The following is a 55323-nucleotide window of genomic DNA, read 5'->3' as shown; positions in this document are numbered from 1 at the left end:
CATGCCGTCGTCCATCGTCTCGGTCGTCGTCATCTGGTCATCGCTCATCCCGTCGTCCATGGAGTCCGTCGTCGTGGTCATGTTGTCGTCCATGGTCCCGTTGCCCATCGTGTCCGTGGTGGTCGTCTGTTGCGCGAGCGGCGCGCTCGAAACGTCGTTCGCGGCCGTCGCCGCGCTCACCGTCGCGGGGACGGCACAAATCATCAGTACGACTGCCAGCACGTGTATGCGTTTGAATCGCATATCCGAACCGACCGCGTCCCGTTAGATAGCCGTTTTTCGAACTCTCGCCCACTCTCTTCCGACTCTCTCCTACTCTCTTCCAAATCCCTTCCAACTGTGTGATGCTAACCGAATATGGGATGGTTGAAGATAAACCGAGCGGCGACCCGACGCGACGCTCGCGGACGGAAAACGTGATACCGGTCGGGCGTCGTTGTTCCCCCATGGAGGAGACGCCGAAGGGACGGCCCTGTCCGCTGTGCGGTGCGTCGATGTTCCACCGCCACTGCAAGTACGTCTGCCCGCAGCACGGCGTCGTCTACGACTGCGCGGACACGTTCTACTAGTCGTCGATTGCGCGGACGCGTTCGACTAATCGTCGGTGACGGCGCGGTAGGCGGGTCCGGCCAACAGGAACAGTCCGCCGATACCGACGACGGCGACGACCGCCCAGTTCTTCCCGATTTCGTGGACCGAGAGCGTGTCGAGCGAGCCACCGGCGAGGACGGCGACGACCATCCACGGCACTTCGCCGATGGCGGTGCCGAGGAGGAACGAGCGGTCCGGGACGTTCGACAACCCGGCGGCGGCGGACACCGCGTCCGAAGGGGCGGGGACGAGGCGCGAGGCGACCATGCCGCGAAGGTCGCCGGTCGCGTCGAAGAACCGTTCTCCCGAGTCGCCGAGGCGACCGAACACCCCCGAATCGACGCGGAAGTAGCGCGCCGCGGCGAAGGGAAGGTAGGCGCTCATCACGGTTCCGCCGAGCGCGACCGGAAACCCGACGACCGGCCCGTACACGTAGCCGACCGCGACGGCGACCACCGTGGTCGGCCACGCGAACAGCGGTCGGACGAGGTAGACGCCGAGAAACAGCCCCGCGGCGAGAAGCGGGTCGTGCGTCACGCGCCGAACCCGCTGCAGGACGACTTCCGGCGAGAGGAGGACGCCAGCGACGACGACCAGCGCGACCAACCCCACTCCGGCCACCTGTCGTCTGTTCCCCGAGAACTCCATTCGACCCAAGGTAGCCCGAGGAGTGGCTAAGTTCTTTCCACCCGACCGCGCAACGTTTAATCCGCTTCACGCGAGATTCGTAGACGATGGAATCGGACGACGACCCCGTGGCGATGGGGGTCGAACTGTTGAGCAAGGTCGAACACCCGGAGCTGTCGGTCGCGGAAGCGGTGGACCGCATCGAAACCATCACGACCAACCCGACGACGACGCGGACGATTCTGGACGAGGCGGAAAAACGGGGCGTCATCGAGCGGGAAAACGGCATCATCCGCCCGACCGGTGGCGGGTTCGTCCGATTCGAAAGCCAAGTCGTGACCAAGGAAGGCGACTTCACCTGTCGGCGCTGTGGCACCGGCATCTCGACCGGGCACTTCATCAAACTCGACGCGGGCGAACTCGGTCCCTTCGGGTCGTCGTGCATCCGGAAGGTCACCGGTCGGGAATAACGTCTCGCCCGCCGACGGAGAGGAAACTTATCGACCGCGGCTGAGTTCGGAGATGAGTCGCTCTATCGTCTTCTGTTGCCGTTCGAGTAGCTCGTTCTGTCGCTCGACCGTCTCGGTGAGCGCGGCGAGTTGAGCCTCCACGGGGTCGTCCAGATTCTCGCTCGCCGATTCGAAGCCAGAGTCCGCGAAGACGGTTTCGTCCGGTTCCTCCTCGTCGGTCTGCATCCCGTCGGCTCGCGTCCCGTCGGCTACGGTGTTCGTCGCGGTTCCGGAGCTGGCGGACGGCGAGTCTGCCGGTGTAGCTTCGGCGGCGACGGTCCCTGCCCCACCGCCGTTCACGCTCTCGCTTTCGCCGCCAAGCGGGTCGGCGGTCGGCGTTTCGACGATTTGTCCGCTGTCGTTCAGTTCGGGGGGATTCGCGTTGAGGGGTTCGACGCCGCCGCCGAACACGTCGTCGTCCTCCGCGAACGAGACGTTCTCGTCGGCGTCCGGTTCGGGGTCGTCGGGGACGACCGTCTGCTCGAATTCGGCGTAGCTTCCCACGTCGTGGTAGGAGAGCAGTCCCTGCTCGATTCGCTCGCGGACCTCCCGCGTCCGGTCGCTCGGGGTTTTGATGCGCTGCGGTCGTCCGTCCGCTTCGATGATGATTTGCGAGGAGACGTTGCCCTCCTCCACGTCGAGGCTCGTCACGTCCGCGAAGTGGAACTGCTCGAAATCCGTGTCCCAAATCGCTTCGCCGACGTGTTTTACCACGCGTGCGCTGGTGAGAACGAGCGTCAGTTCGCTGAACTGGTAGGTTTGGAGGACCTGTTCGTTCGAGTCGGTGACGCCCGCACCGTTCAACACGCCCGCGATGACGGGGTGCAGGGCGTCGTGCAGGCGCTTCGTCGGAATCTTGAACTTCTCGGTGCCGTCGATACCGTAATCGAGCGTGATGGTCGATTTTCGTCGGCCCTCGGACACCGTGATTCGCTCCGCGTCGTGCGGGTACTCCTCGACGGATTCGTCGCTGAGCAGGCCGTCAGCGCGATAGATAAGCGTCCGCGTCGGTGTCACGTAGAGGATGTCTTCCCCCCCGAGGGACACTTTCGCCGCGACGTGTTCGTCTCCGAGGCTGGACTGGACGATTCCCGGAATGCTCATGGTGGGAATGGTCAGGCCCATGTCTTAAAACCGATGGGTAGACACGACAGTGACAAAACGGGTGAATTTTCGAACATATTTTGCGATATCGACCGCTCGAAATCGCGTGACGGGGTGGCAATGGACACTGTTCAGTCCCGTATCATCCTCGATGGAGATGGGAACTTTAAAGAGTACCAGTTCCCTACCCGTAATCGAGCCCGGGTGGCTTAGCTGGACATAGCGCCGCACTCATAGGGTTCTGAGATTTGGCGCTCAGGCCTTGGAAGCCTCCCATGCGCCCGCGAGGCCCTGCCAGGTCTCGAATCTGGGACATGCGGAGATCGAGGGTTCGGAGCCCTCCCCGGGCATTTCGAAATTTTCACTCCCGTTTTTCACTCCCGTAGTCGAACGGATACTCCCGCAACGGTTACCATCACGCTCGCGGTGCGACCAACCAGCAGTACGTTTGCACGCTTCCGAACACCAGCGTCAGCGCGCCGTTTTCGACGAGTAACAGCGCGTCGCTACCCCACGCGTACTTCGTTCCCAGCGTGAGCAGGCCGAATAGTGTCGTGAGCAGTAAGTTGTACTTCGCCAGTGCGATCCAGCTCTCTTCGTCCAAATCGATGAGCAAGTCCCCACCCATACCGACTGCATGCGCTCCGAGGCGATAAGCGGATGCTTGCGTATCGTCCAGAAACCGTCATCGCCGTCGAGAACGACGGCAAAAAATAGTCCGTGTCCCGTCACCAATGACGGGAACCCGTCGGGAGGGGAATCAGGCGCTCAGCGGCGTGAGCGTTCGCTTCGCTTTCTTCTTCCCCGTCTTCTCCTTCCCCGAATCGGTCGAATCGTCGCCGGTTCGCGCTGCCGACCCCGATTTCACCGTGAGGTGGACCGATTCGACCGCGCCCGGTTTCCACGTGACGCTGGAATCGGCCGCGGCGGCGGTGCCGTCCACGGAGAACGTCACGGGTTCGCCCGCGTCGTCCGCCGTCCCGGAGACGACGAGTTTCTTCGCCGTTCCGCTCGCGGCACCGAGCGTGCCGTTCTCGCCGACCGTGAACGTGCCGCGCGTCTCGCCGCCGACCTCCACCGTGACGGTCGTTCCGGCGGACGCCGGTTCGCCGTCAACCGTCACCGTTCCGTGAACGGTCATCGGGAGAGTTGGAAGCGGTTCGACGGCGGCCCCGTTCGCATCGACCGAGACGTCGGTGGGCGACACCGCGTCCGTCATCGTCGCCGAGACGTCGGTGACCGGCAGTCCGCGGTCGTCGGTCGGGATATTCAACCCGTCGTACAGCTCCGTCATCGTCGGGTTACTCGTGAGGTACGTCGGGAGCGTGCCCGTGGACTCCGAGTAGACGTAGTACCCCGTGAACGCGCTCACGTTCGGACCGGGGTTCGAACTGCCGAGTTCGTACGTCCCGCTGAGTTCGCTCCGCGGACCGGGTTGACTCGTCGGCTGCGTGGCGTACTCCTGCACGAGCGTCGGGTTTCCGGAGGAGACGCCGAACGCCTCGTCAGCGCCCGCGTACTGCGGTGCGGCCACGAAGTTCCAGCCTTCCACGAGCGTTGCCTGTCCCGGCGGGGACGGCGGTCCTTGCGTGTGCTCGAAGGTCAGCATCCCGCGCGCGTCGGTCGTGGTACCGACCAACAGCGCGTCGAGCGCATCGACGGACGAATCGGCCGTCAACTGCTCCCACTGCCCGGCGGCGGCGTCGTAACCGTAGACGGTGCCGTCGAACGAACCCAGAATGTCGCCGACGGTCTGGTCCGTCGGACCGGGGATGCCGACGGTGTAGTACGTCGCCTGTCCGTCACCCGCGGTCGCGGGCATGTCGAGGTCGATACCGATCTTCGTCGGCGCGTCAGTATCGACGTTCTCCGGTCGTGCGGTCAGGAAGGGTTCGTACGCGATGTCCCCGTCGAACGTCGTGTCGGCCGGACCGCGGTCGCCGAAGTAGTTCAGCCGCGCGTCGAACGTCGCGTCCGCCGTCGAAGCGACGGCGACGTCCGTCGCTTCGAGGTCGTTGAACCGAAGCGACACGGCCGTCGCGTTCGCGCCCTCGATGCCGACGCCCGTCTCGGCCGCGACCTCGTTCTTCCGCACCTCGGTCGGGGTCGCCGCGTCGTTTCCGTTTCCGAACCGAAGCCCGGTCGCGGCGTCCTCGATGCGGTTGTCGGTGACGGTCGCGCCCGGCGCGTTCGCGTCGATGCCGACGGATGCGTTTCGAACGACGTTCCCGTCAACGACCGCGCCGTTCGCGGTATCGACCGAGATGCCCGTCGTCGCGTTGCGAACCGTGACTCCCCGGACGGTCGCGTTGTCCGCGCCGTCGACGGAGAGGCCGCTCGTTCGTCCGCCCGCATCGACCGTAACGCCGGTCACGGTGACGTCGGGTGCGTCGACCGCGATGGTGTCGCCGGTCGCGTTTTCGGGTGCGGCGACGACCGGAGTCGCTCCGTCGGCACCGCGGATGGTGACGCCGGGCGTATCCACCGTCACCTGCTCGGTGTACGTGCCGCTACCGACGACTATCTCCGCGCCCGGTGGCGCGAGGTCGACCGCTTCCTGAACGGACTCGACGTCCTCGGGTACGTTTATCGGGGCGTCGTAGACGGCGGTCGGTCCGGTTCGAATCGTGACCCGTTCCGCGTCCGGTCCAGCGGTCGCCGTGGTTTCGAGCGAGAACGAACCGACAGCGTTCTCGTCGGGAACGACCCTGATGGTGTACTCGTCGGTCGTCTCCGGTGGTCGTTCGAGGATGGGGAGACCGAACGGAATCGGTCCCCACCCGTCGATGTAGAGCGTGAGGTCGTCCTCGCTCAGCGTGGAGTTCTCGCTCAAATCGACTTGCACGTCGCGGAGTTGGTTCACGGAGAGGTTCACTTCGACTTCCTCGCCCGTGCTCACGTGGCGGGGTTGACCGGATTTGACGATGACCGCCGGAGCGGTGCTCACGTACTGGACCGCGTTCGCCAGTATCGCGTCCGCCTCCTCGGTGTAGTCGCCGTTTTCGACGTACGACGTGCGGCCGAGCGACGATGCGAGCACCGTGCCCGTCTGTCGGTCGACGCCGATGGCGGATCCTTTGGTGCCGTCGTCGTCGCCGACCGTGGCGACGGTTTGGCCGCTGTATCCGTCGTACCACGCGTGGTCGCCCCAGCTTCCGGTGTGGATGGTCACTTGGTCACCGACCGAGCCGACCCCTTCGAACAGGGGACTCGACTCCGTGATGGTGAAGTACGGGTTTCCGGCCCCGAACCCTTCGTCGGCGGTACTCGCGGGGTCGCCGACCGCGGCTGACCGTCCCGTGATGCCGTTGCTGTTGTCGCCCCACTGTTCCAACCAGACGACGCCGGTGCTCGGGCTGTTCGTCGCGTCGACGAACGCCTGCGCGTCGAGTTGGGCGGGGTCGAAGTCCTGAATCACGAACGAGTCGTACTCGCCGACGGCCTCCATGGCGTTCTCGTCCTGCACGACCGTCACCTGATAGTTCGCGGGAAGCGACCCGTCGAGGGCGTCCGCGGTCTGCTCGCCGAACCCGTCGTCCGAATCGACCACGGCGATGGTCGTGTACTCCTCGAAGATTTCCGTCGGGCCGGTCGTCGCCGTCACGCTGTCGTTCGTCCCTTCGAAGGTGTGAGAAAGCGAGAACGAGCCGTGCGTTCCCGACGTCGTTTCGACTGTCACGGTGAGTTCACCGGAGTAGCCACCCAAGTCGATGGCCTCGCCGAACGCGTGTTCCTCTCCGTTGACGACCAGCGTCGCGTTGTTCGTCTCGTAGTCGCCGTCGAGTTCGACGGTGTACGTTTCCAGATTTCGCACGTCCGCGGTGACGGTGACGGACTCGCCGCCTTCTATCGCATCGGGTTGCCCGTCGAGGATGCGAACGCCGAGCGCGGGCGACAGCGAGAAGTCCTGTCGCGCGAACGACCCGTTTTCGACGGTGACCGTCGATGTCGTCGTCCCGTATCCGAACGCGCTCGCGGTGACGTCGTACGTTCCGGGTTCTTCCAGGAGCGTGTATCCACCGGAGGCGTTCGTCTCGGTCGTGCGACCGGTGTCGAGGGAAACGGTCGCACCGTCGACCGGCGCGCCGCTCTCGTTGGTCACCGTTCCGGTGATACCGTTTTCGAGCGCGACCGTATCGGTCGCCGCTTTCACGTCGATGATTCCCGCGCCGTATCGGGTGTCGTTTCCGTCGCGGGGCGAGCAACTCGGCGAACAGTTCTCCGGTTTGAACGCCGTTTCGCGGAAGGCGGACCGGATGTCCGACGGCTGTAAGTCGCCACCGGCCGCGGCGATCATCAGCGCCGCGGCACCGGCGGTATGCGGGGTCGCCATCGACGTTCCGTCGTATCGGGAGTAGCCGCCGCCGGGGACGGAACTCTTGACGTCAACGCCGGGTGCGGCGACGTCGGGGACGACGTAACTGTCCGGCCACGAGGAGGGTGCGTCGCTTCCCCAGTCGTTTTCGGTGTCTATCTCTTCGCCGCTGGAGAACGACGCGATGCCGAGGTCTTCGTTCGACGCGCCGATGGCGAACGATTCGTACACGTTGCCGGGCGAGCCGCTCGTCCCTTCGCCGCTGTTTCCGGCCGCGGCGACGACGATGGTACCTGCCGATTCGGCGTTCCGGACCGGCTCTATCATCTGACTGTAGTAGCCGGTCGCGCCGAGGCTCATGCTGATGACGTCGGCGTCCTGCTCGACGGCCCACTGCATCCCCGCGGCGACTTGCGTGAAGGAGCCGCTACCGCTGGGGAGGATGAGCCCGTGCATGAGTTCGACATCGGGCGCGACGCCGATGTATTCGCCGCTGGCGTTGCCGCCGGAGACGGTTCCGCTGGTGTGCGTCCCGTGCGTGTCCGTGTCGTGTGGCACGCTGCCCTGAACGCGGTTGCCGCCGTCGTCGAACTCGGCCCACCCGCCGGGGTAGGTCGGGTCGCTCTCGTTTTCGGTGTAGAGTTCGATGTCCGGGTGGTCGATGTCCACGCCCGTATCGAGCACTGCCACTTTAACGCCGTCTCCTCTCGTCCCGTAGTCGTCCCACACGTCCGTCGCGTTGATCTGGTCGAGACCGTAGGTGGTGTTGTAGTCCGTCCCGCCGACGCTTTTGGCGGCGTCGTACAGACCGACGGGCGTCTCGTCACCGCCGGAGTCGGCGGGCTTCGGAAGCGTGAGTTCGAAGTTCTTGTGCAGCCGTGTGACGCCTTCTATCGACGCGAGTTTCTTCAGGTCGGCGTCGGAGGTATCGACGCGGAGCACGACGGCGTTGGTTATCCACAGCCGATTGAGGACTGTAACGCTGTCCGCGTGTCGCTTCGCGTACGAGAGAACGGGCCGCTGGCTCCGTTCCGCGTGCGTCTGTAGCGTCTCCAACGTCGTGGCCCGGTCCGCGGTCACGTCCGGGTTCGCCTCCTCTAAGCGCACGACGACGGTCACGGTTCCGTCCGCGTCCGTCAGCGCCGGGTCGATTGGCGCGGCGGAATCGACGGACGTGGACGCTTCCATCGTGTCGAGACGCGTGGTTGTTTCCTGTGCCGATACGGACGCACCGAGGAACGGTGCGATACACGAAATCGTCAGCACCCATACGAGCGCGAGTGCTAGTATTCTCTTTTTTCTATGCAGCACATTATCATCAACACACATAATTAATATATAGTTAGGGAATGAAAAAATCCTCAGTAGATGAAGATGATTCAACAGATGAAACGACGTTCAAATCGTGACACAACCGGTAACAACTGCCACTCTTCGGTACCGACCGGCGACAGTCGTGCGGAGCGTCCCGACGCACAGCGTTCGAGCGGGACGGCGTTGGAAAACGGATGACGTCTCACGAGTACGCGACGTTTCTCGCCGGTTCGGCCAACCGTGCCCGCGTCGTCACTGCCCTCCACGAAGACGGAACGGGGACCGTTGGAAGCATCTCCGACCGCCTCTCGATGTCGCGTTCGACCGTGCACCGGTCCCTCCGAACGTTCACCGAGTACGGGTGGACGCGACGCGTGGACGGTACCTACCGCCTCACGGAGGCCGGGGAACTCGTGTTGGACGCGTACGAAACGTTGATTCGGACGATAGAGTGGGTCGAGGAGTACGAGGAGTTTCTCACGCATCTCGACGACGCCGACGGGACGTTTCCGATACACGGCACCACCTGTGCGAACATGGTATCGGCGACGAAAGACGACCCGTACAGAGCAACCACGTACATCATCGACGCGCTCACGGAAACGTCGGCCGACCGAATCCGCTGTATCACGCCCATCGTCAGTCCGCTGTTCGCCGACGCGGCGCGACGGCTGCTCGACCGAGGAGCGCGGATCGAACTGATAGTCTCGGAACCGTCTCTGGAATCGGCGGTCCAACGGTCGGCCGAGCAGCAATCGCCGGATTCGGTCGCGGGGTTCGACCTCTACAGCGTTCCCGAAGACCTCCCGTTCGGCGTGACGATTCTCGACGGCGAGCGCGTGCTCGTCTCCGCGTTCGACGACCGCGGCAACTTACGGGCGTGTCTCGACGGCAAGAACCCCGATTTCGTCGAATGGGCGACGAGTACGTACGAGACGCGACGCGGAGAAAGCCGTCGGGCGAACGTGATCCCGGACCTGTGACGGCGAGCCGAGTACGACGTTCGACCCGTCGCTCATGCTGCTAATCCGAAACGGTCACTCCGCGTATCTTCGACGCGACGTGTCGTGTTCGATTGACCGACTGATTCCGATCGTATCGTCGAGAATATCATCGATTGGTCGCTTTGGCCCCAGAACCAGATTGCGGTATTAGAGGAGTTTGTGAAAGGTCTAAAGATTTTTGAGGCGTTTATAAAACGTCGTCGAACCGGCATTTGGGGCTGAAATGTCGTGAATTCTGCTTTACTCTCGACTTGTTATATTACCCCTCCAGTCATAGAGAGAAATACATCCCCGAGAAATCATGTCGAGTCCTCCAACGATACGGAAGGAAGGTGCATCGAACTTCGAATTCCTATCCCGTCACACCGTCGAAGCAGCGGGAAAGAAGCTCCTCGCTCCAGTGCAGTTCGTCGGCTTTTGGTCAGCCATCGCGCTCCCGTTCGGCTACCTCCCCCTCCTCTACAGCGGCCCTGTCTCGGACTCCGCCGACGCGTTGGCGCTGCTCTTCGTCCTCAATCTCGTCGCGATGGTCGTCGGTCACGGCTACAAACGCGATTGAAACTCCCGGCATCGGTGTGAACGACCGTTTGCCCTGAACGGCACGCGCCGACCACTCCCGGCATCGAACCTCGACGCCCTGACCTCCCCTTCGACTCGATGTGTGTTCGTTCCGCCAGTCGTCCGCTTCCCCCTGTTCTTCGTTTCCTCTGTTCACTTCTTCTTTCTATCTCAGCTTCTCGTAATTTCCGCGTCTCTATCGCGCTGTCCGTCGTTTACGCTTCTCGCCCCCATCCCGATTCCTGATAGCCAAACAATAGAATCGGGAATTTATTTTTACTTTTCGGGAAATTCTCTTCCAGTATGTCTCCAATACGTTTTAGGCCCGCCAAAAATAGTAATGGAAGTGATAACTATTAACCCCTTCGAGTACCAACGGCAAGTATGACCTTACTCGCTAATCTCGTATTGGTGTTCATTGCGGGGCTGATTACGGCGCTGGCGACGGGTATCGGCGCGCTCCCGTTCTTCCTCGTCAAGGACGTAAACGACCGCTGGAACGTGGGGCTCTGGGGGCTCGCGTCCGGAATCATGGTCTCGGCGTCCGTCTTCGGACTGATATCCGAGGGTCTCTCCAGTGCGAACGGCGGTAGCGTAATCGGCGTCGTCATCGGTATGCTGGTCGGCGTGGCACTCGTCGTCGTCAGCGATTACGTCATCTCCGGCACCGACGTGAATCCGAAAAAGTACGAACAGGCGGACTTCAAGAAGCTCATCCTCATCCTCGGCGTGCTTACCGTTCACAGCTTCCCGGAGGGCGTCGCCATCGGCGTTTCGTTCGCCGACCTCGGCTTTCAGGGCGGCTATCAGTTCGCCGGATTCGTCGTCCCGCTGTTGGCGATATTCATGACCATCGCCATCTCGATTCACAACATTCCCGAGGGCGTGGCCATCTCCATTCCGCTCCACTCGATGGGCGTGCGCAAGTGGCGGATGGTCTGGTGGTCGATATTCTCCAGCCTCCCGCAACCCATCGGCGCGGTCATCGCGTTCTACTTCGTGCGAAGCGCACGCGCGTTCCTGCCGATGGGATTCGGATTCGCGGCCGGAGCGATGATCTACCTCGTCCTCTCGGAGTTCATCCCCGAGGCGCTCGAAGTCGGCGAGGGTCTCCCGGGCGACGGCTACCGCGAACTGCTCTCCGGTCTTACGCTCGGCGTACTGCTGATGTTGCCACTGGCGTTCATCTGAGGTCGGTCCCCGACGCTCAACGTCGTCGGCTCCGGAGCGTTCGGCGGACTTTTACCGCCGCAAAAACGGTTTTAAATCGAATAGGACGTTCTCCTCCCGCAGTTCTCGAATCGACAGGTCTGTTCATCGACGCTAAACGGTGTGAATTCACCCCAACGCTCGGCCCGTTATAAGATATCCGTCGGCAATGATTTAGCCGGGCACGGGTGTGCTACTATGCCGGGAACAACCACCTACGAGAACGACGGCGAATCCATCGCCGTCGGTCGCCGGAAACTCACCGCACTGCACGCGAGGTTCAACGAGCATTCGCTGACGACGCCAGTCCAGTTCGTTGGCTTCTGGTCGGCGGTCGTCTGCCCCCTCTTCTATCCGGTCTTGCTCCTGAACGGTCTCTCTGACGCGGAGGTCTCCCTCTTTCTCGCCCTGCTTGGCTGCAACGTCATCGCGCTCTTCGTCGGACACGCCTACGGTCAGGAGTAGTCCGTCCCCGCTCGTTCTCCCCCCGTCACCCCGCTGTCGCTCCATCGTCTCTCCTTCGGTCGATTTAACCGCCACCCACGAATAGACCCGAACATGGGACTCGAAACCGTCTCGTTGGGGACGACCGGCACGAAAGTCAGCGAAATCGCGTTCGGAACGTGGCGATTCGGCCGCGAAAACGACGAGGGGACGGTCGAAATCGGCGAGGACCGCGCCCACGAACTCCTCGACGCCTACGCCGAAGCGGGCGGCAACTTCATCGACACCGCCGACATGTACGGCGACGGCGAGAGCGAGAAATACATCGGCAACTGGCTCGCCGACCGCGACCGCGAGGATTTCGTCATCGCATCCAAAATCTACTGGCCGACGCGGACGGACGACCCGAACGGCCGGGGTCTCTCCCGGAAGCACCTCCGGCGACAGATGGACCTCATCCTCGACCGCCTCGGGACGGACTACGTGGACCTCCTCTACATCCACCGCTGGGACGACGACACGCCCGCCGACGAGTTCATGCGAACCCTCGACGGCTTCGTCCGCGATGGAAAAGTGAACTACCTCGGCACGTCGACGCTCGAACCCAACGCGTGGAAGGTCGTCAAGGCGAACGAGATGGAGTACGAACCGTTCCGCCTCGCACAGCCGCGATACAACCTCGTCAACCGCGAAGTCGAACCGAACTACATTCCGATGTGCGACGACTACGACATCGGCATCATTCCGTGGTCGCCGCTGGGCGGCGGGTTCCTGACGGGTAAATACTCCCGAAACGAGGAACCGGCAGACGGCACCCGCGGCGCGACCGACCAACAGTTCCGCGACAGCTACCTCACCGAGGAGAACTTCGACGTGCTGGAAGTCGTCGAGGACGTCGCCGACGAACTCGGGACGACGCCCGCCAAGGTCAGCCTCGCGTGGTTGCTGAAACACGACGCCGTGACCGCGCCCATCATCGGTGCGCGAACCGTCGAGCAGTTGGAGGAGAACCTCGCCGCGACCGAGGTATCGCTGTCCGACGACCAGTTCGAACGGCTGACGAACGCGAAGTCCGCGTAAGTCGCCGGACCCGAAAAGTCCACATAAATCCCCCGACCCGAAAATCGAGCCAAGCGTTTTTGACGGAGAGCGAACAATCGAGTAGCATGGACGAAATTTCGCTTTCGGTACCCGAGGCCATCATCAGTTCGCTCCCGGAGGACGGCGATTCGGCGGCCCGCGACATGCAGGAGGCCGTCGCCGGGTGGGAACGGCGACTCAATCGACTCGACGAGAACGACGAACTCGCAAGCGCCGCCGTGGACGTTCTCGAACGCTTCGAGAGTCGCTGGGAGCAGTACGACGATTTCGTCGCCGAACTCCGCGCGTGGGGACAGTCGCCCATCTACGCGATGGCGTGGCGGGACCTCCACGCGTCGCTCATCCAGCAGTTGTACGACCACGAGGAGCTGTCGTCGCACATCGACCGCGAGCGGAACGCCCGTCTCGTCACCGACGGTATCCGCCCCGGCCGATGAGCGACGACGGCGACGGTGACGCACCGCTGGCCCGCGTCCGTCGGGCGAAAAGCCGGGAACGCACATCCTCCCGAATCGACGGCGGGGCCGTCGCGGTCGGCATGGTCGTGGCGCTCGGTGCACATCTCGCTCCGGCGCTCCTCGTTCTCCTCCGCGTTTCGGACGCCCTCGTCGGCGGGACGGCACTCGCGAGTACCCTCGCGTTTCCGCTCGGCAGCTACGCCGCGGGACGGTTCGCGGGCGGGGATTCGACCCGCGGCGGTATGCACGGCCTTCTGGCGACGGTGCTCTCGCTCGCCGTTCTCGGCGGCGGTGCGGTGCTGTTCGTCGGTACCGGCGGCGCGCTCGCGGAACTCGGCCGACTGCTGGTCGGCGACGGTGGTACCCCCGTGCTCGCGGGTACGGTCGTCTGCCTCCTGCTGGCTGGCGTCGTCGTCGGTGCGCTCGGCGCGAAGCGACCGTGAAACCGCTCGCCGCGAACTGGACGTTTATGGTCGCCGCGGGTCATTGTCCGATATGGAACTCACCCTTCGGTTCTTCGCGAATTTCCGCGAGGCGGTCGGACAGAAGACGCTGGAACGGGAGTACGAGGACGACACGACGGTCGGCGAGGTGCTCGAATCGCTGACCGAGGAGTACCACGACCTCGATTTCTTCGAGGACGGCGACCTCAGACCACAGCTTTCCATCATGCGAAACGGAAAGGACGTCGTGCACATCGACGGTCGAGAGACCTCCCTCTCGGACGGCGACAGGCTGAGCATCTTCCCCCCGGTTGCAGGTGGATAGATGCGACGCGAGAAATCCTTCCGGGGAATCAGTGAACGACTCGCGCGGAAGTACCTCGAAAACCTCGGCGGGGAGGTACGTGACGACGGGACAGTCGTCGCCGAGGAGTGGGAGGCCTCGCTCTCCTCGGAGACGGTGAGCATCGGCCCGACGGTGGAGTTGACCGAGGTGACCATCGCCTTCGAGGGCGACGAGGAGTCCCTCAATTCCGTCGTCCCGAAGTTTTCACAGAAAGCGATGCGGGCGGGCGGATAGCACCGGAGGAAGACGACCCATGACTCCCGACGTCCATCCCATCGACGGGCAAATCGTCGTACTTGCGGGTGCCAAAGCCAGCGTGCCGCTCGAACGTCTCTCGGAACTCCTCCCCGTAGTGCAGGCCGACCTCGGACCGCGAATCGACGACTATCGACGGGAGTACGAGCGGATTCACGAAACGCCCGAGCGGAGCGTCTTCCTCGTGGAGACGGGTCACTGGAAGACGGTCGGCGACCGCCTCGGCTTCGAACGCCGCGAGCGGGACGCGGTTCGACGGGCACACGAGGAGCAGTTCCGACGAATCGGGCGGGACGAAGGACGGACGGAGGAGTTCGAGAACGCGCTGGAAATTCGGGACGCGGTGCTCGTCGGCACGACGGACTAGCGCGGCCGGTCCCCGAAAAATACCGTTTCGAGGTACTTCCATCCTATTCTATCGCGTCGAACGCGGACTCCAAGTCGGCGATGAGGTCCTTCGGGTGTTCGACGCCGACCGAGACGCGGAGCAGCGAATCCGAGATACCGATTTCGGCGCGCTCCTCGGGCGTCAGCGGCGCGTGGGTCATGCTCGCCGGGTGTTCGATGAGCGACTCCACGCCGCCGAGGCTGACGGCCAACGGGAACTCGTCCAGCTCGGCGACGAAGCGTTCCACGTCGGGCAAGTCGCCGTCGAGTTCGAACGAGAGGACGCCACCGGCACCCTCCATCTGTCGCTGGGCGAGGTCGTACTGCGGATGGGATTCGAGTCCGGGGTAGTAGACGGTCGAAACCTTCTCGTGTTCGTCCAGATAGGCGGCGATTTCGGCGGCGTTGGATTCGTGCTGACGCATTCGGAGCGGGAGCGTCTTCAACCCGCGGAGGGTCAGGAAGGCGTCGAAGGGCGCGAGCATGTTACCCATTCCGACCTGCTGGAGGAAGCCGATTTCGTCGGCGAGGTCGGCGTCGTCGGTGACGACGGCGCCGCCGATGGAGTCGCTGTGGCCGTTCAGGTACTTCGTCGTGCTGTGGACGACGACGTCGGCACCGAGTTCGAGCGGGTGCTGGAAGTACGGCGAAAGGAAGGTGTTGTCCACGCCGAGGGTCGCATCGACCGACTCGGCGACCGAAGCGATGGCTTCGATGTCACAGAGTCGGAGGAGCGGGTTCGTCGGCGTCTCCATCCAGATGAGTGCGGTTTCGTCGCGCACGGCGTCGGACACGGCGTCGGTGTCGCGGGCGTCCACGAAGTCGACGGCAACGTCGAGGCGCTCTCGGAACAGGTCCTTGAGCATCGTCTTCGTTCCGCCGTAGAGGTCGTCGAACGCGACGACGTGGTCGCCGGGGGTGACGGACGCCGTAATCGTGGCGACGATGGCGGACGTGCCGGAGGCGAAGGCCATGCCGTAGTCGCCGCCTTCGAGCGCCGCGATGCGCTGTTCCAGCGCGTGGCGGGTCGGGTTGGCGAGCCGCGAGTAGAGATACTGGTTCTCGTCGGGGTCCAAATCCTCCAGCCCGACGTCCGGGTCGATGCCGCCAGCTTCGTAGGTCGATGCGAGGTGGATGGGCATCGTCACGTCGCCTGCCCGCTCGTGGTGGGGCGGTTGTTCGGCGTGCGTCACCGCCATCGTTTCGAATTTCGGAGAGTCGGAAGACCGGTCAGTCATGCCACCGTCACGTTCGACGACCAGACTTAGTAGCTTTCGATGCGGTAGATGTTGCCATGCGCCGCGAGAATCGCCGTTCCCTGTGAATTATCGTGAAACATAGTGGTGAAATATTGCCGACGTGTTTCGGCTAAACTCAGGCCGAATCGTCGGGGTTTCGCCCCCGAATTTTCTCGCGCGCGGTGGTCGAGGTGGAGAAAGAGAGACTCGAAAGAGAGCGTCCGGCCCGTTCCCGGAACCCCCGCCGACGAAAATGAAAAGTGGACCTTAGTCGTCGCCCGAAGCGGCCGCGCCGCCGCGACTGACGCCGGTTCCGGGGCCGACGTCGATGCCGAGTTCTTCGAGTTTCTCGTCGGGGACCACGCCGTCCTCCCAGCCGCGAACCTCGTAGTACTCCTCTTTCATCTCGTCCAGTTCGGCGAGCGAGCCCTCGGAGCCGCCCTTGCCGGGGATGGCGTCCGGGTGGCCCTTCACGAACCGGGCCGGGAGCGAGTCGTCGTCGCCGTCGAAGCCGACGAGGTTGTTGTAGTAGCGTTCGAGGTTGTAGACGCGCTCACCGGCTTCCAGCAGGTCGTCCTCGGTCACGTCGAGGCCGGTCATGCCGTTGTACTGGAGGACGTACTCCTCGATACCTTCCGCGAAGGCGTTGAACTTGCAGATGTCGAAGGAGTCGCTGATGGCGTGGAGGTCCTGGAAGGTGGCACAGAGTTCGCCCTTGCCCTTCCACTCGGTCGGCTCGGCCTTCTCCGGGATGCCGAGGATTTCCGCGGCGGGCGTGTAGCCGCGCAGGTGGCAGGCACCGCGGTTGCTCGTCGCGTAGCCGATGGCCATCCCCTTCATGCTCCGCGGGTCGTAGGCGGCCATCGTCTGGCCCTTCACGTCGAGCGACATCTCGGGGTCGCCAAGTTCGGACGCCGCGCGGCCCGCGCCCTTGGCGAGCAGGTCCGCGAGGTCGTCACCCTCCTCGCGCTGGGCGATGCGCTCTATCATGTCTATCATGGTGTCGGCGTCGCCCCAGTCGAGGCCTTCGTCCAGATAGCCCTTCTCGGTGGCCTCCATCGCCATCGCCATGGTGTTGCCAGCGTCGATGGTGTCGATGCCCATCGCGTTACAGCGGTCTATCATCGCCGCGATTTTGTCGCGGTCGTCGTTCATCGAGTTCGGACCGAGCGCCCACGCGGATTCGTACTCGTAGGACTCCATCCGAACGTTCATGTCCTCGCCCTTGTGGTGGACCTGCACTTCGACTTCCTTCTTGCAGGCGACCGGGCAGGAGTGACAGGTGGGTTCGTCCACGAGAATGTTCTCGCGGACGTTCTCGCCGGAGACGTTTTCGGAGTCTATCTGTCGTCCCTCGGGGTTCTCCTCGCCCTCGCTGTGCGTGCTGGTGAACTTCCCGTTCCGGGTCGGAAGGCCGTCCATCTCTTCGGTGAGGTTCATCAGGACGTTCGTCCCGTACAGCGACAGGCCGCCCTCGTTCGGGGCGGTCACGTCGGACTCCTGAATGACCTGCATGGCCTGCTGGTGGCCCTTCTGGAACGTCTCTTGGTCCGCCGGTTTCGGCATCTTCGTCGTGGATTTGATGACGATTGCCTTGAGACCCTTCGAACCCATGACAGCGCCGGTCCCGCCGCGACCGGACGCGCGGTCGTCCTCGTTCATGATGCAGGCGTACCGAACGGTGTTCTCGCCGCCCGGTCCGATGGCCATCATCGAGAGGTTCTTGCCGTACGACCCTTCGACCTCCTCTTCCAAGGTGTCGCGCGTCTCGTGGACGGTCTTGCCCCAGAGGTGGGAGGCGTCACGAAGTTCGATTTCGCCGTCCTCGACGACCGCGTACACCGGGTCCTCGGACTGTCCTTCGAACAGCAGGCCGTCGAATCCGGCCCACTTCAGTCGCGCTCCCGACCAGCCGCCGTGGTGCGAGTCCGTGACGGTGTTGGTCAGCGGCGACTTCGTACACACCGCGATGCGACCGCTCATCACGACTTGCGTCCCCGTGAGCGGACCGTTCATGAACGCCAGGAGGTTGTCCGGACCGAGCGGGTCCACGTCCGGGCCTTGGTCGAACACGTACTTTACACCCAGTCCACGCGCGCCGATGTACTTCTTCGCGTCCTCGTCGTCGACGCTCTCGTAGTCCACCGACCCGTCCGAAAGGTCCACGCGGGCAACGTGGTCTTGGAATCCGCCTAGTTCGGTCATGGTAACGTCTAGTGATTATATAGGGGCGCTATCATGTTAGTCGTTATCAGTCTAGAGTAATCGAAAATGGTTACGTCGTAGGGTGGGCGGGCGAGGTGTTTGGACCGCTTGGCTACTCTTCGATGTCGAACGAGTACACTCGGTTTTCGTCAACGGTGTAAACTGTATCGTCGTGGAGGGCGGGTGTGTCGCGTGCGTCTCCGAACAGTTCGAACCGCTGGAGCGTGTCGCCATCGTCCGCATCGAGAGCATACACCCGACGGTCGTCGCTTGCGATGTAGACCGTCCCGTCTTCGACGGTTGGTTCCGTTAGCGTGGCCTGGTAGTCGTAGCCGTACGTCGGGTAGGTATACTTCGTATCGAACGTCCAGCGTTCGCTTCCATCGGCGGTGTCCAGCGCGAACAGTTTCTGCGCGTCGCTGGGACCCCCCGAGACGACGTACAGCGTATCGTCGGCGAGCGTCAAGGTCTCCCCGTCGTGATTGGAGGACCAGTTCTCGGTTCCGTCCGCCGGGTCGAGTGCGACGACGTTCCTATCCCTAACGGAACCGCCACCGACGATGAATACGGTTTCGTCGTTAGCGGCTACCGCCTCCGCGTCCCGGTCGTCGGTCCACTTTTCGCTGCCGTCCGTTGCATCGAGTGCGTACGTCCCTTCGGTGGTGGCGGCGTACACCGTCTCGTCCTGTACGGCGACGGGACCGGTCATTTCGACCGATATCGAGGGGTCGTCCGAATCGAATTCGCTGCTCCAACGTATCGACCCGTCGCCCGCGTCGTATGCGGTCACGTACGCACTGCCGTAAAGGGAACTCTCGGTGCCGACGTAGACGACGCCATCTACGACGACTGGCCTCCCGGTTCCCTCCGGGGCCTTCTCGTGCCACCGCGTCGTCCCTGTCGCGTCGTCGATGGCGTAGACGAAGTTGTAGCTACTGCCGCCGTCCCCGCCGAGCGAACAGTAAACCGTCCCGTCCGCTACGGTCGTCCAGACGTGTCGGAACGTGTCGTTCTCGTTCTCACCCAGCGAAATACTCCATCGTTCGGTTCCCTTTTCTCGGTCGAACGCTCGGAGCGTGCTGTTCGTGGCGGCGTAAACGGACGTGTCGTCGGCGCTGGCCGTTCTGAACGACTCGCTGCTTCCGAAGTCGAGGGTTCGTCGCCAGTTGGCGGTCTCCGTCGGTCCGCTGATAGCGTACAGGACACCGATATCGTCCACGACGTAGACGGTCTCCCCGACGAGCGCACACCCCGTCGGCGCGTTCACGGACGCGCGAAGCGGAACCTGCCACTTCAGAGAGCCATCTCCGGTGTCGAACGCGGCGATTTCCTGTGAGTCTTCGTCATCGACTTCACGCGGATAGTAGACGGTGGACCCGCTGACCGATAGTTCGGCGACGGTGGTGTACCGGAACTCGTCGGTTTCGCTCCCCTTCCAGCGGACGCTTCCGTCGTCTGCAGCGAGCGCCCAGACTGTTTGAGTCTCGCCCACATAGACGGTCTCGTCGGCGACCACCGGTGAGGTGAGGTGAATATCGCCCGCCAGTTCGTGTTGCCATCGTGTCCCCCCATCGTCGGCGGAGAGGGCTGTCACGAACGTCCGTCGGTCGGGATTGCTACCGCTGTCGTCACGGTAGTTCATCGTGACGTAAACGGTGCCATCGACGACCGCTGGTGCGTTCGGTTCCGGGCCATACACGTCGGAACCGACATGCACCGGTGCGTTCCACAGCAGCGTCCCATCTACCACATCGAACGCGTAGAGGGTGCCACCCTCCGTGAAGTAGACGCCGCCGTCGCCGACTGCAGGAACGTGGTCCGCGGTGTCCATCTGCCCGCCGTAGTTGGCGGCGTACTCGACGTCTCCGCCGGACATCTCGACGCTCCACTGGAGTTCTCCGGTGTCTGCTGAGAGGGCGAACCCGTAGGCTTGCGTTTCGATCCGCATCTTCAGGAAAACGGTACCGTCGCTTACGGTCGTCGAGGACGCACCGAGTTTCGGCGCATCACAGCCGTTCGCGGGCGAACCGGTCTCGGGATTCTCGAATGTCCACACCAACTCGCCGGTTTCGGTGTCGAGCGCGAACACCTGCCATCCGTAGCTGATATACATCGTTCCGTCGGCGACGGTCGGTGCTTCGTCCGTGTGGGTAGACCGGTCCGTGTACTCGTTTTGCCACAGAAACTCCCGCTCCTCCAAATCGAAGGCGGCGGCCCGTCCGTACTCTGACGCCAAATAAGCGACGCCATCGGCGATGGTAGGGGTCGAAATCTCGCTTGCGAGTTCGTCGGACAGGGATTCGCTCCACTCGATCCACGGCGTCTCTCCCAATTCACGTGCATCGGGATTGTACCCCGTGTTCCGGGCATCGAACTGGAACGTCGCCCAGTCCGACGAATGCAACTCCGTCGAAGCGTTGGTCTCGGTATCCGCCGCTTGGGAGGATTGCTTCGTCATCGTACCGGGCGTGTCTGTGGCCGTTGCTCCCGCAACACCGGCGACACCGGCTGCGAGGCCGACCGTCTTCAGGAACGTGCGACGTGTATCCTTTGACATGCGGATTATTCATTCGAGAGAGACGTATTTGCTATCAGGTCGCTAATCGTCTTTTCGTCCATTTCACGTCGTTTCACCCGTGGGATTCCAGACAGGATGGTCTCTCCCTATCGGTGGATATCATGTCTAGAAAATAGAACAATCACCCGACGAAGAAATGCAGCGCGTCGTTCGCACAAACTGTATTTTTCACCGAAACCTCTCACGATCAAACACCGATCCGAGATATATGACAAATTTTCGGAACCAATAGTAACCGGATAATTATCTGATAACATATGTGTTCGGACGCGGAATACGGCTACTCGCGGTCGAAGGAGTAGACGAACCCGTAGTCGCCGTTGGACCGGTCCGAACTCCCGGCGTACGCCGGGTCTAAATCACCGCGTTTTAGCCCGGTTGTCCCCAATCATCGGGCCGATGTCTTCATCTCGCGCCCGAACGCCCACGCGACGCTGGCTCGTCGCCGTCCTCGTGGCGGCCGTCATCTGTTATTTCTCCGTGTTCGCGTCGCCCGACGTCGGCGTCGAGCGGTTGGGTCCGCTCTCCCTCTTCGGTCGGGACAAGTGGTTCCACGCGGCGGGATACGCCGTCCTCGCCGTCTCCATCGCCGCCGCCGTGGGGGTGAGAAATCACCTCGACGGCCGTTCCGACCGGTACGGACGTGCGGTTCTCCTCGCGGTCGTCGGTGCGGTCGGTTTCGGCATCGCCATGGAGTTCGCACAACTGGCGGTGCCTCTCCGCCACACGTCGGCCATGGACGTCGGCGCGGATACGGTCGGGGCGGTGATTGGCGCGGTCGGGTGGTGGCTCGTCGCACGCCGAGACGAAGCCGATTTACGCTCGTAACCGTTCTCTCCGACAATGAGTACGCCGACTCCCGAGAGCTACGAGCGGGGCAAGGGTATGGACGCCCACAACTCCGTGATGCGCGATATTCGCGCCCGGAAGGAGAAGCACTACGACCCGCACGAACCGACGCGGGTGTGGCTGGACGAGGACAACACGCCCGATGGCGTCTACCAGAGTCTCACCATCATCCTCAACACCGGCGGCTGTCGCTGGGCGCGCGCCGGTGGCTGTACGATGTGCGGCTACGTCGCCGAATCCGTCGAAGGCGGAAGCGTCCCCCACGACGCCCTGATGGACCAAATCGAGGTCTGTCTGGACCACGAACGCGAGGGAGCCGACGAGAAGAGCGGTCTCATCAAAATCTACACCTCGGGGTCGTTCTTGGACGAGCGCGAGGTCGGCGCGGAGACGCGCGAGGCCATCGCCGAGACGTTTTCCGACCGCGACCGCATCGTCGTCGAGAGCCTGCCGGATTTCGTCACCCCCGAGAAACTGCGCGACTTCCGCGACGTCGGCCTCGAAACCGACGTTGCCATCGGACTGGAGACGGCGAACGACCGCGTGCGCCACGACAGCGTGAACAAGTACTTCGACTTCGACGACTTCATTCAGGCCAGCGAGAACGCCGAATCCGTCGGCGCTGGCATCAAGGCGTATCTGCTGATGAAACCGCCGTTCCTCTCCGAAGCCGAGGCGGTACAGGACATGAAGGAGTCCATCCGAAAGTGCGCCGAGTACGCCCACACCGTCTCGATGAACCCGACCAACGTCCAGCGCTACACCATGGTCGACGAGTTGTACTTCCGCGACGGCTACCGTCCGCCGTGGCTCTGGAGCGTCTGTGACGTTCTGGAGGACACGGCGGACGTCCCTGCCATCGTCGTCTCCGACCCCGTTGGCCACGGCAGCGACCGCGGCGCGCACAACTGCGGCGAGTGCGACGACCTCGTACAGAAGGCGATCAAGGACTTCGACCTTCGCCAGGACCCCTCCGTCTTCTCGGAGGTCTCCTGTGAGTGTGAGCACACGTGGGAGGCCGTCATGGAGCGCGAAACGAGCTATAGCCTCCCGCTGGCGCGGTAGTCAGGCCGACCTTATCGGGGCTACGGCGTGGATAACAAAGTACGTACCACCCGAGTCGTCTCTCGGGGGGAGGGCAGCGGCCCGAAGGAATGACGAACACAGGTGGGACGTACGAAACGGTGTTCTGTTCGAACGGCTGGATAGAGATCCGGCATCCGGAGCGGACGGCACAGTGGATCGCCACGGACTCACCGACAGAGGTACGGCGCTAATGTACGCCGGACCGGTCATCCTCTGGCCGCTGGTCCTGCTCTTCGTGGGGGGACTGCTGGTGTCCGTCGCGTGGCGACTCCTCGCACGCCAGCGACGGAAGTAGCAGTTACCGGGCGCGTCGAGTCTCGACGGGACGAGGATTTTTCGAAACGTTCAGTTCAGAGCTTCCGCGCCATCATCACCTCGTCGACGAACTCGTCGCCGACGAGATAGTGGTCCGCGCGGGTGGCCTCGGTTTCCCACCCGTACTCCTGCAGCAGCTCGATTGCGGTCTCGTTCGTTGCTGGAAGGCTCTGATAGACCTTCGTGTAGCCCGCGTCGCGCGCCCAGTCCATCGCGCGTTCCAGTAGCCGTCCGCCGATGCCGTGTTCGCGGAAGGGGCCGCGCACGCCGACGGTCAACTCGGCGGTGTGGCGCAGTTGGTCGAGTTCCGGCGCGTCGAGGTGGACCCATCCGGCGACCTCGCCGTCGTTTTCGCCGCCCTCAACGGTGGCGACGTAGAACATCCGCGAGCGGCGGTCGTTGCGGCGCAAGAGCGCTCCCTCGTCGCTGATGTCGGCGGCGACGCGCTGGGCGGAAATCGACGCCCCCTCGTCGGCGACCTCTCGAATCGCCGTCTCGATGCCGCTCCAGTCGGACTGCCGCGCCTGCCGGATGCGGTACGAGAGGTCCTCTTCCTCGTACGTCTCGACCTCTTCGTCCAGCGCGAGGTGGAGTTCGCCCTCGTCTCGGACGAGCAGACCGGCGTCCACGAGGTCGGCCACCGTCTCGTGGAACTCCTCCGGTGGAATCCGAACCCGCGGCTCCGTCGTTCCCGACCGGGCCGGTTTCGACCCGGACCGCGAGTCGATGCGAACCTCGTCGCGGACCTCTTCGACGGTGGCCGAACCGCTCCGCTCGACGTGGTGGTAGATGCGTTGCTGAATCGTGTCCTCGAACTCGAGGTCAGCGGGTGCTCCCATAGGTGTGGGTACCACTCCGAAGGGATTTATTATTTATCGCCTAAAAAAGCGCACCTCGGATTATAAACTCGCGAACGAATAAATCTATTTTTCTTCGACGTGCCGCACTTCGGTGGCGATGCCGCGGGTGGATTCGGCCATCTCCGGGCCGCTCATCTCGGCGCGGCCGATGGCGAACGCCTTCGGGCCTTCGATGACCACCTCGTCGCCGGGGCGGATGTCGTCGTCGGCGTCCACCACCCCGGGCGCGAGGACGCTCCCGTGAGGCGCGAACGCGTCGATTTCGACCCGCTTTACCGGCGCGTCGCTCTCGACCCATCGGCGGGCACCCGCGAGCGTGAACGAGAGGGTGCCGTACTGGGGAACCATCGCCGCGAGTTGTTCGCCGTCGTCGTCGTGCACTCTGAGTTTCGGATAGCGACTCTGGATGTTGAGTTCGGAAAAGAGCGCGTCGCCAGCGCCGTCGCCGAACTGGTAGTCCGCCATCGCCCGGACGGTGTTGTGCTGGCGGTCGCGCTTGCCGTACTTCGACTCGCCCGTGAGCGTGCTGGCGAGATTGCCGAGCGATTCCGTCGTCGTCGGGTGGTCCTCGACGGTGTACTCGAACTCCACGTCGAGCGCCTCCTCGACTCGCTCGCACACGTCGCGGTACCCCTCCTCGGGCACGTGGGCGATGATTCTCGGGTATTCGTTTCGCTCCAGATAGCGCCGGAGGACCTCCGCCACGAACTCCTTTTCGTCCTCGCTCCAGCGGCCGGTAACCACGGAATCGTAGTGCTGTGCGGGGTAGGTCAGTTCGAGTTCCTGCGGGACGACGCCGATGGGACTCGTCATCGACACCTTGTGCGCGCGGAACTGGATGGCGTCGTGGTACTGGCCGTGACTCTGGGATTCGCTGTAGGGCTTTTTCGCCGAACACGGCAGGAGTACCAGCGGGCGGTCGAACCGATTCCGATAGCGCGTCGTCACGCGGTCGGCGAAGCGCTGAATCTCCACGCGGCGAAGGCTGTCTTCGGTCGCGGCGGCGAGTTCCGCGTTCCGGATGACGGGCGTTCGCTCCTCGACGTAACTCCACTGCTGGTCGAACTCCCGGAAGGCGGCCGTTAGCCACTGCTCGTGGCGGGCCTGTCCCTCGATGTAATCGCGGAGTCGCCCCGAGCGGATTCGCTCGCGGACGATGCCCAACTCGGCCCGGAGCGCGTTGACGTTGTGTTCGACGCAGTGTTCGCGCGTGAACTCGTCGACCGGGCGCTGGCAGGCCGGGCAGGAACACGGCAGTTCGTGGAGGTCGTCCAAGTAGTGTTGCCCTTCCGTCGTCAGGTACTTCCCTTGGGTTCCTTTGACGACTGCCAAATCCGAGTCCACGAGGTCCACCCCGGCGTACACCAGCGTGGCGACGTTCTCCGGCGTGGCGACCCCCGACAGCACGAGCGCGCTGTCGGCGGGAATCGCTTCGCGGGTGTCGATGATGGCGTCCTTGAACCCGGCCCCGTGTCCGACGACGCCGCGCGCACCCGAGAGGACGTAGGCGTCCGCTCCGTAGTCGTCCGCCGTCTCCGGCGCGACGACGGCGGCGCTCGGATAGTCCACGTCCGGGTAGTCCACCGCGAACGACTCCATCACTTCCTCGTCGGTCCCGCTCGGGAACGACCGGTGGGGCAGGACGGTCAGTTTCGACTCGTCACCCTCAGGCAGGTCGCGGTCCTTGAACCAGAGACTCCCGGCATCCGAAATCACGTCGTCCGCCAGCGCGGGCGTCGTCAGGGACTCCGAAAGCCGGAGTTCCCCGATTCGGGCCGCCCCATCGCGGCCGTGAATCTCGAAATAGTCAGTCATACCCGTTGTTCGGGGAAGCGGATTGAACTATCTTGCGTAACACCGTGAGTGCCGCGTTCCGCGTCGTCCGCGGTTCGACCGGCGACGGGGACCGGACAGCAGTCATCCGAGAGAAGAGTCGTGCGGCCGTCGAGTCCGGGTGAGTTGACGCCGTTATCGACTCGGGTGGGCCGACACGGTGCCACGGTGAACCACACACGCCCTCCACAGCGAGTCCGTGGCACAGCCGATAGATTCGTCCAATACCGGAACACACCGTCCCGGCACGTCGAAGAAACGGCGTGGTCTCCCCCAATCGTTTCGCTTTCGAATTAATGGAATATATACCGTCGTGGAACGACACCGGCGCCGCCCACCCTCAGACGGTCGTGAGGTCCACGGTTCGAACCGCGTCGGGAAGGAGCGTGAGCGCCGATTCGGGCCACCCCTCGTGTGCGAGCGTGAAGTCGGTTTCCGGGTTCTCGTCGACCAACCGCGCCACGCCGCGGGCCGCCGATTCGTATCCCGCAGCGTCCATTCGGTCCGGGATTTCGGCCGTGAGCGGATACGTCTCCGAGAGCGCGCGCGGGAACGGACCGAACGGCGGCACGACGTTCCACGACTCGTCGTAGCGACTGCTCGGGTTCCCCTCCGTCAGGAGCACCTTTCCTTCGGGATTCAACCGCGAGAGGCGCTGGTGGTGGCGGACGACCTCGGGGCGTGCGGCGCTCTCGCCCGAGAGGTAGAAGAACGCGCCCTTCGAGGCCGGGTCGGTGCGTTCGAGCTGTGCGGCGTGGTCGCCGAGCGCGCGATAGCCGTCGAGCATCGCGGGATGGGCGCGGGCGCGGTTCTCGACCAGTTCGAACAGGTTACCCGTCCGAATCGCCTGCTTGATGGTTCGTATCTCCTCGAACGTGACGTGGAGGTTGTGCTCCGCCAGCAGTCGCTCCCGCTCCCGCTCGCCCTCCTCGCGGATTTCCTCGGGCGTGTGGTTCGCACAGATTGGACACGAACAGGGGAAGTAATCGAGGTCGTCCAATTGCTCCGTGCCGCGAACCGTCAGGTAGCGGCCGTCGCGGGCGTACAGCGCGTACGCCGCGGAGTCGAACAGGTCACAGCCCATGGCGACCGCAAGCGCGAACATCATCGGGTGGCCCGCGCCGAACAGGTGCACCGGCGCGTCCGCGCCCAGTCCGCGTTTCGCACCCGCCACGACGTCCACCATGTCGCCGTACCGGTATTCGTTCATCAGCGGGACGACCGCGCCGACGGGGAACACGTCGAGCGACGTGTCTTCCGCGTGGCGGCCCGCCTCCTCGCGGAGGTCGGGATACGTCGACCCCTGCACCGGCGCGTTGACGAGCATGTCGCCGACGTCGACGGTTTCGGCGAATTCGAGGCGTTCCTGCGTCGTCGCCAGTTCCTCCTCGGCCTGCTCGCGGTCCACGTCCGGGGGCGTCGGGATGTCAACGGGCGTCCCGATGTCCGACCCGATGTCGTGTTGGAACCGGAGGATTTCCTCGGTCGTTACGGTGATTTCGCCGTACTCGGCCAGTTGGAACGACCCGGAGTCGGTCATGATGGCCCCGTCGAAGTCGAGGAGTTCGTGCAGGCCGACGTCGAGCGCTTCGTCGCGGAAGTCCTCGCTCTTGTAGAGGATGTAGGAGTTGGTGATGAGGATGTCCGCGCCGAACTCGCTTTCGAGGCGGGACGGCTCGACCGTCTGCATGTGCGGGTTGACGACCGGCAGGAGCGCGGGCGTCTCGACCGTCACACCCGCGCGCGGGACGGTGAGTTCCCCGATTCGCCCCGCCCCGTCTTGGTCGCGGATTTCGAAGTTGTCTCGTTCCATTACCGCCGCGTAGCCGCGGTGTCGGTGTAAGAATTCCGCTCTCGGATTCTCGGATGCGACGGAAACGGTCTCGGTTTGAGCGGTCGGTCAGCGACGAACCGGGTTGGAGCGCCATCGTACCGCCGTTGGCCGCCGTCTCGTATTTAAACCCTCGCCCGGGGATTTAGGAGGGTCGAATGCGAGTACGTCGCATGGACTCGATTGCCTTATCGGACCGTGAAGCGACGGAAGTGACTGACGGCGTGTACCTCGCGCAACTGGCCGCCGGAGAACGGATGAGTATCCAGCACTTCCACATCGAACCCGGCGCGACCGTGCCGGAGCACAGCCACGAACACGAGCAGACCGGATTCATCTACGGGAGCGCGCTGACGTTCATCGTCGACGGCGAGGAGTTCGTCATCGAGGAGGGGGACTCCTATGCGATTCCGGGCGACGAACCGCACGCGGCGGAGAACAGGACTGACGTTCCGGTTCGGGGCATCGACGTGTTCAGTCCGCCGCGGCTCGACGTGCCGTGGAAGTGAGACGGTTCGCACCGCAGCGTAACTGAAACTTATTATCGTGATGGTTGTAGGCACCTGCGGTAGTGTGCCATGATAGGAGTTACCGAATTGGAGGAGATGCTGGAAAACATGGTGACGGCGCGTCACTACGAGGAGCGATTACAGGAGGAGTATCTGGAGGGGAAACAACCGGCGTTCGACATCTCCGCCGGGCCGATACCGGGCGAGTTGCACCTCGCCGCGGGGCACGAGGCATCGGGCGCTGGCGTCTGCCAGCACCTCCGCGACGACGATACGGTGACGGGACCGCACCGTCCGCATCACGTCGCCATCGCCAAGGGCGTGGACTTGAAGCGGATGACCGCCGAGATATTCGGCCGGGAGACGGGCCTCTGTAAGGGGAAGGGCGGGCACATGCATCTGTTCGACCCCGACGTGAACTTTTCGGCGAGCGGCATCATCGCCGAGGGCTGTCCGCCCGCGGTCGGTGCCGCGCTCGCGTCGAAGAAGCGAAACGAGGACAGCGTGGCCGTCGCGTTCCTCGGGGAAGGGGCCATCGACCAAGGCGGTTTCCTCGAATCGCTGAACCTCGCCAGCGTTCACGACTTGCCGGTCATCTTCGTCGTCGAGGACAACGACTGGGCCATCAGCATGCCCAAAGGGCGGGTGACGGACGTTGAAAACGGCGCCCAGCGCGCGGACGGGTTCGACATGCCGGGCCACCGCGTGGACCACGACGACGCGACGGCCGTCTACGAGGCGGCCGGCGAAGCGGTCGGCCGCGCCCGCGACGGCAACGGGCCAACCCTGTTGGAAGTGCAGGTCCACCGCCGAATGGGACACTTCATGGGCGACGCCGAGGCCTACCGCCCGGACGCGGACACCGAACGGGCACAGCACCTCGATTCCATCGACCGACTCGAGGCCGACCTTCGCGCGACGGGCGCGGACGAGGGGACCATCGAGGAGATTCGTTCGCGTGCGAAAGAGCGCGTCGAGGACGCCATCGAGTGGGCCAAAGAGCAACCCGAACCGGACCCCGAGGAGGCCTACGAGGACGTGTTCACGAATCCGCCGGACGGCTACGCGGAAACCCTGCGAGGTGGTGAGTGATGGCGGCGTCGGACGGCAAGGAACTGACGATGAGTCGCGCCATGGTGGACGCCATCGCACACGAGATGCGCGAGAGCGACGACGTGTTCGTCATGGGCGAGGACATCGCCGACTACGGTGGCATCTTCGACAGCACGCAGGGCCTCCTCGACGAGTTTGACCACGACCGAATCATGGACGTGCCCATCAGCGAAACCGCCTTCATCGGCGCGGCGGTCGGCGCGGCCCAGTCCGGCATGCGTCCCATTGCCGAACTGATGTTCGTCGACTTCTTCGGCGTCGCCATGGACCAGATATACAACCAGATGGCGAAGAACACCTACATGAGCGGCGGGAGCGTCAGCGTCCCGATGGTGTTGATGACGGCCGTCGGCGGCACGTACAACGACGCCGCCCAGCACTCCCAGACGCTCTACGGGACGTTCGCCCATCTGCCGGGCATGAAGGTGGTCGTCCCGTCCACGGCCTACGACGCCAAGGGGCTGATGCACGCCGCCATCCGCGACGACGACCCGGTCGTCTTCATGTTCCACAAGCGCCTGATGGGAATCGGCTGGATGCCCGCCCCCGAGGGACCGAAAACCGCCGTCCCCGACGAGGACTACACGGTCGAGTTCGGCGAGGCGGACGTGAAGCGAGAGGGTGACGACGTGACCGTCGTCACGCTCGGTCTGCACGTTCACCGCGCCATCGAGGCCGCCGAGGACCTCGCGGACGAGGTGGACGTGGAAGTCGTGGACCTCCGCTCGTTGGTGCCGCTCGACACCGAGACGATAGTGGAGTCGGTGTCGAAGACCGGCCGACTCGTCGTGGTGGACGAGGATTACCGCTCGTTCGGCGTTTCGGGTGAAATCATCGCACGGGCGGCGGAGAACGGACTCTCCGACCTCACCGCGGTCGAACGCGTGACCATGCCGGACACGCCGATTCCGTACGCCCGCCCGCTGGAACAGGAGGTCAACCCCGGAACCGACGACATCATCGAGGCCGTCCGCTCCGTGAACGATGAGTGACGACCTCGTTCCCGTCGAGTCGGCCGTGGTCTGGCCCGAGGACGCACAGGACGTGACGGAGGCGATCGTCGCCAACTGGTTCGTCCGCGAGGGAAGCGACGTCGAGGAGGGTGACACCATCGCCGAGATTCAAATCGAGAAGGTGAGCGTGGACGTGCCCGCCCCCGCGACGGGCGAACTGGTCGAACGACTGGTGGACGAAACCGAGGAGTTCGAACGCGGCGACGCGCTGGCGCGGATTCGGCCCGCGTAACGCGTCGCAATCGGATTTCGGAAGTGAGACCGATTTAGCGCATCGCATTTCGTCTCTCGAGGCGTTCTGGTACGTTTTGGACAAATCCCGGATTTATTGATATATGTGGGGATTGTATTTTTAACTAACCATTAGTTAATATGAGGGGTCGTGACAGGTATTCTACCGTGACGGCTCGACCGTATGCGACGGTCGAGTCCGAACGCGAACGACAATCATACCTGAGATCAATCCATGAAAGGAACGAATAGAACGAAAGCGGTCGTGACCGTATTCGTGCTATCGTCCGTCGTAATCGCCGCCGCGTTCGCCGGGAGCGCGTTCGGTCTCCAGGCGAATCGTGAAACCACCACCTCGGCATCGCCGGACGGTCCAGCTACGCTGGACGACTCCCCCGCAGCGGAGGAATTCACCTGTGATAGCGGTGAAAACGCCACCATGCCGGGCAACTGTGATGTGTACCTTACCGTCGTCCCGTTGGGCGTCGATAAGGAGGACGACCTCGCGGCTTTCACCATCCGCAACGACGGCAGCGGTGATTCCGTCGCCGACCTCACGATACGGTACGAGACGAGCCAGGGTGAATCCGGGACCTTCGACGGGAACTACCTCGAAACCAACACTACCGACGACGGGTCGGTGACGGTCAGCGTCTACTACGACGGAAACCTCGTCAGTGAAGTCCAAAGCGACACGGACGCGACGATGGACCTCGGCCAACCGAACGATTCCGGAGATGACAACGCCGACGACGGAACGGACGGTACCGACACGTCGGATGGAGACGAAAGAAAGGACTGCTGAATCGAGGGTGGTCACCCTGTAGCAACGCGATTTCAGCGATGTGGTACGCTCGGAAAAGTGCGAGAGTGACGTTCCGTTCACTCCTTTTTTGAGGGACCGAAAATCGGAGATTTTCAGGTGTCCGAAAAACTCTCTACGAGAGTTTTTCTATATTCTCGACGATGGCGTCGGCGTACTCGCTCGTGGCGAGTTTCTCGCCGCCTTCGATCTGGCGTTCGAGGTCGTAGGTGACCTTACCGGAGGAGATGGTCTCTTCGACGGCGTCGCGGACGAGTTGACCGGCGTCCTTCCAGCCCATGTATTCGAGCATGAGACGACCCGAGAGGATCATCGCGGTCGGGTTCACTTTGTCCTCACCGGCGTACTTCGGCGCGGAGCCGTGGACCGGTTCGGCGAGACAGCGGTGGTCGCCGAAGTTCGCACCGGGTGCGATGCCGAGGCCGCCGATTTGAGCGCCCGCGGCGTCGGACATGTAGTCGCCGTTCAGGTTCATCGTGGCGATGACGTCGTACTGGTCCGTGCGGGTGAGAAGCTGCTGGAGCATGTTGTCCGCGATGCGGTCCTTGACGACGAGCTTGTCCTCGGGCTGTTCGCCGTCGTACTCGTCCCACAGTTCGTCTTCCGTGATGGTGACGTCGCCGAACTCCTCCTCGGCGAGTTCGTAGCCCCAGTCGCGGAACGCGCCTTCGGTGAACTTCATGATGTTGCCCTTGTGGACGAGCGTGACGGAATCTCGGTCGTTCTCGAGGGCGTACTCGATGGCCTCGCGGACGAGGCGCTTCGTTCCGTACTCCGTGATGGGTTTGATGCCGATGCCGACGGGACCGTCGTGGATGACGCCGTCCTCGCCCATCTCGTCCTCGACGAACGCTTTGACTTCCTCGACCTCTTCGGTTCCGGCTTCCCACTCGATACCGGCGTAAACGTCCTCCGTGTTCTCACGGAAGAAGACCATGTCCATCGCCTCGGGGTGTTTGACGGGCGACGGAACGCCGTCGAGGTGGTAGGTCGGGCGGACGTTCGCGTACAGGTCGAGCGTCTTGCGGAGCGCGACGTTCAGGCTGCGGAAGCCAGCGCCGACGGGGGTCGTGAGCGGTCCCTTGATGGCGATGTTGAACTCCTTGATGGCTTCAACGGTGTCGTCCGGGAGGTTCTCGTCGTACTTCTCGCGGGCGCTCGCACCGGCGTAGACGCGCATCCAGTTGATTTCGCGGCCGGTCGCTTTCGCGGCGGCGTCGAGCACTTTCTGTGCGGCCGGGCCGACGTCCGTCCCGATTCCGTCCCCGTGGATGATCGGAATGATGGGGTTCTCCGGCACGTCGAGTTCGCCTGTCTCCTCGTCGTACGTGATCTGGCCCCCGTCCTCCGGTACCTCTACTTTGTCGTACTCGTAGCTCATGAACGTGTGAACATCCGAACGACGAGGATAAAAGGCCTGCCGTTTGGCCCCCGTATGGCCCTTATACGCCCTTAAACAGTTAGGTGTTCGACGGGGTAATCGGGCCTAGCAACCCCCGTCGAAATCGCCTTCGTTCGCCCCGCAGTCGTCGGATTCGCCGCCGTTTTCGTCCTCACCATTGCCGGGCACGTCTCGGTTCGGCAATGAGTCTCAGTCTCGGAGCGCGCCGAACAGCGCCCGGAGTTGTGCGCCGCCGCTCTCCGCGACGGCCGTCGGGAACCGCCATCGAGCGTTGTCGAGTGCGTCCGACAACGCCCCCGTCGCGCTCTCGAACACGCCCTCGCCGTGCCCGACGATGATTCGCTCCGGCCGGACGGCCGCGAAGTGAGAACGGGGAGGGAACGGCCGTCGAAGGAGATAGACGCCGAGGCGCTCCTCGCCGACGGTGAACAGCGGTGCCGTCCCGAGCACGTCGGCGACGTACAGGGTGTCGTCCGATTTCCGGTACGCTATCGCTCCGTCCCAACCGGGAAGGGGAGAACACCGCCGAACGTGGAACCCGCTGGTTCCGACTTCGTGGCCGTACCGCTGAACTGGGGCGTCCACGCGTTCGGCGATTCGGTCCATCCAGCGAGGGAGGTGGACGGCCACGTCGTGGCGACGGGCGAACGAGCCTGCGTCCCGGGCGTGCCAGTTCGAGAACACCGCCACACCGGCCACCTCACCGAGTTCCGCCACCAACTCGTCCACGCCCGGCGCGTCGAGCGGGTCGAAGAGCCATACGTCGCCGTCGGGGCCGCGAACCGCGTGACTCGCCCGTCGTCCGTCCTCTTCCGGATGCGTGAGCCAGCCGATTCCGTCGTCCCACCGGTCGATAACGCGAATCCTGTCCGCGTCGTTCCGATTGTACATCGGCATCGTTCGCGTGGACCGTCATCCCGACTCCATTTAGCAGTCTCGTTGTCATTTTCACCTCTTTCAACCTCATTTCTCTCCGCCCGTCGTCCTCCGACCTCGACTGCCGTTTGACGTGAATTTAAGCCACCGCACGCGAGAGCACCCCCATGAAAGTCATCGTACACGGCGGCGCTGGCGGCGAACCGGACGAACCGACCCCTCGACAGGCCGTCCTCGACGAGGCGGCGAGCGTCGGCGGCGAACAGGAGACGGTCGTCGATGCCGTCGAAGCGGCGGTTCACGTCCTCGAATCCTCGCCGCGGTTCAACGCGGGCGTCGGCGGCGCGGTTCAGAGCGACGGGGAGATCCGAACCGACGCCGGAATCATGACGAGCGACCGCGAAGCGGGCGCGGCCTGTTCCATGCCCGGCGTCGAACACGCCGTCAGCGCGGCCCGCGTCGTCATGGAGGAGACGCCGCACGTCCTCGTCAGCGGCGAGCACGCCGTCTCGCTCGCGGCCGATTTTGGCGTCGAAACCGACATCGACCTCTGGACGAAAAAGAGCCGGGAGCGGTGGGCAGGCCACGACACGCCCGAGGGGTCGCCGAGCCAGCACCTCGATTTGCTCCGCGAGAAGTTCGGGGGGAACGCGGCGCGCAGCGCCGCGGAGAAGTCGAGCGGGGGCGACCCGCGAGACCACGATACGGTCGGGGCGGTCGCCTACGACGTCGAGGAGTTCGCGGCGGCCACCTCGACCGGCGGGCGGTGGCTCGCGCTCGCGGGTCGGGTCGGCGACGTTCCCCAAATCGGAAGCGGGTTCTACGCGGCCCCGGCGGGTGCGGCGAGTTCGACCGGTGCCGGTGAGGACATCGCCAAATCGACGCTGACCCGGCGGGCGGTTCGCCACCTCGAATCTGGATTCGACGCACAGGAGGCGGCGGACCGCGCCATCGAGGAGTTCGCCGAACTCACCGGCTCGAGTGCGGGCGTCATCGTCCTCGACCGGGACGGAAATGCGGGCAGTGCGTTCAACAGCGACGCGATGCAGACCGCAGCGACTCGGTAGTCGCTCCGTCGCCCGGTTTCGCCGTAACGCAAACTCTTTCCGGCGTTCGGGAGAATAACGAGGCATGAGCGAGCAGGACGTAGACCTCTCGGCCGAAAAGTACGAAAAACATCGGGAGGCCGGTGAAATCCTCGCACAGGTGCGAGCGGAAGCCGCCGAGAAAGTCGATGTCGGCGTGACCCACTTCGAAGTCGCGGAGTTCGCGGAGGACCGCATCCGCGAACTCGGCGGGAAGCCCGCGTTCCCCGTGAACATCAGCATCGACGAGGAGGCGGCTCACGCGACGCCGGGAATCGACGACGAGACGACCTTCGGCGAAGACATGGTGAACCTCGACATCGGGGTCCACGTGGACGGATGGCTCGCCGACACCGCCATCACCGTGGACCTCTCGGGCCACGACGAACTAGCAGAGGCCAGCGCCGAAGCGCTCGACGCCGCGCTCGAACTCGTCGAACCCGGCGTCGAGACCGGCGAAATCGGGGCCGAAATCGAGTCCGTCATCGAGGGTTACGGCTACAATCCGGTCGTCAACCTCTCGGGGCACGGCCTCGCCCACTACGAACAGCACACGGAGCCGAACATCCCGAACCTCGGCGTCGAGCGCGGCGTCGAACTCCAAGTCGGTGACGTGGTTGCCATCGAACCGTTCGCCACGGACGGAACGGGAAAGGTCGGCGAAGGTGCCGAAGAGGAGATTTTCGCCCTCGAACGAGAATCCTCGGTCCGCGACCGAAGCGCCCGCCAGGCGCTCTCCCAGATCACCGAGGAGTTCCGAACGCTCCCCTTCGCTACCCGCTGGCTGGACGTCTCCCGACCGAAGATGGCGCTTCGACGCCTGAAGATGAACAACATCGTCCACGGCTACCCGGTGCTCAAAGAGGAGGACGGCTGTCTCGTCAGCCAGAAGGAACACTCGGTCATCGTCACCGAGGACGGGTGTGAAGTGTTCACCGAATAATCAGCGTCAGTGCAGTCGTTTCCTACTGATACGTTCGCGTCGAACGAGCGTGAGAACGAGCGTAGCTTCGTCGGCAGTATGTATCGGTCGTCCCGTTACGCGTTGTTCATCCGCTGGCTCTTCTCCTCACCACACGACTGACATCGTGTGACACGGTACGGCTCACGCGAGAACTCGGCGTTTTCCCGTTTTTTGCTCTCCGTTCGTATCTCGACGGAGACCGAGTGTGACGTTTCGCGGCCGCAGTTGTCGCACAGTTCCACCATCGCCGAGAACCCCTGATTTTTTGTTGCCATAGTGACTTCCTGTTCAGTTCGTACAACCCTTGACACGAGCATAAAAACCCCTCTCTGTTGGAGGGCGTTCGAACCGTTTATTCGGCCGACGTCTTGCGATTTGACCAGATTATGGGTTCTGAGCGTCCCATTTCGTTTATAGACGCCGCTGAATCGTTAATGAGGGCGCAACGCTCTACAACAGCCGAATTATTTATATACCAGTTCAGGGGTTTAGACCGAGCAATGCCGACCGAATGAATACGAGCACCGGGATTATTTCGAGGCGGCCGATCCACATGTTCAGGATGAGCATTCCCTCACCAAACGACGACATCTTCGGGCCGACGATACCGGTCGAAAGGCCGACGTTTCCTTGGGCGCTCGCCACCTCGAACAGCGCATCCGCGTAACCGAATCCGGGAGAAACGTTGACGAGAAGGACGCTTCCGGTGATGAGGAGGATTATCCACAACATGCTCACGATGGCCGCCTCGCTGAACTCCTCGAACATCTGATCGCGTTTGAGAACTCGGTCGCCGATTCGCGTGTTGATAACCGCCGAGGAGGGGAGGAACACCCGGGTGAACTCCCACTGAATCCCCTTGCTGATCATGTAGCCGCGAATGATTTTGATGCCGCCGACGGTGCTTCCGGCGGCACCGCCGAGCACCATCGCGCCGCTGACGATGAGTTTCCCGCCCGGTCCCCAGTCGCCGATGTTGGACGACTGAAACCCTGTGCAGGTCAGCGCGCTCACGAACTGGAACGTGGAGTCGCGGGCCGCGTCTGCCGCCAGCGGCGACAGGCCGATGTCTTCGAGTCCGGCCCAGCCGATGGGGTGAAAGGCGGCGCTCGCGGACGGCAACGAGACGATGTTCTGGACCGAGAGCACGACGACACCCGCGCCGAAGATGATGAAGAGCCAGCGCGTCTGGGTGTCCGAAACCAGCGGCTTCGGGTCCCTATCGTGGAGCATGACGTAGTGAATCGGAAAGGCGATGGCACCGAGCGCCATTATCGGCAGGAGCACCGCCTCGACCAGCGGCGAGTGGTAGGATTGGATGGAGTTGTCCGTGACGCTGAACCCACCCGTCGAAAGCCCCGTCATGGCGTGATTGAGCGCCTGCCAGAACGCGTCGAACAGGGGGAGGTGCGGCTTGGCGACGACGATGGCGACGAACAGCGCCGCCACGGAGAGTACGGTGTAGAGCAGGAAGATACGCCACACCGTCTGGACGGTGTGAATGATGCTCGGATGAATCCGCTCTTCCCGCGCTTCCGCCCGGTAGAGCGCGTAACTCCCGCTCCCCGGCCGGGCGAGAATCGCCGTCGTGAGGACGATGACGCCGACCCCGCCGACCCACTGGATGAGCGACCGCCACCACTGGACCGCCCGCGGGAGCGTCGGTTCGTGCACCGCCATCGTCAGTCCGCTCCCGGTCCACCCGGACATGCTCTCGAAGACGGCGTGAAGCGGGTTCTGGAAGTACGCGAGGCTGGACATCGTGGTCGCGCCGCCGACGCGAATCGGGTCGTACGCCGCGCCGGACGGGACGTAGGTGTTCATCACCGAAACCGGCGTCAGATGCGCGGCGAAGAACAGGGGCAACGACCCGAAAATCGCGGTGGCGAACCAGCCTCCGGCGGCGATGACCATACCGTGTTTCATCACGGGGTCCGGCGCGTCCTCGAAGACGATGCGCGCCGCGCCACCGGCCGCGGCCGTGATTCCTCCGGCGATCAGGAACGCGAGCGCCGCGTACCACTCTTCGAACGCCAGCGCGAGGACGACGGTGAACGTCATCATCGCCGCCTGCATCAGTACGAGCGCACCCACGTCCCGAAGGATGGTTGCGAGGTGCGCCGGAACCCCGGCGACCGTTTTCCGTCGAACCATGTCAGTCGTGGTCCTCGTAGTGACCGAAGATGTCGGTCACTTCCGGCGTTGCTCCCTTCTCGGAGAAGACGGTGATGAGGTCGCCACCCCGAATCTCCGTGTTCCCGCGCGGGGTGATAACCTCGTCGTCCCGCTCGATTGCGACGACGAGCATCCCCTCGTCGAACAACTCGTCGTCCGCCGCGGCGGATAGGGTGAGTCCGGCGATGGGCGCGTAAGAGTCGACCGTGATTTCGAACACTTCTGCTCGGTCGCCGACCTTCATGTAATCCTTGATGGACGGGCGTTTGACGGCCCGATAGAGGTAATCCGCGATGAGTCGCTGGGGGTTCTCGATGACGTTCACGCCGATTTGGCGGAAGATGCTCATGTGTTCGGGATTGTGCACCACCGAGACGAGCGACGGGACTTCGAGTTCCTGTCCCAGCAGGCTGACCATGATGTTCGTCGCGTCCTGGTCGGTCGTGCTGATGAGCGCGTCCGCGCGTTCGGCACCCGCTTCCTCCAGCGTATCGAGGATGGTCGCGTCGTTGTTGAGGACGAGGCAGTCGAACTCCATCGAGGCGCGTTCCGCCCGCTCCGCGTCCTTCTCGATTACCACCACGTCGTTGCTGTTCTGTGTCGCAATGCTGATGAGCTGCGAGCCGATGTCGCCCGCACCGACGATGATGAGATACATTCGTTATGCCCCTCTCCGAAGCCATCGTTTGAAAAGATACTGTTGTCGCGTCATTCGGCTGAAACCCCGTCACAGGGTGGCAATCGGCGATGAGAGACGCGGTAAGACCCCCTTTCGACACGGTTATGCACGAGTTAAACGGGCCATAACGCCGGTTTCTCGACGAATCGAGGACATCGGAACCGTCCGTATCCATTTTTAAGTGAGGCGAGGAGCGTTCATTCGGGAAACCGGACGATATGGTACGCTGGCGCGGGTTCGAGGTCCCCGCCCGGACGTACCAGCGACGAACCGATTTCGGCGGCCGCGCCGCGAGTCTGAAAACCTAAACCGGAGCCATACGACATGTGGGTATGCAACAGGTCTTCGCACCGTGGCGGATGGAGTGGGTCGAACGCGACACCGACGAGGAGTTCGAAGGCTGTGTCTTCTGTGCCTTCCCGAAGCGGGACGACGACCGGGAACACCTCGTCGTCGCGCGGAACGACCACGCGGTGGTCATGCTGAACAATTACCCGTACAATCCGGGGCACGTGATGGTCATCCCGAACGAGCACGAACGCGACTACGCGGCGCTCGGCGAGGAAACACTGCTCGGTCACGCGCGAATGAAACAACGAACGTTCGACGCGATGGACGCGGCGTTTTCGCCGGACGGCTTCAACGCCGGGCTGAACATCGGCGAGGGAAGCGGCGGTTCCATCGACCACCTCCACACGCACGTCGTCCCGCGCTGGACCGGCGACACGAACTTCATGCCCGTCATCTCGGACACGAAGGTCATCGTGGAAGGACTCGAAGACACCTACGATAAACTCCACGCCGCGTTCGCCGAACAGGACGGCGCGACCGTTCCGGACGCGGATTCGGCGGTGTCGTTCGAGGACTGAACGGGGTCTTTCGGGACCGCCGATATACCCATACGGCGGGCGGTCCAACTACGGACGATGAACCGGGCGCGGGCGATTCGGACCGCGGGTGCCGTCATCCTCACGGCGAACCTCCTCTTAGCGCTCGCCAAGGGTGGCGTCTGGTTTCAGACCGGGAGCCTCGCGGTCGGGTCCGAGGCCATCAACAGCCTCTCGGACGCGATTTACAGTCTCGTCGTCCTCGCGGGACTGTACCTGACGACGCAACCGCCGGACTTCGAGCACCCGCACGGTCACGAGCGAATCGAGCCGTTCGTCTCATTGTTCGTCGCGCTCGGCGTGTTCGCGGCGGGTGGCTTGGTGCTCTACCGAGCCGCGAGTGCGATTCTTTCCGGGGACATCACGACGACGACGAGCTACCTCGCCGTGGGCGTCCTCGTCGGGAGCGGCGTCGTCAAGTACGCCCTCTTCCGCTACTGCTTGCGAATCGGAGAGGCGGTTAACTCTCCCGCCGTAATCGCGGCCGGACTGGACAACCGAAACGACATTTTGACGGCCGGGGCGGCGCTGGTCGGCGTTCTCGGCGGTCGAATCGGACTGCCCATCCTCGACCCGCTCGCGGCGGGAGTCGTCTCGTTCGGCATCCTCTACACCGGGTGGGAGATCGTCCGCGACAACGTTGACTATTTGGTCGGGCGGGCACCGCCGGAAGACCTCCGCGCGACAATCGTCCGGCGGGCGCTCTCGAACCCCGACGTGGAGGGCGTTCACGACGTCGTTGCCCACTACGTCGGCCCCGAAATCGACGTGAGCATGCACATCGAGGTCGAGGGCGACCGGACGCTCATCGAAGCCCACAACATCGAAACCGACGTTATCCGGTCCATTCGGGACATCCCGGAGGTGGACGACGTGTTCATCCACGTCGACCCGAAGGAACTCGGCGAGTGGAAATCGGACACCGAGGCCGACCGGCTTGCGGAGACGGCGATTCCGGAGGACGTGGAACGCCGTGAGGAACTGTCGGAGTGAGACCGTCCCTCACGCTTTTCATCCCCCGGGAATCGGGTATCGGTCTTTTCTACCGCGAACTAGTAGTTTCGAGCGTACTGCTATGACCTCCATCTTCGACAGACGAGCGATGTTGAAAGCGACGGGTACCGTGCTCGTCGGTGCTTCTCTCGGCGGCTGTTTGGCGGACGGAAACTCCGGGTCGGAGTCGGACGACTCACCCGCCGACGTCACCGTCGTCGTCGGTCCCGGCGGCGACCTGACGTTCGACCCCGACGACCTCGAAATCACCACCGGAACGACGGTCGCGTGGAAGTGGGAAGGGAACAACCACAACATCGTCGTGGAAGACCAACCCGACGGCGCGGACTGGAACGGCACGCCCGGCGCGGACACCAAAATCTACAACGAGGGCTATCGCTACACCTACACCTTCGACGTGCCCGGAACGTACGACTACTACTGCAACCCCCACCGAGCGGCGGGCATGGTCGGCAGCATCACCGTCACGAAGGACGGAAAAGGTACGAACGGAACCGAAGACGGAACGGGAACCGACCCCGACAGGAAAGGAATCGAAGACGATGGGAAGGGGAGCGAAACCGGCGGACCCACGATTCCCGAAGACCACGCGACGACGGCCGACCTCCCCGTTCGGGTCGGTCTCGACGGCGACCGGACGTTCACGCCCGGAACGGAGCGCCCGCTCGTCGTTCCCGCGGGAACGGAAGTCACGTTCGTCTGGGAGACGGACGGGAACAACATCGTCGTGGAAGACCAGCCCCACGACGCGAGTTGGACCGGCACGCCCGGCGGCATGAGCAGGGTCTACGACGCGGAGTATCGCTACACGCACACCTTCGACGTGCCCGGAAAATACGAGTTCTACAGCGCCCCGTACGAGAGCGCGGGCATGACGGGAACGATATACGTCACGAAGTGATGGTCTGACCGTTTCGAGAATCGTGCCGCGTCTTACTCTTCGAGATCGACTTCGATTTTGTCACTGACAGCCCCGTCGAGGCGGGTCGTCACCACGCCGTCGGTGTACTCCGTGTCGAACGACCCCGACCATTCGACGCGCTCGCCCGCCGCGACGGAGCGCTCGATTATCGTGGATTCGTCGTCGTCGGCGATGCCGGTCGTCGGCCAGTAGAGCGCGACGAGAAATCGCCCGTCGTTTTCGGAGACGTTTCTCGCCACGAACGACAGGTCCACGCTGTACTGCTCGACCGTCGCGTCGAACGATTCGAGTTCGAACGTCGGCGCCGGTCGGCCGAGCGCCGCTACCGCATCGTCCGAAAGCTCCCACTCCGCCGTTTCGCCGCCGTACCGACAGCGAATCGCGGCCTCGCTCGCGTCGAGCGGCGACGGCGGTTCGAACGCCACCCAGCCGACCGCCCCGCCAGCGGCGTACGGCGCGCCGTACCGGATATCACCGTGGTCGGCGAGGGAACTCGTGTAGGCGCCCGTCGTCCGGTCCTCGATTTCGACCGCCGAATACGTCTTCCCGTCCGCGACGAGTTCGAAGGCGTCGTACGCCGGGTCGCCTCCGGCATCGACCGCGTTCCCCTGTTGGCTCTGGACCGCCGCGACGACGAACTGCGTTCCGTCCGACTGTAGCACCCCACCCGAACCCATGATGGACTCGTAGGTAATCGCCTTTCCGACGGTCGGGTTTGCAACGGCAACGCGCACCTCGCCGAGGGACTTCACCGACGACTCCGGCAGGGAAAAGGAGGTGTTTTCGGCGGTGGTCGTGTCGGGCGGGGCGTCGTCGGTCGTCTCGTCCGTCGTGTCGGCCGTCGATGTGTTCGTCTCGTCCGTCGGCGTGGGCGATTCGCTTCCGCTTCCGGCCGGACGCTCGCCGAGACAGCCCGCGAGTCCGGCGGACAGCGCGCAGACCGTGGTGAGGAGTTGGCGTCGGTTGGAGGGCATCGGTCAGGGATTTTACGCATTCGGGTATATGTTTTCTGTCTGTGACGACATAGGGTTGTTTTGCTGTCGTCTCTATCTTTCCGCTGTCCTCGAAACTCCTCTCGACGAAGTGGAGTTGATTTTTCTGTGACTGCAACGACAGACGTCACTGAAGCCGCAACCGCACCCCATCAGCCACACCCTCCCCAACCGATTCCTTCCACTTGCTCCGCTCGTTCCAGTCATCCCTCGCACGCTATCAGCACAGCCCCTCGGACGAGGTGTCCTCAGGGCTGTGCCAGCGTGCGCCACGGTGAAAATGCGGATTTCGAGAAAACCCCGTTTCGGAACAGCTCTACGCCTCAGACAGGCGTGCCGAACGCGTAGACGGTCTGGTGGCTGGTGACTTCCACGTCGAGGAAGTCGCCGGGTTCGATGCCGTGTTCCGTGGCGTTCTGGACGATGATTTGGCGGTAGGCCTCGTCGCGGCACTTGACGGAATCGCCGGTGCCCTCCTCGACGACCATGACGCGCTTTTCGGTGCCGACCATCTCGTCGTAGGCCGCGCCCACGATGTCCATCTTGAGTTCGGACATCTCCTTGGAGCGCTCCTTTTTCTTGGTGCCGCCGAGACCCTTCATCTCCGCGGCGTCGGTGTTCGGGCGCTTCGAGAAGCGGGTGACGTTCAGCTTCTCGGGGCGCGTCTCGCGGAGGAGCGCCATGCTCTGTTCGTGGTCGTCGTCGGTTTCGGTCGGGAAGCCGACGATGAAGTCCGTCGAGAGCGTCCAGTAGTCGAGGTACTCGTCGAACGTCTCGACGATTTCCACGTACTCCTCGACCTGATGCTGGCGGCGCATGTCGCCGAGCACGTCGTTCGACCCGGACTGGACCGGCGCGTGGATGAAGTTGTACAGTTCGTCGTTCTCGGCGAACACTTGCGCGAGTTCCTCGCGGATGCCGTGGACGCCCTTCGGGTTCGCCATGCCGACGCGGACCCGGAAGTCGCCCTCGATTTCGTTGCAGATGCGGTCGAGCAGGACGTGGAGTTTCCGCTCGCCGCGGTCCCAGCCGTAGACGCCGGTGTCCTGTCCGGTAATCCTGAGTTCCTTCGCACCCGCGTGGACGAGCGCTCGGGCCTTCTCGACGTTCTCCTCGACGGAGGGGGAGTCGATTTTTCCCGTCGCGTGCTTCGTGATGCAGTACGAGCAGTCGGACATACAGCCGCGAGCGATGGGGAGGATGCCGACCACGCCGTCCAGCACGGGTTCGACGCCCGGGCCGGGGGTCGGACACTCGCCGTTCGTGACCGCCGTCGGCACGTCGTCCCAGTGCATGATTTGGGCGTTTACGTCCTCGGCTCGGAACTCGTCGCCCTGTGCGAGCGCCATACACCCCGTGATGATGAGGTCCGCCGTCTCCGATTGCAGTTCTTTCGCCCGGCGAACCATGTTCCGCTCCGTCTTCTCCACGACAGTACATGTGTTCATTATCGCAACGTCGGCCTGCTCGGGACCCTCGACGCGGTAGTGGCCAGCGTCGCGCAGTGCGGACTCTATCTGGCGACTCTCGCCGCGATTCGAGGTACAGCCGTACGTTTCGATGTGATACCGGGCCATTCACTCCTCGATTTCGGCTACGCGGGCAAAAGGGCGACGGTTGTGTGCCAAACCGTGCGAGAAGCGCGCGACGAATCGTGAAGAAAGCTTATTATTTCCTATTGGGAAGCGGGTGTAATGCGCTCTCCATCACGGCGGGATTTTCTCGCCGCCCTCGGCACTACCGCGACCATCACCGCGACCGCTGGTTGTGCGGCCACCGAATCGCAGTCGGACGACGCCGCCTACGCGGCGGGGGACCGACCCGACTGGCCGACGGCCGGACACGACGGGGTGAACACCGGCTACAACCCGAGGGGCCACGGCCCGCGTTCAACCCCGAAAATAGCGTGGAAGACGCGCCTCGGGATGACCACCGGGCCGCCGGTCGCCGCCGACGACCGGGTCTTCGTCCCGGACGCGGAGAAGCTCGTCTGCTACGACGCGGCGGACGGAACGCAACGCTGGGAGTACCGACCGCCGGGCGACGGAAACATCTGGTCGGCACCGACCGTCAGGGACGGAACCGCCTACGTGAGCGGCCCCGACGAATCGGTGACGGCGGTGGACGTGAAATCGGGAACGAAACAACTGATGTTCGAGACCACGGGCTACGTCTCCGGTTCACCGCGGCTCGATTCCGACGGCGAGTCGTTGTTCGTCGGGACGAGCGACGGCTGGATTCACTGCTTCGACTTGGAGGAAAACGAGGAGCGCTGGCGACAACAGGTGTACGGGGAGATAGACGCGCCGCTGGCGGTGGCACACGACCGCACGCTGTTCGCCACGACGTACTGGGGGGAGGTGTACGCCTTTTCGGCCACGAACGGCGGCCGGATGTGGCGGCGGAAACTCCCGAGTATCATCACTGCCGCGCCGACACTCGTCCAGCAGTCGCTCTACGTCCCCGGAATCAAGGGACAGGTGTTCTGTCTCGACACCAACGCGGGGGCGGGCGGCACGAGGTGGAAGACGGAGCGCGGTGGCAACGTCTCCACGCATCTCGCCATCGCTGGCGGGACGATTTTCGGCGTCACGGGCGACAAACTTCACGCCATCGACGCCGACTCCGGGGAGTCCCGCTGGTCGTTCGGACTGACGGACACCAGTTCGTGTTCACCGGCGGTCGCGGGGGATACCGTTTACGTCGGTGACGGAAGCGGGGCCGTGTACGGCATCAAAACGAACGGCGGGTCCGGCGTCGGCGACACCCGATTCGGCGCAAAGCGGTGGAAACTCCGTCTCGACGGACGAGTTCGGGACGCCTTCGCCGTCGCGGACGGGACTCTGTTCGCCGCCACCGATTCGAGCGACAACGCGCCGATGTTGTACGCGCTCCGAGAGGAGTGAGTTCCCGCCGTATCCTGTCATCGGTCCCGCAGTTGACGGTAATGGTTCGTATCCTCGGATCCGGAGGGGGTTGAATTCGGGGAGAAAGCTGACTTTTCCGGAGTCTTTCGTTTTCGTTTCGGTTGTTCGATTTCTGCCACCTCCTCGAAACGTATTCCTTCTTTCGAACAGTAACGGCCGCGGAATGGTGCCGAACTCATTCGCCGTTACTCCGCCACGTCCCCGATTTAGGCGGCCAACAACAAACTGGCTGTAGTCCAAGCATATGTGATGAACCACGCGCCTGCGTGGGGAGAGAAACGAACATGACACAGCACGATATCTTCACCGGTACCGTCTTACAAGCAGGTGGGCTTCCACCGTGGGTCCAAGACCCCCTCACGGGGTTCGTCGCGTTCCTGCCGCGACTGGTCGGGGCGGTCGTCGTCCTGCTCATCGGGTGGGTCATCGGCCGCGGCGCGGCGGCCGTCGTCCGCCGGGTTTCGGATCGAATCGAACTTGACAGGATGGTCCTCGACACGCCGCTCGGGCGGATGCTCGGGGGGACCGAAGGCTCGGTCGCTAGTGCGTTCGGCAAACTCGCCGCGTGGTTCGTCTACGCGCTCGCCATCCTCGCGGCGGCGAACGTGCTCGCCATCCCCAGACTATCGTTGTGGGTCGCAACGGCGGTGTCGTACCTGCCAGCGCTTATCGCAGGACTGTTGGTCATCATCCTGGGGTTCATCGTGGCCGACTTCATCGGCGACGCCATCATGCGAACTCGCGCGGCGACCCACACCGACTACACGGTCTGGTTCGCCACGGGAACTCGGATGTTCCTGTACTTCACCGCCATCGTCATCGGGTTGGACACGATGGGCATCAGCGTCGGCATCCTGTACGTCTTCGCGCGTGCCCTGGCGTGGGGCCTCGCGGCCGCCATCGCCATCGGCGTCGGCGTCTCCTTCGGTTGGGGTGGCCGCGATTACGTGGCGAGCCACATCGACGGGTGGATGAGCAGCGCACGCGAGGGAACGCCCAGTCCGCAACCGAGCGACGACGACTGAAACGGGACGGTCCGCGGGTGACCTCCCGCGGACCCATCCGAGGACCCTATCCGCGGAAATCCTCGACGATTTCGACGCCGCTGCTCGCGCCGATGCGCTCGGCACCGGCGTCGAGCATCGCCTTCGCTTTTTCGTAATCGCCGATGCCGCCGCTCGCTTTGACGGGGAGGTACTCGGCCATCAGTTCCACGTCCTCGACTTCCGCGCCACCGTCCGCGAATCCCGTGGAAGTCTTGACGAACGCCGCGTCCGCCTCCTCCGCCAATCGGCAGGCGTCGTGTTTCTCCTCGTCGGTGAGGAGCGCCGTCTCGATGATGACCTTCACCGGAATCGGGACGGCGGCGACGACTTCCTCGATATCCGCCCGCACCGCGTCGTGGTCGCCCGCCGTCAGTCGCCCGACGTTGATGACCATATCCAGTTCGTCCGCGCCGTCGTCCCACGCGCCGACCGCTTCGTCGCGCTTGGCGTCGGTCGCGTGCTGGCCGTGCGGGAACCCGACGACGGTTGCGAGCGTCACGTCCGGGGCGTACTCGGCGGCCTCCGCCACGTAGCACGGCGGGATGCAGGCGTTCATTCCGTACTCCTCGGCGTCATCGAGCACGGCTTCCACGTCCGCGAGGGTCGTCTCCGGTCCCAACACCGTGTGGTCGATTTTTGCAGCGAGTTCTGATTCGTTCATAGCGGGGAGGATGGCCCGCCCCGGTAAAAATCCCGCTATCGTCGGGACACGACCCACAGCACCGTCCCGAGTCCGACGAGCAACAGCGTGTACGACCCGGCGGCGATGGCGGCGTTCGTGACCGACGAATAGCCGTCGATTTGGAACGTGATTGCCTTGCGGACCAGCGCGATGATGCCCGCGTAAACCGTCGCTCGCACGACGCCGACTTCGCCCTCGGACTCCACGTAGGCGATGACCGTCCGATAGATTTCCGCGACGATGAACAACAGCAACACGATATCGACCAGTTCGATGAGGGTTCGCGGGTCGGTCGCACGACCGGCGCGGAGAAAAGAGAGCGCGAGGAACCCGAAATCGAGGAGGCCGACGACGAACAGGCCGACGAGCAGATAGGCGGCGACGAGTTCGGCGACGCGCATCACCGACTCTGAGGCGGCTATCGGCGTGTCGAGGTCCATGTTTCCAGTGCAACTGCCGCCACCGTAGAATTTCCGCCGGACTATCTTTTTCACTCCGATAGTCGTAGGGGTTCACATGAACGACCCTGCTATCACGCCCGCCGTCACCGCCGTCGCGGACGACATCGCCGAGATGGAGATCCGCGGCGCGGCGGCCATCGCCGACGCGGCGGCCGCGGCCATCGGCGAGCAGGCGCAAGCCAGCGAGGCCGACACTCCGGAGGAGTTCCGGGCGGAGATTCGCGCCGCCGCCCGGCGACTCCACGAAACCCGGCCGACCGCGGTGAGCCTCCCGAACGCCCTGCGCTACGTCTTGCAGGGGATGGAAGGGAACACCGTGGCGGAACTGCGAGACAGCATCGTAGCGACCGTCGTGGAGTTCCGTCGGGAACTCGACCAAGCGCAGGACAACCTCGGGCAAATCGGCGCGAACCGCCTCCGCGACGGCGACACCATCATGACCCATTGTCACTCGACTGACGCGCTCTCTTGCGTCCGCCACGCGCTGAACGACGGCAAGGATATCAGCGCCATCGTGAAGGAAACCCGACCACGGAAGCAAGGCCACATCACCGCCCGCCAACTGCGCGACTGGGACGTGCCCGTTACCCTCATCGTGGACAACGCGGCCCGACGGTATCTGAACGACGCGGACCACGTGCTCGTCGGCGCGGACTCCATCGCCGCCGACGGGAGCGTCATCAACAAAATCGGCACGTCTGGATTGGCCGTCAACGCCCGCGAACGCGGCGTTCCCATCATGGTCGCCGCACAGACGCTGAAACTCCATCCGGGGACGATGACGGGCCACACCGTCGAAATCGAGATGCGAGACGAGCGGGAAGTCCTCGCCGACGCGGAACGCGAGGCGGTGGGCGACGTGCGCGTCGAGAACCCGGCGTTCGACGTGACGCCGCCGCGATACGTGGACGCCATCGTCACCGAACGCGGACAGTTTCCGCCGGAGAGCATCGTGACGCTGATGCGCGAGCTGTTCGGGGACCAACAGAACGGCGAACCGTGGGACGAACGGTCCTGACGTGACCGATTCATCCGAAGCGATGCCCTTCTCTACGGGCGGAGCACCACCGAACGGAACGGATTCCGCCGAGTCGTTAAGCCGGTAGCAGTGCTAAAGGGAACGGTACCATGGCAGTCATTGCAGAACTCACCCTCCAGTCGAAGAGCTTTCCGCTCGGGGACCTCCTGACCACGGGAACGGACATTCACATCGAGTTCGAGCGCGTCGTTCCGGTCGGCCCGCGCGTCGTTCCGGTTTTCTGGGCGTGGGGGGACGACCTGTCGGACTTCGAAACGCGGGTACGTGACGGGTCGTACGTCAACGACCTCACGGAACTCGACCGCGTGGACGACCGCGTTCTCTATCTAATGGAGTGGGAGATTCCCGACGAAGCCTTCCTCGAAGGGTTACAGGAGACGAACAGCATCATCAGAACCGCGGAAGGCTACGACGACGAGGACTGGTCGTTCGAACTGCTCTTTCCGTCGTACGACGACCTCTCCGAGTTCCACAACTATAGCCTCGAAAACGACGTCGAGTACACCCTCGGTCGCATCTATACGCTCAGGGAAGTGGGGAAAAATCGACCGCCCCTGTCGCTGACCGAGGAACAACGGGAGGCGTTGCTCCTCGCACTCCAACGGGGATATTTCTCCACGCCGAGTCGCGTGACCCTCGACGAGTTGGCGACGGAACTGGACATCAGTCAACAGGCGCTGTCCGAGCGGATTCGACGCGGAAACGAGTCCCTCCTCGAACAGACGCTTTTGGGAGCGGACGACGGCGACAAGCGTGAATGACTTGTCACGACCGCTTTCGCTTATAAATATCTTGTTCGAACAAGCAAACCGCTGAACAAAAAGGTACACTAGCATATGCATAGATACACGATGGTGGACTCCGATTCTCGGCGACGTTCCACGCTGTCGGTGGACGACATCATGGACATCACGGCCGAACCGTATCGGCGCCGGATTCTCTCTCACCTGTCGTCCATCCCCGAAGATCGGTGTTCGGTCGCAGAACTGATCGACGCTCTCCAGTCGAAGGGGACCGGAGACGACCTCTCCGAAAAGCGGTTGCGCCAACGACTGCATCACATCCACCTTCCGAAACTACGGGACCACGGCCTCATCGGGTACGACGACGAGGAAAACGACGTTCGATACATCGGGTCTCCGCGGCTGGAATCCTTTCTCGACCAGATGGAGTCGCCCGGTGACGATGCCCCGGGCGAGGATTCGTAACGCGGTGCGCTCGCCGTCGGTGGTTCGTAGCGCCTGACGTGACACACGCGGGGAGTGAGGCGAAGGGGCGAGTGGAGCCGAGCGGTCGGCACGAAGGGAGCACACAGACCGCAAACCTTTCCATACCTCCGTTCGCGTGTCGGTGTATGGTACTGCCGGACGGGTTCGCGTTCCCCCCCATTTCGTATCTTCTCCCGCTTTTGCTGGCGGTCGGTGTCGTCATCTGGCTGCTCTGGCGTTCGGAACCGACCATCTCGGAGCGGACCGTCGTGTCGCTCGCGCCGTGGATGGTCGTCGGTGCGGGGCTGAACGCGCTGTATCAACTCCCGGAATCGCCGATTCCGGACGTCTTTCTCCCGTTCTTCGGGACTCCCGCGGTCTATCTCACGACGTTCGCCGTAGCCGGGGCCGTCTGGTTGCTCTCGATTCATCGTCTCCGAGCCCCCGTTCCCCGTGTGCTCGCCGGTACCGGGCTCGTGGGCGTCGCGGTCGTCCTCCTCGTCGCACTCTGGTACGGCGTCCAGCACGACAGTCTCCGCCTGTTCTGGCCGTTCGTGGCGCTCGTCGTCGCGGTGATTCTGACCGGACTCCTCTGGGCGGCGACCCAGTTCTTCTATCCCGACGTCGCCATCATCACGGGAGCGGTCGGCGTCCTCACGCTGTTCGCCCACGCCTTGGATTCCGTCTCGACCGCGGTCGGTATCGACGTGCTCGGCTTCGGCGAGCGAACGCCGCTCTCGCAAGCCATCCTCGAAATCGCCCACTCGCTCCCGACGGCGGACTCGTTCGGCGTCGGGTGGCTGTTCGTCGTCGTGAAACTCGCCATCGCGGAGTTCGTCGTCCTGCTGTTCGCGGATTACGTCTCCAGCGAACCGACCGAGGGCTACCTCCTGCTCGGCGTCGTCGCGGCGGTCGGACTCGGGCCGGGCGCGCACAACCTCATCCTGTTCGCGGTCACGGGCTGATAGGGATTCTCGTAGCCAACTGGACTGCTCTCCATCGAGGGCCCACGCCGCGTTTCGATTCCGGGACGGGAAATAGACTTCTACGATACTCCCCGTGAATCGTCACGTTCCCGGCCACGGAGAAAGTCGTCAGGATTTTTTACTACTGCGGGGTAACAAGAGGGATATGCCGTCCACGAACCGCTTTAGGAGTGTGCTATGGTTCGAGTCGTAACCGCGGGCCACATCAACTGGGACGTGACGCTCAGAGTGGACGCCCTCCCCGACCCCGACGGCGAAGCCCGTATCTCCTCACAGCGGCGCTCCGGCGGCGGCAGTGCCGCGAACGTCGCCGCCGCCCTCGCGGGGATGGACGTCTCGACCGGGCTGGTCGGGAGCATCGGCTCCGACGAACACGGCTTGCTGGTTCGAAACGAACTCACGAGCGTCGGGGTGGACTGCACGCACGTCATCGAAGTCGCGGGTGTCGAGACCACGACGAAGTACCTCATCGTGGACGAACGCGGCGAGGTGATGGTACTCGGAAACGAGGGAGCGAACGAAATCATCTCGCCCGAGGACATCGACTCCGAGTACGTCAGGTCGGCGGAACACCTCCACCTGACCAGCCAGCGCCCGGACACGGCGGCCGAACTCGCTCGAATCGCCACCGCGGCGGACATGTCAGTGAGTTTCGACCCCGGCCGTCGTCTCGGCGAACGGGACTTCTCGCGGGCGTTGGCCTACTCGGATATCGTCTTCCTGAACGACCGCGAAGCGGCGACCATTTTGGACAGCGATTTGGAACACCCGTCGTCGGAGCTACACGGCCGGGTCGTCGTCATCAAGCACGGACGCAAGGGTGCGCGGGTCGATACGACCGACGGCGTTTACACCCATCCCGGGTTCGTCGTCGAATCGGTCGATTCGACCGGCGCTGGCGACGCTTTCGCGGCCGGGTTCATCACCACTCTACTCGATTCGCACGACTACGAACAAGCGCTGGAGTTCGCCAACGCCTGCGGCGCGCTGACTTCGATGGCGTCCGGGGCGCGAACGGCCCCCACGCGCGAGCGCGTTGAGGCGTTTCTCGACGAACAGTTCTGACTGCTCGGCGAACGGTTCTACACTTCGTTCGGTCCGTCCGCGCTCTGTACCTGCCAGCCGCCCTTAATCCCACAGGCCTCCCGCACCTCGTATTCGATGTCCGTCTCGGGTCCCATTCGATCACCGCCTTCGATGCGCTCGACGCGGAGCGGTACGTCGAGCGTGTTTCCACAACACCCCACGTCGAGGAACTCGTTCCACGTGTCTCCCTCGTGGAGTTGACCCTTGGTCTTCCGGAGGTACGCTTTGAAATACCTGGTTCCGACCTGAAACCGACCCCAGTTGCTCAGGTCCTCGGGATACGAGACGACGACCGTCGTCGCCGAGTCGTTCGCTGCGTTCGTCTTTTCCACCGACATAGTGGAGGATAGGGACCGAGGATAATTATGCCTTCGTCCGATTTTTGCCGCCCTTCCTTCGGTTTCGCGTGACCTCTTCGGCCGTAGTAATTAAGAAGGCTTATTCAGGGTCGCCCCGCACCCAACGGATATGGTAGAGTTTCAAGTACCGGAGGTCGATTACACCCGGTACTCGAATCGGCAACTCGCGGGGGTTCCCCTCGCTATTCTCGTGCTGGCGTTGCTTGTCATCGCCGGTTGGTATGCCGCCACCGGCGCACCAGTGACACCGGGTATCGATTTTACGGGCGGAACCGAAATGAGAATCCAGACGACTGCATCGCAACAGCAGATCACAACCTCGTTCGATTCCGAGGTCGCGTCGGTGACTCCGGCGCAGTCTTCGAACAACGTCTATATCGTCACGTTCCAAGACACTGATACGAACTCGCTCACGTCGCAAGCGGAGGACCTCGGGTACGACGTGCTCTCCATTCAGAGTACGTCGGCGAGTTTCGGGTCGAGCGCCCAACAACTCGCACTCTACGGCATCGTCGCGGCGTTCGTCGGCATGAGCATCATCGTCTTCCTCATGTTCCGGTCGTTCGTTCCCTCTATCGCGGTCGTGCTCTCCGCATTCAGCGACATCGTGATTCCGGTCGCGCTGATGAACCTGTTCGGCATCAAACTCTCGCTGGGGACCGTGGCCGCGCTCCTGATGCTCATCGGATATAGCGTGGACTCGGACATCCTGCTCAACAACCACGTCCTCCGGCGGTCCGGCGGCTTCTACGAGAGCACCTACCGCGCGATGCGGACGGGTGTGACGATGACCGTCACGTCGCTCGCCGCGATGGCGGTGATGACCATCGTGGCGTTCATCTTCCAAATCGGCCTGCTCACGGCCATCGGCGTCGTCCTCGTGATGGGACTGGCGACCGACCTGATGAACACGTACATGCTCAATCTGAGCCTCCTTCGCTGGTACAAGTACGAGGGGGTGGGACGATGAGCATGCGCGACCAATGGCGCGTCGGCCTGCTTCTCGTCCTCCTGCTCGGAAGCGCCTTCGCGCTGTTCGTCCCGCAGGGCGGAAGCGGCGGAAACGCCAACCTCGCCGCGTCCAGTTCCGGCCCGACCAACCTGAAGTACGGTCTCGAACTGGCGGGCGGGACGCGAATTCGCGCGCCCGTCAACGGCGTCACGGCCGAGCAAGTGAGCGCACCGAACGGAACGTCCCGAACGGACATCCAGAAGGCCGTCGCCGGGGGCATTCCCGGCGTCAGTCAGTCCGACGTGGCGATTCGAACCACGAAAACCCAGAGCACCGTCGAGGTCTTCTCGGACAACGTGACCACCGAACAGGTCAAGTCGGCGCTGGACGGTGCGAACATCGAGTACGAAACCGTCCGCGAAGGCGTGACCGCACAGACGCGCGACAATATCGTTCGCACGCTGAGCGATAAGATCTCCAAGGCGGGACTCGCCGGGGGTCGCGTCCAGCAGGTCACGGCGGCGAACGGCAGGCATTTCATCCAAATCGAGATGCCAAACGCCAACCAGTCCCAGATGGAGAGTCTGGTCACGAAGCGCGGGAAGGTCTCTATCGTCGCTCACTACCCGACCGGCAACGGGACGCAGGCGAACACGACGCTGTTCACCCAGCAGGGAATCTCCAACGTCGGACCCGCACAACAAGCCGGTACCGATAATCGGTGGGGCGTCTCCGTTTCGCTCTCCGACGAGTCCGCGAACAAGTTCGTCCGCGTGATGAACGAGAAGGGCTTCACGAGTTCGCAGGGCATCCTCGCCTGTAACTATCCGCAACAGTCCGCCGACAAGGCGGGATACTGCCTCTACACGGTCACGGACGGCCGCGTAGTCTACGGTGCGGGAATGGGGAGGAACCTCGCCCCGTCCGTCAAAAGCGGCGAATTCAAAAACAACCCGACGTTCAGAATTACCGCTTCCAACGCCTCCGAGGCGCGTCGTCTGCAGATCAACCTGCAAGCGGGTGCGCTTCCGGCGGCACTCGACACGCAGGAAGGGACCACGACCTACCTCCAGCCGAGTCTCGCGAGCCAGTTCAAAGTCGATTCCCTCATCGCCGGTATCGCGGCCGTGCTCGCGGTCAGCGGCGTCGTCTTCCTCCGCTACGGAAAGCGCGAGGTCGCGCTGCCGATGATTCTGACCGCCCTCTCCGAGGTGTTCATCCTGCTCGGCTTCGCCGCCGCGGTGAAACTCCCGCTCGACCTCTCGCACATCGCCGGGTTCATCGCGGTCATCGGGACCGGGGTGGACGACCTCATCATCATCGCCGACGAGGTGATGAGCGAAGGGGACGTCAACTCCTCGCGCGTCTTCCAGTCGCGCTTCCGCAAGGCGTTCTGGGTCATCGGGGCCGCCGCCGCGACGACCATCATCGCCATGAGTCCGTTGGCGGTGCTCGGACTCGGCGACCTGCAAGGGTTCGCCATCATCACCATCCTCGGCGTGCTCATCGGTGTGCTGGTCACGCGACCGGCCTACGGTGACATCCTCCGCTACCTGCTGACGGACAAATAACTGTCGGCTATCGAATCGGTCGCTGTTTTCTCTTCGAGCCCATCCGAGTTTCTGAGCGGTACCTTCGGTCGAATCGAGCGCCACGTCGGTGAGCGGTTGATACGACTCTCTATATCTTCTAGAAATATACTAAAATAAAACTATCTAGACTATGAATTTATATCGGTGCAGTATCCATCTGGAGTTGCGATGCAACGAGATTCCGACGACGATATCAGACGAAGCGATGTGCTCCGAGACGTTCACGAATCGGCGCGCGAGACGGAGACGAAGCGACGGGGATTCCTCCGTTCATCGGGGGGCCTCGCCGCGTCGCTCGCTGCCCTGCCGCTGATTTCGAACATCACGTCGGCGGAGCCCGACCTGACGCCGACCAAGGAGCGGCTCAATTCGATCGCAAAGGAACACGAATCACCGGCGGTCGCCCGCAAGGCGGTTCGAGCGACCGGTGGGGAGCTGTTGCGTGCGCTTTCGGACCGCGGACTGCTGGAGGATGCGAGCGTGGACTCGCTCGGCATCGACGAAGTACTTCCCCATCAAGACAGCAGCAGGGTCGACAACGGCGTCATCGTCCTCTCCTACGACCACAAGGGGACGGCGACGGCGCAGGTCCAGATTATCAAGCGCCTCTCGGACCGCAGACTGCGCATCATGGTCGAACCCCACGTCGACCGCAGCTTCGCGCTGGTCGAACCCGACGCCGACGACGAGCCGACGAAGGTCATCACGACGAACGACGATGGCGTGACCGTCCAGCGAAACTGCGATACGAGCTGGTACGGCGACTGTAACCACAATCCATCGGACGACTGCGGTTGTACGGAGAACAGTGTCTGCGGCTGTTACCAGACCGAAGTCCAG

Annotated in this window: 55 protein-coding genes and 1 tRNA gene (2 of these 56 only partly in view); 35 read left to right on the top strand and 21 right to left on the bottom strand. The window is 63.5% G+C overall.

Translation table 11 applies throughout. From position 1 onward, the window contains the following. On the bottom strand, window positions 1-243 hold the 5' portion of the coding sequence (locus tag OPC11_RS04320; RefSeq protein ID WP_264781112.1) for a PGF-CTERM sorting domain-containing protein. Its footprint begins 210 nt before the window's first position; only the first 243 of its 453 coding nucleotides appear in the window; its start codon is at window positions 241-243; its stop codon lies off the left edge, out of view. A 203-nt stretch (window positions 244-446) separates the two neighbouring features. On the opposite strand from OPC11_RS04320, the gene OPC11_RS04315 reads away from it, so the two are divergent. Further along, window positions 447-569, top strand: coding sequence for an HVO_2523 family zinc finger protein (locus tag OPC11_RS04315; RefSeq protein WP_256388496.1), 123 nt, complete (start codon window positions 447-449; stop codon window positions 567-569). Window positions 570-594: 25 nt separating this feature from the next. Here OPC11_RS04315 and OPC11_RS04310 read toward each other — a convergent pair whose 3' ends face one another. Next, the gene (locus tag OPC11_RS04310; RefSeq protein ID WP_007983664.1) at window positions 595-1239 is read right to left on the bottom strand and encodes a VTT domain-containing protein; all 645 of its coding nucleotides are present in this window, start codon (window positions 1237-1239) and stop codon (window positions 595-597) included. A gap of 86 nt (window positions 1240-1325) precedes the next feature. Between OPC11_RS04310 and OPC11_RS04305 the strand changes: the two genes are divergently transcribed. Continuing rightward, window positions 1326-1688 carry a DUF5830 family protein gene (locus tag OPC11_RS04305; protein ID WP_264781111.1) on the top strand — a complete coding sequence of 121 codons (363 nt, stop codon included), beginning with the start codon at window positions 1326-1328 and terminating at the stop codon, window positions 1686-1688. 27 nt (window positions 1689-1715) lie between these two features. On the opposite strand, the gene OPC11_RS04300 is transcribed toward OPC11_RS04305, so the two are convergent. After that, window positions 1716-2831 (bottom strand): hypothetical protein, encoded by a 1116-nt coding sequence (locus tag OPC11_RS04300; RefSeq protein ID WP_264781110.1) that lies wholly within the window; start codon window positions 2829-2831, stop codon window positions 1716-1718. A gap of 198 nt (window positions 2832-3029) precedes the next feature. Here OPC11_RS04300 and OPC11_RS04295 point away from each other — a divergent pair. Then, window positions 3030-3181: transfer RNA gene (locus tag OPC11_RS04295), tRNA-Met, on the top strand. 65 nt (window positions 3182-3246) lie between these two features. Here OPC11_RS04295 and OPC11_RS04290 read toward each other — a convergent pair. Further along, window positions 3247-3459 carry a hypothetical protein gene (locus OPC11_RS04290; RefSeq protein ID WP_007983654.1) on the bottom strand — a complete coding sequence of 71 codons (213 nt, stop codon included), beginning with the start codon at window positions 3457-3459 and terminating at the stop codon, window positions 3247-3249. A 132-nt stretch (window positions 3460-3591) separates the two neighbouring features. Continuing rightward, the gene (locus OPC11_RS04285; RefSeq protein WP_264781109.1) at window positions 3592-8334 is read right to left on the bottom strand and encodes a S8 family serine peptidase; all 4743 of its coding nucleotides are present in this window, start codon (window positions 8332-8334) and stop codon (window positions 3592-3594) included. A 320-nt stretch (window positions 8335-8654) separates the two neighbouring features. Here OPC11_RS04285 and OPC11_RS04280 point away from each other — a divergent pair, with 320 nt between their 5' ends. The 10 genes from OPC11_RS04280 to OPC11_RS04235 all read left to right on the top strand — a co-directional run bounded on the left by OPC11_RS04280 (window position 8655) and on the right by OPC11_RS04235 (window position 14645). After that, the gene (locus OPC11_RS04280) at window positions 8655-9443 is read left to right on the top strand and encodes a helix-turn-helix domain-containing protein (protein WP_007983650.1); all 789 of its coding nucleotides are present in this window, start codon (window positions 8655-8657) and stop codon (window positions 9441-9443) included. 322 nt (window positions 9444-9765) lie between these two features. After that, the gene (locus tag OPC11_RS04275; protein WP_007983649.1) at window positions 9766-10023 is read left to right on the top strand and encodes a hypothetical protein; all 258 of its coding nucleotides are present in this window, start codon (window positions 9766-9768) and stop codon (window positions 10021-10023) included. A 383-nt stretch (window positions 10024-10406) separates the two neighbouring features. Continuing rightward, window positions 10407-11213, top strand: a complete 807-nt coding sequence (locus OPC11_RS04270; protein ID WP_069452250.1) for a ZIP family metal transporter — start codon at window positions 10407-10409, stop codon at window positions 11211-11213. 216 nt (window positions 11214-11429) lie between these two features. Continuing rightward, on the top strand, window positions 11430-11696 hold the full coding sequence (locus OPC11_RS04265) for a hypothetical protein (RefSeq protein WP_264781108.1): 267 nt from the start codon (window positions 11430-11432) through the stop codon (window positions 11694-11696). Window positions 11697-11789: 93 nt separating this feature from the next. Next, on the top strand, window positions 11790-12755 hold the full coding sequence (locus OPC11_RS04260; RefSeq protein WP_264781107.1) for an aldo/keto reductase: 966 nt from the start codon (window positions 11790-11792) through the stop codon (window positions 12753-12755). 86 nt (window positions 12756-12841) lie between these two features. Next, window positions 12842-13213 (top strand): hypothetical protein, encoded by a 372-nt coding sequence (locus OPC11_RS04255; protein WP_007983643.1) that lies wholly within the window; start codon window positions 12842-12844, stop codon window positions 13211-13213. Next, entirely contained in the window at window positions 13210-13677 is a 468-nt protein-coding gene (locus OPC11_RS04250; RefSeq protein ID WP_264781106.1) for a hypothetical protein, read from the top strand. The genes OPC11_RS04255 and OPC11_RS04250 overlap by 4 nt, the downstream gene beginning before the upstream one ends. Window positions 13678-13729: 52 nt before the next feature. Next, window positions 13730-14002 (top strand): ubiquitin-like small modifier protein 1, encoded by a 273-nt coding sequence (locus tag OPC11_RS04245; RefSeq protein ID WP_007983640.1) that lies wholly within the window; start codon window positions 13730-13732, stop codon window positions 14000-14002. Then, window positions 14003-14257, top strand: coding sequence for a hypothetical protein (locus OPC11_RS04240; protein WP_264781105.1), 255 nt, complete (start codon window positions 14003-14005; stop codon window positions 14255-14257). A gap of 19 nt (window positions 14258-14276) precedes the next feature. Further along, entirely contained in the window at window positions 14277-14645 is a 369-nt protein-coding gene (locus OPC11_RS04235; protein WP_264781104.1) for a hypothetical protein, read from the top strand. A gap of 43 nt (window positions 14646-14688) precedes the next feature. Here OPC11_RS04235 and OPC11_RS04230 read toward each other — a convergent pair whose 3' ends face one another. From OPC11_RS04230 to OPC11_RS04220, 3 genes are all read right to left on the bottom strand, one after another. Further along, window positions 14689-15864 (bottom strand): aminotransferase class I/II-fold pyridoxal phosphate-dependent enzyme, encoded by a 1176-nt coding sequence (locus tag OPC11_RS04230; RefSeq protein WP_264781328.1) that lies wholly within the window; start codon window positions 15862-15864, stop codon window positions 14689-14691. Window positions 15865-16170: 306 nt separating this feature from the next. Continuing rightward, a complete protein-coding gene (locus tag OPC11_RS04225) occupies window positions 16171-18108 on the bottom strand; it encodes an aldehyde ferredoxin oxidoreductase family protein (RefSeq protein ID WP_007983633.1) in 1938 nt (645 codons plus the stop codon). A 112-nt stretch (window positions 18109-18220) separates the two neighbouring features. Then, on the bottom strand, window positions 18221-20665 hold the full coding sequence (locus OPC11_RS04220; RefSeq protein WP_264781103.1) for a PQQ-binding-like beta-propeller repeat protein: 2445 nt from the start codon (window positions 20663-20665) through the stop codon (window positions 18221-18223). Between the two features lie 420 nt (window positions 20666-21085). Here OPC11_RS04220 and OPC11_RS04215 point away from each other — a divergent pair, with 420 nt between their 5' ends. Beyond that, complete coding sequence (locus tag OPC11_RS04215; RefSeq protein WP_007983629.1) at window positions 21086-21514, top strand: VanZ family protein; 429 nt, start codon at window positions 21086-21088, stop codon at window positions 21512-21514. 15 nt (window positions 21515-21529) lie between these two features. Then, window positions 21530-22600, top strand: coding sequence for an archaeosine biosynthesis radical SAM protein RaSEA (locus OPC11_RS04210; RefSeq protein ID WP_264781102.1), 1071 nt, complete (start codon window positions 21530-21532; stop codon window positions 22598-22600). 371 nt (window positions 22601-22971) lie between these two features. Here the strand turns inward: OPC11_RS04210 and OPC11_RS04205 are convergent, their stop codons facing one another. The 3 genes from OPC11_RS04205 to tgtA all read right to left on the bottom strand — a co-directional run bounded on the left by OPC11_RS04205 (window position 22972) and on the right by tgtA (window position 27442). Then, window positions 22972-23775 (bottom strand): GNAT family N-acetyltransferase, encoded by an 804-nt coding sequence (locus tag OPC11_RS04205; RefSeq protein ID WP_007983623.1) that lies wholly within the window; start codon window positions 23773-23775, stop codon window positions 22972-22974. A gap of 84 nt (window positions 23776-23859) precedes the next feature. After that, a complete protein-coding gene (gene arcS / locus OPC11_RS04200; RefSeq protein ID WP_007983620.1) occupies window positions 23860-25611 on the bottom strand; it encodes an archaeosine synthase subunit alpha in 1752 nt (583 codons plus the stop codon). A 358-nt stretch (window positions 25612-25969) separates the two neighbouring features. After that, window positions 25970-27442 (bottom strand): tRNA guanosine(15) transglycosylase TgtA, encoded by a 1473-nt coding sequence (gene tgtA, locus OPC11_RS04195; RefSeq protein WP_264781101.1) that lies wholly within the window; start codon window positions 27440-27442, stop codon window positions 25970-25972. 191 nt (window positions 27443-27633) lie between these two features. On the opposite strand from tgtA, the gene OPC11_RS04190 reads away from it, so the two are divergent. From OPC11_RS04190 to OPC11_RS04170, 5 genes are all read left to right on the top strand, one after another. Continuing rightward, window positions 27634-27969, top strand: coding sequence for a cupin domain-containing protein (locus tag OPC11_RS04190; RefSeq protein WP_007983617.1), 336 nt, complete (start codon window positions 27634-27636; stop codon window positions 27967-27969). Between the two features lie 69 nt (window positions 27970-28038). Continuing rightward, window positions 28039-29061, top strand: a complete 1023-nt coding sequence (locus tag OPC11_RS04185) for a thiamine pyrophosphate-dependent dehydrogenase E1 component subunit alpha (RefSeq protein ID WP_264781100.1) — start codon at window positions 28039-28041, stop codon at window positions 29059-29061. After that, on the top strand, window positions 29061-30074 hold the full coding sequence (locus OPC11_RS04180) for an alpha-ketoacid dehydrogenase subunit beta (RefSeq protein WP_264781099.1): 1014 nt from the start codon (window positions 29061-29063) through the stop codon (window positions 30072-30074). The genes OPC11_RS04185 and OPC11_RS04180 overlap by 1 nt, the downstream gene beginning before the upstream one ends. Further along, window positions 30067-30327 (top strand): lipoyl domain-containing protein, encoded by a 261-nt coding sequence (locus OPC11_RS04175; protein ID WP_264781098.1) that lies wholly within the window; start codon window positions 30067-30069, stop codon window positions 30325-30327. Before OPC11_RS04180 ends, OPC11_RS04175 begins: the two co-directional genes overlap by 8 nt. Window positions 30328-30561: 234 nt before the next feature. Next, a complete protein-coding gene (locus OPC11_RS04170) occupies window positions 30562-31131 on the top strand; it encodes a hypothetical protein (protein ID WP_264781097.1) in 570 nt (189 codons plus the stop codon). 133 nt (window positions 31132-31264) lie between these two features. Here the strand turns inward: OPC11_RS04170 and icd are convergent, their stop codons facing one another. Further along, a complete protein-coding gene (gene icd / locus OPC11_RS04165; protein WP_264781096.1) occupies window positions 31265-32530 on the bottom strand; it encodes an isocitrate dehydrogenase (NADP(+)) in 1266 nt (421 codons plus the stop codon). A gap of 210 nt (window positions 32531-32740) precedes the next feature. Then, window positions 32741-33448 carry a hypothetical protein gene (locus tag OPC11_RS04160; protein ID WP_264781095.1) on the bottom strand — a complete coding sequence of 236 codons (708 nt, stop codon included), beginning with the start codon at window positions 33446-33448 and terminating at the stop codon, window positions 32741-32743. A gap of 146 nt (window positions 33449-33594) precedes the next feature. Between OPC11_RS04160 and OPC11_RS04155 the strand changes: the two genes are divergently transcribed. Together OPC11_RS04155 and map are read left to right on the top strand one after the other, a co-directional pair. Then, window positions 33595-34494 (top strand): isoaspartyl peptidase/L-asparaginase family protein, encoded by a 900-nt coding sequence (locus OPC11_RS04155; RefSeq protein WP_264781094.1) that lies wholly within the window; start codon window positions 33595-33597, stop codon window positions 34492-34494. A 64-nt stretch (window positions 34495-34558) separates the two neighbouring features. Continuing rightward, the gene (gene map / locus OPC11_RS04150; RefSeq protein WP_264781093.1) at window positions 34559-35455 is read left to right on the top strand and encodes a type II methionyl aminopeptidase; all 897 of its coding nucleotides are present in this window, start codon (window positions 34559-34561) and stop codon (window positions 35453-35455) included. A 95-nt stretch (window positions 35456-35550) separates the two neighbouring features. On the opposite strand, the gene OPC11_RS04145 is transcribed toward map, so the two are convergent. The 3 genes from OPC11_RS04145 to OPC11_RS04135 form a co-directional block, all read right to left on the bottom strand. After that, window positions 35551-35751: a hypothetical protein gene (locus OPC11_RS04145; protein WP_007983599.1), complete on the bottom strand. Its 201-nt coding sequence runs from the start codon at window positions 35749-35751 to the stop codon at window positions 35551-35553. Window positions 35752-35956: 205 nt separating this feature from the next. After that, the gene (locus OPC11_RS04140) at window positions 35957-37630 is read right to left on the bottom strand and encodes a potassium transporter TrkG (RefSeq protein WP_264781092.1); all 1674 of its coding nucleotides are present in this window, start codon (window positions 37628-37630) and stop codon (window positions 35957-35959) included. A 1-nt stretch (window position 37631) separates the two neighbouring features. Next, on the bottom strand, window positions 37632-38309 hold the full coding sequence (locus tag OPC11_RS04135; protein ID WP_069449303.1) for a TrkA family potassium uptake protein: 678 nt from the start codon (window positions 38307-38309) through the stop codon (window positions 37632-37634). A gap of 353 nt (window positions 38310-38662) precedes the next feature. Here OPC11_RS04135 and OPC11_RS04130 point away from each other — a divergent pair, with 353 nt between their 5' ends. From OPC11_RS04130 to OPC11_RS04120, 3 genes are all read left to right on the top strand, one after another. Then, window positions 38663-39199, top strand: coding sequence for an HIT domain-containing protein (locus OPC11_RS04130; protein WP_264781091.1), 537 nt, complete (start codon window positions 38663-38665; stop codon window positions 39197-39199). A gap of 57 nt (window positions 39200-39256) precedes the next feature. Then, the gene (locus OPC11_RS04125; protein ID WP_264781090.1) at window positions 39257-40210 is read left to right on the top strand and encodes a cation diffusion facilitator family transporter; all 954 of its coding nucleotides are present in this window, start codon (window positions 39257-39259) and stop codon (window positions 40208-40210) included. A gap of 82 nt (window positions 40211-40292) precedes the next feature. Then, the gene (locus tag OPC11_RS04120; protein WP_264781089.1) at window positions 40293-41132 is read left to right on the top strand and encodes a plastocyanin/azurin family copper-binding protein; all 840 of its coding nucleotides are present in this window, start codon (window positions 40293-40295) and stop codon (window positions 41130-41132) included. A gap of 32 nt (window positions 41133-41164) precedes the next feature. On the opposite strand, the gene OPC11_RS04115 is transcribed toward OPC11_RS04120, so the two are convergent. Together OPC11_RS04115 and OPC11_RS04110 are read right to left on the bottom strand one after the other, a co-directional pair. Beyond that, a complete protein-coding gene (locus tag OPC11_RS04115; protein ID WP_264781088.1) occupies window positions 41165-42127 on the bottom strand; it encodes a hypothetical protein in 963 nt (320 codons plus the stop codon). A gap of 341 nt (window positions 42128-42468) precedes the next feature. Next, a complete protein-coding gene (locus OPC11_RS04110) occupies window positions 42469-43722 on the bottom strand; it encodes a tRNA (N(6)-L-threonylcarbamoyladenosine(37)-C(2))-methylthiotransferase (protein WP_264781087.1) in 1254 nt (417 codons plus the stop codon). A gap of 117 nt (window positions 43723-43839) precedes the next feature. On the opposite strand from OPC11_RS04110, the gene OPC11_RS04105 reads away from it, so the two are divergent. Both OPC11_RS04105 and OPC11_RS04100 read left to right on the top strand, forming a co-directional pair. Continuing rightward, a complete protein-coding gene (locus OPC11_RS04105; RefSeq protein ID WP_264781086.1) occupies window positions 43840-45051 on the top strand; it encodes a PQQ-binding-like beta-propeller repeat protein in 1212 nt (403 codons plus the stop codon). A gap of 305 nt (window positions 45052-45356) precedes the next feature. Further along, window positions 45357-46097: a hypothetical protein gene (locus tag OPC11_RS04100; RefSeq protein ID WP_007983581.1), complete on the top strand. Its 741-nt coding sequence runs from the start codon at window positions 45357-45359 to the stop codon at window positions 46095-46097. A 46-nt stretch (window positions 46098-46143) separates the two neighbouring features. On the opposite strand, the gene deoC is transcribed toward OPC11_RS04100, so the two are convergent. Both deoC and OPC11_RS04090 read right to left on the bottom strand, forming a co-directional pair. Continuing rightward, the gene (deoC, locus tag OPC11_RS04095; RefSeq protein WP_264781085.1) at window positions 46144-46779 is read right to left on the bottom strand and encodes a deoxyribose-phosphate aldolase; all 636 of its coding nucleotides are present in this window, start codon (window positions 46777-46779) and stop codon (window positions 46144-46146) included. A gap of 35 nt (window positions 46780-46814) precedes the next feature. Beyond that, window positions 46815-47240: a phosphate-starvation-inducible PsiE family protein gene (locus OPC11_RS04090; protein ID WP_018128795.1), complete on the bottom strand. Its 426-nt coding sequence runs from the start codon at window positions 47238-47240 to the stop codon at window positions 46815-46817. A gap of 76 nt (window positions 47241-47316) precedes the next feature. Between OPC11_RS04090 and OPC11_RS04085 the strand changes: the two genes are divergently transcribed. The 5 genes from OPC11_RS04085 (at window position 47317) to OPC11_RS04065 (ending at window position 51559) form a co-directional block, all read left to right on the top strand. Further along, the gene (locus OPC11_RS04085) at window positions 47317-48279 is read left to right on the top strand and encodes a ribose 1,5-bisphosphate isomerase (RefSeq protein ID WP_264781084.1); all 963 of its coding nucleotides are present in this window, start codon (window positions 47317-47319) and stop codon (window positions 48277-48279) included. A 110-nt stretch (window positions 48280-48389) separates the two neighbouring features. After that, window positions 48390-49061, top strand: a complete 672-nt coding sequence (locus OPC11_RS04080) for a helix-turn-helix domain-containing protein (RefSeq protein ID WP_264781083.1) — start codon at window positions 48390-48392, stop codon at window positions 49059-49061. Window positions 49062-49136: 75 nt separating this feature from the next. Continuing rightward, a complete protein-coding gene (locus tag OPC11_RS04075; RefSeq protein WP_264781082.1) occupies window positions 49137-49508 on the top strand; it encodes a hypothetical protein in 372 nt (123 codons plus the stop codon). A gap of 146 nt (window positions 49509-49654) precedes the next feature. Next, window positions 49655-50473 (top strand): DUF63 family protein, encoded by an 819-nt coding sequence (locus OPC11_RS04070; RefSeq protein WP_007983568.1) that lies wholly within the window; start codon window positions 49655-49657, stop codon window positions 50471-50473. A 198-nt stretch (window positions 50474-50671) separates the two neighbouring features. Next, window positions 50672-51559, top strand: a complete 888-nt coding sequence (locus OPC11_RS04065) for a carbohydrate kinase family protein (protein ID WP_264781081.1) — start codon at window positions 50672-50674, stop codon at window positions 51557-51559. A 17-nt stretch (window positions 51560-51576) separates the two neighbouring features. On the opposite strand, the gene OPC11_RS04060 is transcribed toward OPC11_RS04065, so the two are convergent. Beyond that, a complete protein-coding gene (locus OPC11_RS04060) occupies window positions 51577-51918 on the bottom strand; it encodes a hypothetical protein (RefSeq protein WP_007983565.1) in 342 nt (113 codons plus the stop codon). Window positions 51919-52048: 130 nt separating this feature from the next. On the opposite strand from OPC11_RS04060, the gene secF reads away from it, so the two are divergent. The 3 genes from secF to OPC11_RS04045 all read left to right on the top strand — a co-directional run. Next, entirely contained in the window at window positions 52049-52909 is an 861-nt protein-coding gene (secF, locus tag OPC11_RS04055) for a protein translocase subunit SecF (RefSeq protein WP_007983564.1), read from the top strand. Further along, the gene (locus OPC11_RS04050) at window positions 52906-54462 is read left to right on the top strand and encodes a preprotein translocase subunit SecD (RefSeq protein WP_007983563.1); all 1557 of its coding nucleotides are present in this window, start codon (window positions 52906-52908) and stop codon (window positions 54460-54462) included. The genes secF and OPC11_RS04050 overlap by 4 nt, the downstream gene beginning before the upstream one ends. A 189-nt stretch (window positions 54463-54651) precedes the next feature. Continuing rightward, window positions 54652-55323: the 5' portion of a hypothetical protein gene (locus OPC11_RS04045; RefSeq protein ID WP_264781080.1), read on the top strand. Its footprint extends 105 nt past the window's final position; the window shows 672 of its 777 coding nt (coding positions 1-672); it begins with the start codon at window positions 54652-54654; the stop codon falls past the right edge of the window.

Source organism: Haladaptatus sp. T7, assembly GCF_026008575.1.
GTDB lineage: Archaea > Halobacteriota > Halobacteria > Halobacteriales > Haladaptataceae > Haladaptatus > Haladaptatus paucihalophilus.
Note: the sequence above shows the minus strand (reverse complement) of the source record. Positions and strands in the feature narration are given on the sequence as shown.

What these genes read in the sequence shown, in the direction of transcription:
- OPC11_RS04315 (WP_256388496.1), top strand. Translation starts at nt 447, where the DNA reads ATGGAGGAGACGCCGAAGGGACGGCCCTGTCCGCTGTGCGGTGCGTCG.
- OPC11_RS04185 (WP_264781100.1), top strand. Translation starts at nt 28,039, where the DNA reads ATGATAGGAGTTACCGAATTGGAGGAGATGCTGGAAAACATGGTGACG.
- secF (WP_007983564.1), top strand. Translation starts at nt 52,049, where the DNA reads ATGGTAGAGTTTCAAGTACCGGAGGTCGATTACACCCGGTACTCGAAT.
- OPC11_RS04235 (WP_264781104.1), top strand. Translation starts at nt 14,277, where the DNA reads ATGACTCCCGACGTCCATCCCATCGACGGGCAAATCGTCGTACTTGCG.
- OPC11_RS04160 (WP_264781095.1), bottom strand. Translation starts at nt 33,448, where the DNA reads ATGCCGATGTACAATCGGAACGACGCGGACAGGATTCGCGTTATCGAC.
- OPC11_RS04140 (WP_264781092.1), bottom strand. Translation starts at nt 37,630, where the DNA reads ATGGTTCGACGGAAAACGGTCGCCGGGGTTCCGGCGCACCTCGCAACC.
- OPC11_RS04115 (WP_264781088.1), bottom strand. Translation starts at nt 42,127, where the DNA reads ATGCCCTCCAACCGACGCCAACTCCTCACCACGGTCTGCGCGCTGTCC.
- OPC11_RS04050 (WP_007983563.1), top strand. Translation starts at nt 52,906, where the DNA reads ATGAGCATGCGCGACCAATGGCGCGTCGGCCTGCTTCTCGTCCTCCTG.
- OPC11_RS04125 (WP_264781090.1), top strand. Translation starts at nt 39,257, where the DNA reads ATGAACCGGGCGCGGGCGATTCGGACCGCGGGTGCCGTCATCCTCACG.
- icd (WP_264781096.1), bottom strand. Translation starts at nt 32,530, where the DNA reads ATGAGCTACGAGTACGACAAAGTAGAGGTACCGGAGGACGGGGGCCAG.
- OPC11_RS04085 (WP_264781084.1), top strand. Translation starts at nt 47,317, where the DNA reads ATGAACGACCCTGCTATCACGCCCGCCGTCACCGCCGTCGCGGACGAC.
- OPC11_RS04175 (WP_264781098.1), top strand. Translation starts at nt 30,067, where the DNA reads ATGAGTGACGACCTCGTTCCCGTCGAGTCGGCCGTGGTCTGGCCCGAG.
- OPC11_RS04220 (WP_264781103.1), bottom strand. Translation starts at nt 20,665, where the DNA reads ATGTCAAAGGATACACGTCGCACGTTCCTGAAGACGGTCGGCCTCGCA.
- OPC11_RS04280 (WP_007983650.1), top strand. Translation starts at nt 8,655, where the DNA reads ATGACGTCTCACGAGTACGCGACGTTTCTCGCCGGTTCGGCCAACCGT.
- OPC11_RS04070 (WP_007983568.1), top strand. Translation starts at nt 49,655, where the DNA reads ATGGTACTGCCGGACGGGTTCGCGTTCCCCCCCATTTCGTATCTTCTC.
- OPC11_RS04210 (WP_264781102.1), top strand. Translation starts at nt 21,530, where the DNA reads ATGAGTACGCCGACTCCCGAGAGCTACGAGCGGGGCAAGGGTATGGAC.
- OPC11_RS04155 (WP_264781094.1), top strand. Translation starts at nt 33,595, where the DNA reads ATGAAAGTCATCGTACACGGCGGCGCTGGCGGCGAACCGGACGAACCG.
- OPC11_RS04180 (WP_264781099.1), top strand. Translation starts at nt 29,061, where the DNA reads ATGGCGGCGTCGGACGGCAAGGAACTGACGATGAGTCGCGCCATGGTG.
- OPC11_RS04215 (WP_007983629.1), top strand. Translation starts at nt 21,086, where the DNA reads ATGTCTTCATCTCGCGCCCGAACGCCCACGCGACGCTGGCTCGTCGCC.
- OPC11_RS04260 (WP_264781107.1), top strand. Translation starts at nt 11,790, where the DNA reads ATGGGACTCGAAACCGTCTCGTTGGGGACGACCGGCACGAAAGTCAGC.
- OPC11_RS04190 (WP_007983617.1), top strand. Translation starts at nt 27,634, where the DNA reads ATGGACTCGATTGCCTTATCGGACCGTGAAGCGACGGAAGTGACTGAC.
- OPC11_RS04075 (WP_264781082.1), top strand. Translation starts at nt 49,137, where the DNA reads ATGCATAGATACACGATGGTGGACTCCGATTCTCGGCGACGTTCCACG.
- OPC11_RS04225 (WP_007983633.1), bottom strand. Translation starts at nt 18,108, where the DNA reads ATGACCGAACTAGGCGGATTCCAAGACCACGTTGCCCGCGTGGACCTT.
- OPC11_RS04290 (WP_007983654.1), bottom strand. Translation starts at nt 3,459, where the DNA reads ATGGGTGGGGACTTGCTCATCGATTTGGACGAAGAGAGCTGGATCGCA.
- OPC11_RS04145 (WP_007983599.1), bottom strand. Translation starts at nt 35,751, where the DNA reads ATGGCAACAAAAAATCAGGGGTTCTCGGCGATGGTGGAACTGTGCGAC.
- OPC11_RS04100 (WP_007983581.1), top strand. Translation starts at nt 45,357, where the DNA reads ATGACACAGCACGATATCTTCACCGGTACCGTCTTACAAGCAGGTGGG.
- OPC11_RS04135 (WP_069449303.1), bottom strand. Translation starts at nt 38,309, where the DNA reads ATGTATCTCATCATCGTCGGTGCGGGCGACATCGGCTCGCAGCTCATC.
- OPC11_RS04120 (WP_264781089.1), top strand. Translation starts at nt 40,293, where the DNA reads ATGACCTCCATCTTCGACAGACGAGCGATGTTGAAAGCGACGGGTACC.
- OPC11_RS04105 (WP_264781086.1), top strand. Translation starts at nt 43,840, where the DNA reads ATGCGCTCTCCATCACGGCGGGATTTTCTCGCCGCCCTCGGCACTACC.
- OPC11_RS04245 (WP_007983640.1), top strand. Translation starts at nt 13,730, where the DNA reads ATGGAACTCACCCTTCGGTTCTTCGCGAATTTCCGCGAGGCGGTCGGA.
- map (WP_264781093.1), top strand. Translation starts at nt 34,559, where the DNA reads ATGAGCGAGCAGGACGTAGACCTCTCGGCCGAAAAGTACGAAAAACAT.
- OPC11_RS04065 (WP_264781081.1), top strand. Translation starts at nt 50,672, where the DNA reads ATGGTTCGAGTCGTAACCGCGGGCCACATCAACTGGGACGTGACGCTC.
- OPC11_RS04305 (WP_264781111.1), top strand. Translation starts at nt 1,326, where the DNA reads ATGGAATCGGACGACGACCCCGTGGCGATGGGGGTCGAACTGTTGAGC.
- OPC11_RS04130 (WP_264781091.1), top strand. Translation starts at nt 38,663, where the DNA reads ATGCAACAGGTCTTCGCACCGTGGCGGATGGAGTGGGTCGAACGCGAC.
- OPC11_RS04265 (WP_264781108.1), top strand. Translation starts at nt 11,430, where the DNA reads ATGCCGGGAACAACCACCTACGAGAACGACGGCGAATCCATCGCCGTC.
- OPC11_RS04080 (WP_264781083.1), top strand. Translation starts at nt 48,390, where the DNA reads ATGGCAGTCATTGCAGAACTCACCCTCCAGTCGAAGAGCTTTCCGCTC.
- OPC11_RS04205 (WP_007983623.1), bottom strand. Translation starts at nt 23,775, where the DNA reads ATGGGAGCACCCGCTGACCTCGAGTTCGAGGACACGATTCAGCAACGC.
- OPC11_RS04060 (WP_007983565.1), bottom strand. Translation starts at nt 51,918, where the DNA reads ATGTCGGTGGAAAAGACGAACGCAGCGAACGACTCGGCGACGACGGTC.
- OPC11_RS04300 (WP_264781110.1), bottom strand. Translation starts at nt 2,831, where the DNA reads ATGAGCATTCCGGGAATCGTCCAGTCCAGCCTCGGAGACGAACACGTC.
- OPC11_RS04240 (WP_264781105.1), top strand. Translation starts at nt 14,003, where the DNA reads ATGCGACGCGAGAAATCCTTCCGGGGAATCAGTGAACGACTCGCGCGG.
- OPC11_RS04110 (WP_264781087.1), bottom strand. Translation starts at nt 43,722, where the DNA reads ATGGCCCGGTATCACATCGAAACGTACGGCTGTACCTCGAATCGCGGC.
- arcS (WP_007983620.1), bottom strand. Translation starts at nt 25,611, where the DNA reads ATGACTGACTATTTCGAGATTCACGGCCGCGATGGGGCGGCCCGAATC.
- OPC11_RS04270 (WP_069452250.1), top strand. Translation starts at nt 10,407, where the DNA reads ATGACCTTACTCGCTAATCTCGTATTGGTGTTCATTGCGGGGCTGATT.
- OPC11_RS04250 (WP_264781106.1), top strand. Translation starts at nt 13,210, where the DNA reads ATGAGCGACGACGGCGACGGTGACGCACCGCTGGCCCGCGTCCGTCGG.
- OPC11_RS04310 (WP_007983664.1), bottom strand. Translation starts at nt 1,239, where the DNA reads ATGGAGTTCTCGGGGAACAGACGACAGGTGGCCGGAGTGGGGTTGGTC.
- deoC (WP_264781085.1), bottom strand. Translation starts at nt 46,779, where the DNA reads ATGAACGAATCAGAACTCGCTGCAAAAATCGACCACACGGTGTTGGGA.
- OPC11_RS04170 (WP_264781097.1), top strand. Translation starts at nt 30,562, where the DNA reads ATGAAAGGAACGAATAGAACGAAAGCGGTCGTGACCGTATTCGTGCTA.
- tgtA (WP_264781101.1), bottom strand. Translation starts at nt 27,442, where the DNA reads ATGGAACGAGACAACTTCGAAATCCGCGACCAAGACGGGGCGGGGCGA.
- OPC11_RS04285 (WP_264781109.1), bottom strand. Translation starts at nt 8,334, where the DNA reads ATGGAAGCGTCCACGTCCGTCGATTCCGCCGCGCCAATCGACCCGGCG.
- OPC11_RS04090 (WP_018128795.1), bottom strand. Translation starts at nt 47,240, where the DNA reads ATGGACCTCGACACGCCGATAGCCGCCTCAGAGTCGGTGATGCGCGTC.
- OPC11_RS04255 (WP_007983643.1), top strand. Translation starts at nt 12,842, where the DNA reads ATGGACGAAATTTCGCTTTCGGTACCCGAGGCCATCATCAGTTCGCTC.
- OPC11_RS04275 (WP_007983649.1), top strand. Translation starts at nt 9,766, where the DNA reads ATGTCGAGTCCTCCAACGATACGGAAGGAAGGTGCATCGAACTTCGAA.
- OPC11_RS04230 (WP_264781328.1), bottom strand. Translation starts at nt 15,864, where the DNA reads ATGGCGGTGACGCACGCCGAACAACCGCCCCACCACGAGCGGGCAGGC.